Below are 57,671 nucleotides of genomic sequence, written 5' to 3'. Positions count from 1 at the left end.
GACGCAAGGCCACCACTCCGAATTCAGGTCCTTCTGGACTACGGACAACGTCACGAATCAGTTGCAGATGCCGATGCTCGTGGATTTGTAGGGGCAGGGCAGCTCCCGGCGCGAGGACGGTGTTGAGGGGGAAGAGTGGGAGCCGGGCCATATAAGAATTATTGCGCGAATGCGTAGCAGGCAGTGTCCGGGTAGGTTCGGTGCATGGGACTCGTTACCTCTCAAGTCGTGGATTTCCCTCTGTCGCAAGTTTTTTCATGGCACATGCGGCCCGGTGCGTTCCTGCGGCTATCACCGCCATTCGCCCCGATACAGCCACACCAAGAAGCGCAATCACTTGCAGACGGAACAGCACTACTACGTTTCGGTAGCCCCTGGGGGCCAACCTGGGTTGCACAACATCAATCCCAGGACTACCGGCCACCACACCGCTTCGTCGATGTCGGAACCATCCCAGCCCTGGGCAGCCTAGGAGAACGTTTCTTCCACTGGAGACACCAACACGACTTCACCGAAGTCGGCGAGGGAACCCGCATCACCGATTCAGTGCTCTCCAACGTTCCCGGCGCGATGTTGCGATCCATGTTCGCGTTCCGACACGCTGTCCTGGAAAAAGACCTCACCACTCACCGCACGATGCGCCAACTCCACCCCGAACCCATGACAGTGGCAATCACCGGCGCATCAGGCCTAGTCGGACGACAGCTCTCTGCACTGCTGACCACAGGCGGACACCGAGTAATCCACCTCGTCAGAAGAAAAGCAGACCAATCCACCTTCGTTACCGACAACGACGGCAACCTCATCCGCAGCGAACGTTTCTGGGACACAAACAACCCCGCTCCAGACCTCCTCGAGGGCGTAGACGCAGTAGTCCACCTCGCTGGAGCATCCATTGCTGGCCGCTTCAATGAACAACACAAAAAAACAATCTGGTCCTCCCGTATTGGCCCGACAGCAGCTCTGGCCCACCTCGCCGGTACAAAACCCTTCATATGTGCCTCTGCAGTAGGTATCTACGGGCATGATCGCCCCGAACCCGTCGACGAAACCTCCTGTCGAGGTCAAGGATTCCTCGCCGACGTAGTCCAGGCTTGGGAAGCTGACGCCCACACCGCAGCAGGGCGAGTCGTCAACATACGCACCGGAATCGTTCAATCCAGCCAGGGCGGTGTCCTAGGCTTACAGCGGCCTCTCTACCAGGCCGGACTTGGCGGCCCTCTTGGAGGAGGTCAGCAATGGCTCCCCTGGATCGCTCTCGATGACCTTATCGACATCTACTACCGCGCCCTCGTCGACGACCGCCTCCACGGCCCCGTCAATGCCGTCGCGCCCAACCCCGTTAAACAAAAAGACTGGGCAGCCACCATCGGAAAAGTACTTCATCGCCCAGCCTTCCTCCCCACCCCGGGTCAAGCGCCTACGCTCCTACTCGGCAGTCAAGGAACCCGCGAACTTGCCCTTGCCAGCCAACACGTCTTGCCCGGTGTGCTTGCCAAAATCGGTCACGAATTCCGCTACCTCCAGCTCACCGCAGCGCTTAAGCATGAACTAGGACGAGAAAAACTTCTGACCTGAGACCACCGAGGAGAATCACCCCAGCAAGAGCCGCCCCAAGTCACGAACGGTGCGCTCACGATTCGGTACGCGTTCATAAGGGTCAGACTCCTTAGCCGACCCAACCGGTTGAATCATCACCTCATCGACCTCGAACTGCTGCGCCAACGCCGTAATCGATTCAGCAACTTCCTCAGCTGTGCCCACATGCCACGAACCCATCAGCTCATCAAACTGATCATCAGGTACCCGTGGTGTGGCCAGCATGCTCTCTTCCAACGTGAAGATCGGCAATCGAGGAGCGCCAGTACGAATCGCAGCAATGTTGTGCTGCTGGGCCCTGGCATACATCAACGCCTCCTCTTTGGTGTCACCCACCACCGCATTCACCGTCAATAGCGAACGTGGCTCCTCTTCACCGGCATAATTCTCCCGATATAGAGCCAGCGCCTCAGCCGTCCCCACTCCGGAAAAGTGATGCGCGAACACATACGGCAGCCCAAACCTCGCCGCCAACCGCGCTGAATAATCCGAAGAGCCCAAAAGCCACACAGGAGATTCCGAAACGGCGTTCGGCGTAGCCGAGACGTGAAAAGGCCGGCCCCCGATCTGGATACCCGCCCCATCCGGGCACATGAATGCCACCACCTGCTGCACAAACTCTGGGAACCGTGCCACTGGGTCCCCCTCAGGGCCAACAGCGCCTCCAGAACGCAAAGCCCACTGCGTCACTGGGTCGGTGCCTGGTGCCCGGCCAATTCCCAAATCAATTCGACCAGGGAACGCTGCTTCTAAAAACGCGAACTGTTCTGCAATGACCAATGGCGCATGGTTGGGCAACATCACGCCCCCTGAACCCACCCGAATACGCTTCGTTGCCGATGCCAGCAGCGCAATCATGATCGCCGGTGACGTTGAAGCGACAGCTTCGATGTTGTGGTGTTCAGCAACCCAGTAGCGCGTGAACCCAGCTTCATCAGCCACCTTTGCCAATGCCAGGGAAGCCTCGATTGCCTGGCCACTTGTTTGTCCACTGCGAACCGGTACCAGATCGAGTACCGACAATTTCGGCGTGTCCGTCATCCCTGGGTGCCTATCTGCTTTACGGGCGGTTCCCACTTCATGAGCGCCCCCGTATATAGGAGTGTTGTGTACCTCACGGTCTCACACCTGGAACTGTCTGCGTGGGGCTGTGCTCAGGTGTGCAACGCGACGCTCCAAAGCGCCTTAGAACTTTGACAATGATTCCCAATAAAAATGATTATTGGACCATGACCACTAAGAACCCTTATTTATCCGCTCGCACGGTTCTCTCGGTAGCTGCTGCCAGCGCTCTTGCTTTTACTGCCGCATGTGGCGGTAGCCAAAACGCTCAAACAAGCAACGCGGACAATGGCGCAACCGAAGTGGTCGCATCCTTCTACCCCCTCGCCCATGCCGTAGAAAAAGTCGGCGGCAAACATGTCAAGGTCACCAACCTCACAGGAAATGGCCAAGACCCCCACCACGTGGAGCTCACCCCCCAGCAAGTTGGCAGTGTGAGCAACGCTGGCCTAGTCGTCTACGAAAAAGGCATGCAACCCTCCGCCGACAGCGCCATCGAATCCGCCGGCGCCAAACAGGTACTCGACCTGTCTAAACTCGCCGCACTTCCCTCGAGCGGAGCTGAAGAAGACGACCATGATGGTCATGACCATGACGGTCACGACCACGGTAAAGAATCACCCAGCGCCACAAAAACTGACGCACATGACGACCACGACGGGCACGATCACGAAGGCCACGATCACGGCCCCAACGATCCTCACTTCTGGCTCGACCCTGTCCTCTACAGCCAAGCCGTTGATCAGATCGCCGCGAAACTCAGCGAGATCGATCCCACCAACAAACAGGCCTACAGCGACAACGCCACCGCCTACAAAAAAGAACTCAGTGACCTGGATAACGAGTACAAGCAAGGTCTGAGCAAATGCACCGTCAAAGACATCGTTACCGGCCACACCTCTTTCGCTTACTTGGCTAAGCGCTACGGACTTAACCAGGTTGGCCTGGCTGGAGTGCTCAACGACGGTGAACCTGACCCCGCCCGCCTAGCTGAAATCAGCAACCGTATTAAAGCGAACAAAGTCACCACTGTGTATGCCGAAAAAGGCGAAAAATCCGCATCCGTAGATGCTGTCGCCAACGAAACCAAAACCAAGCGAGCCGAACTCGACAACGTCGCGGTTTCCCTATCCGGTGGATACATCGACCGGATGAAAAACAACCTAGGCGTCCTGCGCACCGGCCAAGGCTGTGCATGACCGTGCCAACGCCAACTTCGCCGAAGCAGGCCCCCTCAACCATCATTGAGCTCGAGAGGGCCTGCTTCGGCTACGGTGAGGAAGAGATCGTCCACGGCGTTGATCTACGCATCACCTCAGGCGAGCGCGTAGCCCTGCTCGGCCCAAACGGCAGTGGAAAATCCACCCTTGTGCGGGGCCTTCTCGGATTGAACTCGCACCTATCTGGACGCGTCGAACTTTTCGGTGAGCCCCTGGCCAATCTCACCCGCCGTTATCGACTCGGCTACGTCCCCCAACGCCACACCCTCTCCGACTCCGTCGTAGCCACCGTCGCTGAAGTTGTTGCCACCGGCCGGTTGCCTCACCAAGGCATCATTGCCCGACCCAACAAACATGACCGCGCCATCGTTGCCGAAAGCCTCGCCCGTGTCGATATGGCCGACTTCGCCGACCACCGCGTCGCTAATCTCTCCGGCGGCCAACATCGCCGAGTGCTCATCGCCCGCGCCCTGGCCGCCCAACCCGAAGTGCTCATCATGGACGAGCCCACCGCCGGAGTTGATGCCGCCAACCAAGATGCACTCGTCGAAGTGCTTGTCGCCCTCGCCGACGAGGGGGTCACCCAACTCATCGTCACGCACGAAGTCACCGCCCTCGCGCCATTGCTGAGTCGGGTTGTCGCCATCAAAACAGGACTCGTTGATTTCGATGGCACCCCTGAGGAATACCGTGCGCACGAATGGCACATCTCTGAATGGGCCGAGCATCACCATGGCCACTCACCTGAGACACCACCCAACCCTCCCATCACTGGCCTGGAGAAACACCGATGATCGAGATGCTCGACTTTGCCTTCATGCAGCGAGCCCTACTCGCTGCCTTCCTCGTCGGTATCACCGCGCCCACCGTGGGAATCTTCCTCGTCCAACGGCAGCTTTCTCTCATCGGTGATGGCATCGGACACGTCGCCCTTGCTGGCGTGGCTATCGGACTGCTCACAGCCACTCACCCCATCGGCATGGCCCTGATCGTCACCGTGATCGCGGCCATCCTCATCGAGATTGTGCGCGCCTCCGGTCACACCTCGGGTGACACTGCACTGGCCCTCATGTTCTACGGCGGAATCGCGTTCGGTGTTGTTCTTATGGCCCGCGTCACCACTGGCGGTGCAAACCTTGACTCCTACCTTTTCGGCGCCATCACCACCACTAAACCCACTGATCTGATTATCTTCGCCATTCTGTCCGCGATTGTTGTCAGCGTTGCCGTGCTACTACGCCGCCGACTCTTTGCTATCGCAGCCGACCCCGAATACAGCCGCGCTGTCGGGCTGCCAGTGCTCCCACTCAACATCCTTCTGACTGTATTGACAGCTGTGACTGTGGTTGTCTCTATGCGAGTTGTTGGACTACTTCTGATCAGCGCCCTCATGATTGTGCCCAACGCCACCAGCCAGCTTTTTGCCCGCAGCTACGCGCGCGCGGCAGCATGGGCTGTGCTCATCGGAGTGCTGTGCAGTGTCGGCGGAGTTAGTGCCTCCTACTATCTCAGCACTCCCTCAGGGGCGACTATTGTTGTCATCGCAATTTCGCTGTTCGCCGTCATCTCTCTTGTCACCCATCTCACCCATCGCATCACTCACGTCAGGGAGAACCGACGACGCCGTAAAGTGCGGCACAGCCCCACCCCCCAGTAATTTCGAGGTACCCATGGCTGAGCCCCGCCGACGTAACACCCGCCAACGAGCCGCCATCGAAGCACTCCTTAAAACAGGCGGCGACTTCGTCTCAGCCCAACAAGTGCACGCCAGACTCACTGAAGGTGGAAGCCGCGCTGGCCTAGCCACCGTTTACCGCACTCTCGGAGTTATGAGTGCCGCCGGAAAAGTCGATGTCCTCCGCAATGCTGACGGCGAACTCATCTACCGCTGGTGCGACACCGAAGGACACCACCATCACCTCGTTTGCCGCCAATGCGGTTACACCGTCGAGATTCGTGGGACCTCTATCGAAAGCTGGGCCGATGCTATGGCTGACGAAAACGGATTCACGGACGTCTCACACAGCCTCGAACTATTCGGCCTGTGCGCCTCATGCTCAGCACAACCCAGCCCACCCGATGCGTGACACCATGAGCGCATGACCCATGACACCCATCACAACCTTCCTGCAGCTCTAACCATCGCAGGCTCCGAAGCCACCGGCGGCGCCGGAGCCCAAGCAGACCTACGCACCTTCCAAGCCCTGGGCACTTTTGGGGTCGCTGCTTTGACATGCATCGTCTCTTTTGACCCCAAAAACAACTGGAACCATCGCTTGTTCACCATTGACCCAGACGTTCTCCGCGACCAGCTCGAAGCTGAGTTCGCCACCCACACGTTCGGAGCAATCAAAACCGGCATGCTGGGCACCCCTGCACTCATTGAGGCCACAGCAAACGTTCTTCAGCAACAACAAGTCAGCAATCTCGTTGTTGACCCTGTTCTCATCTGCAAAGGGCAAGAGCCAGGAGCAGCGCTGGACACAGATAACGCCCTCAAACAACACATTCTCCCCAAAGCAGCATTCATCACCCCTAACCATTTCGAAGCCGCCGCACTATCAGGAATGGAAAGCATCGCCACCGAACAAGAACTCATCGAAGCGGCTCAACGCATTCACGACGCCTTCGGTGCCACTGTCATGGCTAAAGGCGGAGTACGACTCGAGGGCCCCGAAGCGATCGACGTCTTTTACGACGGCTCCACGCTTGAAGTGCTCCGCGAACCCAAAGTAGGCGAGCATGCTGTTTCCGGCGCAGGATGCTCCCTCGCCGCGGCTGTCACAGCCCAGCTCGCTCAAGGAGCTACACACCTAGAAGCAGCAAGAGTCGCCAAAAAATTTGTTACGCAGGGCATTCAGCAGCGAATGATCGTCGGAACTCCCTTCGACGTGCTCCGCCAAACAAACCGCTGAACCAAACTTGTCGACAAGATCGGCCCCACTGCGCTTGCCTTCCACAGCACCAGCGGGGCCGAAAACCTTCTACAGCACTCGGATAGATGTTCAAGGACATCGTCTTGGACGTACGTCACAAAAGTTCGTCCGAATTCCTATTGATCACCCGTCCAGGGTCGATGAGGTGTGTGTCCGGCAGACAGCCCGACACACAGACAAAGGGGAACCATCGCTCGGCGGTTGGGCCCGCCGAAACACACCTGGGGGAAACAATGAACAACAAACACCACGACGACATCGACGAAACCACACACCGCACCGTCATGGAGCAGGGATTCGCCGGAGCCACCAGCATGCATAACGCCACTCTCGCCGTGCTCGACACAGATGACATCCTCGGCGAACGCTGCGCCACCTGTGACGGATTCATGTGCATGGACTGCGCAGAAGGCAACAAGCACAGCACCTGCACACGTTCCTGCATCGACTGCGTCACCGAAACCCTGGACTGGGATCAAGAGCTAGAAATGCACCAGATCGTCACCGAACTTTCCGGACTACACGCACTAGAGCAAGCCATCGCTGGTCTCGAGGACACCCACTGATCGCAGATGTGACGCGAACCACGCCCGGATGTACGTGGTGATTTCCCGGGCCGCTTGAATCGGGCGGCAGGGAAATGCAGTCTGGGGACATGTCTCAGACGCCTCTTCCGTCAAAACATTCCGTATTCGCTGCTCACTTCACAGATGACATTTACGACAACGTAGACGATGCCTACGCGCCATTTGGTAGCCCCGAAGGTGAAGACCTGCTGCGCACCTGGGGGCAACGTCGTAGCGAACTGGAAGACGGAGCACTCATCGAAGATCTTGTTGAGGCTTTCGGCGACGACCTAGGGGACCGTATCGGTGAAGACGAAGAAAGCACCGACCTGGAAACCCTCGTGGTGGCGGCAGGATTCACGATCTTGCGACTAGCGGGGGAAATCGATGAGCAGGATCGGCAGTACGTATTGCGGGCGCTGGCTCACCTGGAAGAGGTGTTCGGTGAACAGCCCGAATTCGACACGATGAATGAAGACCTGTCCTCTTTTGACGGCTGAAGTCTTGCCCTGGGCATGATGTATGAGGCGGGGTTAGCGCCAGTGGGGATGGCGCTAACCCCGCCTCATACGTGTGCTCTCAGGAAGCTCTCAACCATGTTGTGTCCCAGTCGATAAGAAGGAGGCGGTGCCACTCGGGTCTGCTGCTGCATCGTTGAGGAGATCTAAATGAGTGTTGTGAGTCCTGTTATGTCTCAGCGTGACAAAAGATCGACTCTGAAAGAACGTCTCTCGAATATCAGTATTGGGAAGCGTCTATTTTCGATGATTGGCGTAATTCTTCTAGGTACAGTCCTGGTAGGTGTGTACGCGATTGTTAATCTCAATTCTGTTGTCTCGGCTAGTAATGCCGTCATTGAGAAATCAGTTGTTCCAATCAGTTAGCTGTCGCAGATTCGCGCAGGAATGAAAGATGTGAGAATTGGGACATTGAACTATGTCACGTCAACCTCTCCCGAGGCTAAAGGGAAGCACAAGTCTTCTAAAGAAAAAGCACAAGCAAAATTGCAAGAAGACCTTGCTGCATACCGACCCAACACGGTTGATGCAGGCACATTGGAAGCCCTAGAAAAAGCTTGGCAACAGTATCTCCCTGTGCTCGATCCGCTGATGGAATACGGCGACAAGAAAGACTTCAAATCATACGGAGAGTACCGGGACGCTAACGCGATCGGTCCTTCGAAAGCTGCTGACGAAGCTGTAACCTCACTCATCAAGCAAGAGCAAGGTCGAGCTCAACGTTTAACGGACGAAGCTCAAAGCACAGCAAACATGGCACGCATCATTCTGGTGGTAGTCACACTGCTTACTGTGCTCCTTGCTGCTGCAGCAGCCGCAATCGTAGTTTCGAGCATTGTTGAACCCTTGCGTCGTCTCGTAAACGCTTTAGCCAGCATCGAAAAAGGTGACCTCACCACCCGAGTGGACGCTAACGGAAAAGACGAAATCGCAGTAGTAGGAAAATCTCTCAACCAGACTGTGTCAGTCCTGGCAGCTACCTTCAACAGTGTATTGACAAATGCCTCCAGTGTGGATGACACCAGCGAGGAGCTTCGCCGCGCAGCCGACACCACGAATAAGGATGCTGAAAAGTCGCTCCAAGCACTGACATCAATGACGCAATCTGCAGACAAAGTGTCAGGAAACATCGACACAGTAGCGGCTGGATCCGAAGAGATGACCACAGCCATCCGTGAGATCTCCCAATCCGCTAACAATGCCGCGGATGTTGTAGCCACAGCGGTACGGGTTGCCAACGACACCAACGAGACAGTTTCCAAGTTGGGACGCAGCTCTGCGGAGATTGGTGAGGTGATTAAGTCGATCACCAGCATCGCTGAGCAGACCAACCTGCTGGCGTTGAACGCCACGATCGAGGCAGCCCGTGCCGGTGAGGCTGGTAAAGGCTTCGCGGTTGTTGCTAACGAGGTCAAGGATCTGGCTCAGGAAACCTCCAAGGCCACCGAGGACATCGGCCGCCGTGTCGAGGCCATCCAGGTGGACACCGAGGCCGCTGTGACCGCTATCGCAGAGATTTCTTCGATCATCGCCCAGATCAACGACACCCAGGCCACGATCGCTTCGGCCGTGGAAGAGCAAACCGCCACCACGAACGAAATGGGCCGCAACGTTGCTACGGCTGCACAAGAGGCAAGCAGTATCGCCCGCGATATCTCCAGTGTTACTGAAGGAGCCCGCGCTACGGAGGGCACTACCCGTGACATGGCACAGTCTGCCGAAGATCTAAAGATCCGGGCAGCAGAGTTGCGTAGTTTGGTAGCTAATTACCGGACATGACCAGGTAATACGATTTATGTATTGAGGGGAGCCTCCATGTGGAGGCTCCCCTCAATACATAAATCGCAGAGCATCCTTAGCTAAGAGGCCCCTTGCTTCCAGCAACGCCATGAGCACAGATAGGAGGCAGTTGTGGCCCCTGCCCCTCCAGCTTGACCCGGATAGGCTCTTGCGAGGTAACGGTGTAAGGGGCACCCCGAACCTTCAACGTCAAAGGTTCGCCTTCCTCCAGCGTCAACGTGATCGCCTCATGCTCCACCAGAACACGAAGACGACTACCGCGGATCCGCAGCCGCAACGTCATGTCCTCCCACGACTCCGGCAAGCGCGGATCAAACTCGAATTTCCCTTCAGCATCGCGCAGCCCGGCGAACCCGTAGGCCAGCGCGTTCCACACACCGCCTGCTGAAGCGATGTGAACCCCATCAGAGGTATTGCTGTGTAGGTCAGCAAGATCTACGAAGAGCCCTTCACGGAAGTACTCCATCGCTAGTTTTTTGTGCCCAACTTGAGCAGCCACGATCGACTGGACCACCGCCGACAATGTTGAGTCACCCGTGGTGATCGGGTCGTAATACTCAAAATCGCGCCGCTTTTCCTCTTCACTGAATCTGTTGCCCTGCAAGAACAACGCAAGCACAACATCGGCTTGCTTCAATACCTGGAACCGGTAAATCACTAGCGGGTGGAAATGCAGCAGCAAAGGTCGCTTATCAGCGGGCACAGTGGAGAGATCCCACTGCTCGGCGCACAGGAAGTTGTCGTCCTGCGGGTGAATACCCAAAGATTCATCGAATGGGATGGTCATCGCGCAGGCCGCTTCGCGCCAATCGGCAAGCTCGCTGTGCTCAAGGTTGAGTCGCTGTGTTAGTAGCGCGAACTGTTCTGGGTTGGTTGCGGCCAAGTGTTCAACCGCATCGGCTGCGGCTTCGAGATTGAACCGCGCCATCACGTTTGTGTACAGGTTGTTGTTGACGACGGTGGTGTACTCATCAGGTCCGGTAACGCCATGAATGTTGAATGACTGGCCTCCGTTTTTGTCCGTCCGCCAGAAACCTAAATCAGCCCACATGCGTGCGGTTTCCACGAGTACGTCAATACCGCCAGAGGTGAGGAATCCCTCGTCTCCAGTTGTGTCTAGGTAGCGGCGGATGGCGTACGTGACGTCTGCGTCGATGTGGAACTGCGCGGTACCCGCCGCGTAATACGCGGATGCCTCCTCGCCGTTAATTGTTCGCCACGGGAACAGCGCCCCTTGGGAAGCCAGCATGCGAGCTCGCTCGCGTGCTTTATCGAGCAGTAGTACTCGGAAACGAAGAGCGTTCCGTGCCGCTGTTGGTGAGGTGTATGACAAGAACGGCACCACGTAGATGTCTGTGTCCCAGAAGTAGTGGCCTTCGTATCCGGAACCGGTTAACCCCTTCGCGGGAATACCCAATTGATCTGCGCGTGCACTTGCTTGTGCTAACTGGAACAGGTTCCAGCGGATTGCCTGTTGAGCTGACCGGTCACCGGTTATCTCGACATCGCTATTGGCCCAGTAGTCGCGCAGCCATGTTGCCTGTTCTTCAACACAGTGGAAGATCCCGGTTTGGCGCACTCGGTCTAGGGTTCGACGGCACCGGTCGAACAACTCGCGTACAGGTACGCCTCGCGAGGTGTGGTAGGCAACCGCTTTTGTTACGTAGATGGGCTTACCCATCTGCGCATCTACGCGGTACACCATCTTGCCGAGGTCTTCTTCGGTCGAGATCAACATCTCGTACTCGTTATCCGTGTGGATTGCGTGATCGGCGCCCACAGCTAGCGTCATGCCGGAGTTCGCTGCGCTCCAGCCCAGGAGCATGCGCCGGTCGCTATGCCAATGCATCTTCGGTTCTAGGACGCGGTGTGCGAATTGGCGTGACCGTCGGGGGTCGAAGCCCCCTCCCATTGAAGCGGACTTCACGTGGTACTCATCTACCCCGTCTTGCCGGTTCATGACTTGGCTAGAGATCGCTACGGGGGCATCGCCGTCGAGCAGAGTGACCTGCAGTGTGAAAATCGCCAAATGTCGTTGCGCAAATGAGGTCATCGCTGTTGTAGAGACTTTTACTCGTTTGCCTGAGGGGGTTCGCCACACCAGATCGCGCCGTAAAACTCCTTCGCGGAAGTCGATGGATCGCTCGTACTCATCGACGTCGTTCATTGACAACAGCAATGGTTCGTCGTCGATGTACAGCTTCATCAGTTTGGAGTCGGGGGCATTGACGATGGTTTGCCCAGTAGTTGCAAAACCGTAGGCGCCTTCGGCGTGACGTATCGGCCACGTCTCGTGAAACCCGTTCACGAACGTGCCATGTGCGAAAGCTTCACGTCCTTCTGGTGGGTTTGCTCGCATACCGATATAGCCGTTACCCATAGCGAAAAGTGTTTCGGTCGTGCCTAGGTCACTCATGTCGGGGCGTCGTTCCACAAGCCGCCACGGATCAACAGGAAACCTGGCCCGGTCTAAGGGGTCGTGCCCTGCCATTCGGTGCCCTCCGGAGTGGCTGGCGCAATAGTCTGTTCCACGCGATGTCATGGGATCACCTCCGCCAAATCAGCAACGACCTCATCCGCGCCAGCGGCACGTAATGCTTCTGCACCTGCGCCTCGGTCCACGCCTAAAATCAGCGCGAAACCTCCAGCGCGCCCAGCAGCCACACCCGATGTGGCGTCTTCAACGACGACGGCTTCTGCCGCTGTTACTCCGCATAGCTGCGCTCCACGCAGGTACGTGGCAGGGGAGGGCTTACCAGACAAGCCTTCAGCGCGGGCTACTAATCCGTCGACGACATGCTCAAACCGGTCAATAATCCCGGCCGCAGTAAGTACTGCTTTCGCATTGGCTGAACTGGAAACCACAGCCAAATGAATACCTGTTCCCTCAAGAGCGTCTAGCAAAGCGAGCGATCCCGGATATGGCGCTACCCCATCACGTTTCAAGACATCGTTGAATGCATCATTTTTCCGATTTCCTAGACCACAAACGGTTTCTCGATCGGGGGAGTCATCGGGTTCTCCTTCGGGGAGAACAATCTTGCGTGAACTTAAAAACGCACGTACTCCGTCATAGCGAGGACGCCCATCCACAAAATGGAAATAGTCATCATCGAGGTAAGGACTCAAATCGGCCTCGGCGGACACTCCCGCAACGGTCAGGCCTTTTTCGCGTCTATCATGCACAGACTTCAGGAACGCGTTGAACATGTCTGACCATGCGCGCATATGCACATCGGCAGTGGGAGTCAACACTCCGTCGAGATCGAACAACACAGCTTTGTATCGTTTCAAGTCCACAACAACATGCTAGAAGCCGAAGGTCCGTCTTCGCTTGCACCTTGCAGCCAACAGCTATCCGCGAAATCTTCATAGTTATCCCTGAGCTGTCCGCGTAATATCTGGGGAATGAAAGCCAAGCGTGTTCTCGTCACCGGCGTAGTTGCCGCCACGCTGGTCCTTGGACTCGCGGCCTGCGGACTTAAGTCCGGTGGCGCCGCCGACCCGAACCAGCCACTCACTGTCATGGCGGACGTCACGCCACACTCACAGTTGCTCAAAAAAGCTGAAGAACTCGGCCTGTTGGGTGACGTTAAACTAAAAATTACTGAGATCTCTGGAGCGGTCGACCCGAACCAGCTCGTTAAGAGCGGCGACATCGACGCTAACTTTTTCCAGCACAAACCATTCCTCAGCGACTGGAACGCTAAGAACGGCGGAAATCTCATCACCGCTGGCGGGATTCACCTAGAACCACTGGGCCTGTATTCCAAAAAGGTCGGGAAAGTTGAAGAACTTCCCTCCGGAGCCAGTATTGCTATCCCGCAAGACCCAACCAACATGGCTCGCGCGCTCTTTTTGCTGCAGGACGCTGGCCTGATCACAATGAATGTCAAGCCTGATGATCCAAAGCTTGACTACAGTCAAATCAGCACGAAGAACGTCAGTGGTAACCCGAAGAACATCCAGTTCCTCGAAATTGATCGCCCGCAGCTGGCTGCTACCCTCGATGACCCTAAAGTTTCCATGAGCATTATTAACGGAAACTATGCGCTTGAAGCAGGGTTGGCTCCTGAAAAAGATGCAAAGCATCTCGAAAAAGCAGAAAACAATCCGTACGTGAACTATGTAGTGACCCGGCCTGAGCTACAGAATGATCCGCGTATCAAGAAGCTCACTGAAGCACTCGCGAGCCAGCAAATTAAGGACTACATCAAGACAACATATAAAGGTGCTGTTCTTCCTGCGCAGTAATCTTTAGTCCCTCACAAGGGCGCTTTGGTCAACTGGCACAGTCGGGCAAAGCGCCCATTTTTATGGAAATACACGAGAAGAAGTCCAGCTGTACAAGCAATCAAACCAGGTCGATAAGTAGTCGCGTGTAAGCCTGGGTTGGTGCATTAATAATTTCATGGCTTGGGCCTTCCTCGATCAGATGGCCATGCTTCATCACAGCAATACGGTCAGCAAGATGCGCGACTACAGCGATGTCATGGCTGATAAACAACATCGAAAAATGACGTTTTCTGCGCAGCTGAACAAGTAAGTCAAGAATTTCTGCTTGAACCGTTACGTCTAAGGCAGAGGTGATTTCATCACAAATAATAAGATCAGGTTCAGCGAGAATAGCTCGCGCAATAGCTACTCGTTGCCCCTGGCCAACACTGAGGCTATCAATTCCCCGATGAATGAGATCAGCAGTAAGGCCAACTTCCTCCAACGCGGCAGTAATCAGCTCTTTTCGTTCTGCCCTCCTCAGCCTGCGTTTGTGCTGTAGTGGCTCACTCAAAGATTCACCAATACTCATCCGAGGGTTAAACGAAGACCGCGGATCTTGGAAAATCATGTGCAGTTGCTTCTGGTGACGCCGTCGGGAAGCAGCACGTCGTGGGTCAAGCCGCTCACCTGCGAGAGTGACATGCCCAGCGTCAGGAACAGTGATTCCCGCGGCGATACACGCAAGCGTTGACTTGCCACTACCAGACTCACCAATGATCCCGCAGCACTGTGCTTCACCGACTGTCAGAGTGACATTCTCCAAGGCGCGTACTTTAGCCGCCGTAGTCCCGAATGTTTTCGAGACGTTCACGATTTCAAGCACGTAGACCTCTGTTCAATACCGGCGTCGCTTCGAGAAGACGGCGCGTCACCTCATGCGTAGGCGCCTGAAAAAGCTGTTCGGTTGGCCCAGACTCGACCACCCTTCCATGGGCGAGAACATGCAGCTCAGTGACGAGGCGCCGCACCAGTTTGATCTGGTGACTGACAAACACGATTGCAGTTCCAAACTCGGTGGCAATATCGCCGAGTAACTCGATCACTTCCTGTTGAGAACGCACGTCCACAGCGCTAGTGGGCTCATCGGCAAGTAGTACACGAGGCTCGCTGAGCAAGGACATAGCAATGGCGGCACGTTGAGTCATCCCCCCAGAGAGCTGGTGCGGGTAGGCGTGCATAACCCGCTCCGGATCTTCGAACCGGAGTCGTTGCAGCATTTCTCGCCCAGCCGTCCAGCAAGCCCGGCGTGAAGCTTTCGGGGTGTGGAGACGAACAGATTCGCAAAACTGGGCGCCGATACGCATAAGCGGGTCGAAACTAGCGCTGGGTCGCTGAAACACGATTGACAGCTCCGGTCCGAGGAGGCGGCGGCGCTGGCTCCAATGCAGGTGGGTGATGTCGGCGCCGTTGTAGCTGACTGTTCCGGATCTGATGCGTAAACCATCATGGGTGAAGCCGAGTAGGGCGTTGAGGAGAGTTGACTTTCCGCTTCCTGATTCTCCGATGATGCCGGTGAGTTTTCCGCGCGCCAGTTGCAGGTTGATCCCGGAGATGACGTCAGTTTCAGGTGTGTACCCGGCAGTGAGTTCAGTGCATTCGAGAACAGGCAATGAAGTGTGAGCATGCCGCGGGGTGATGCTAGTTAGTGAATTATTCGACATGGGTGTCGTGGCCGATGAGGTGATATTCAGTGGGTCGAAGGTGAAGGTTTTTCACTGCAGATTTGGAGACAGCCCACCATTTTTGGTTACCGACCATGATGTAAGGCAATTCTTTGACAAGAATGTTTTCTGTTTCCTTAGTGGCAGTGATGCGTTCTTTGCTGTCTGTGGTGTTGCTGAGCTTGTCAAGAGATTTATCAAATTCTGGTGACTTCCAGTGGCTGAAGTTGCTTTCAGAAGTGGAGCGCAGCATCGTGTCGAAAAAGTATTCAGGGTCACCGGTAGGGGCGGTAGCCATCGAATACATGGCCAGATCAAAATCGCCAGCCTTCATCGCTTCAGTAGTGTCTTTCATTTCGTTGATTTCGACAGTGACACCAATGCTTCGCAGGTCAGATTGGAGAACCTGCGCCAACTGACCCAGATAAGGGCGTTTGGGGTAGGTGAGTACCTTAAGGGTGAGAGGCTTTTCGTCTTTAGTGAGTTTTCCGTCGCGCTCGCTATAGCCGAGGTCGATGAGTGTTTTTTTAGTGGAAGAAAGATCTTTTTTAGTGACGGGAATCGTGAGGCCGTCGGTAGTGCCGAATGCGACGCTGGCGGGGAAGTACGAGTAAAGCGCTTCGGCTTTGCCATGCAGAAGAGACACGTACGCGTTGCGGTCTAGCGCTGCATTGATGGCCTGGCGTGCTCGCGGGTCAGACATGGTGGGGCTGCTGGTGTTGATGATGACTCCATCAGAGCGAGTGGAGCTGGTGTTCCAGGTAGTGAATCGGGAGGTGTCCTGGAAGGTATTGAGGTTAGCGGCGTCGGGACGCACAACAATGTCAGCTTCACCTGATTGCAGTGCTAAGGAAATGGATTGTTCATCACCGTAGGTGCGCACGGTGATGGTGTTAAGGCGAGGTTTTCCTTGCCAATATTTTTGGTGAGCAGTCAGGACGTGACGTTGTCCTTTTGCGAACTCTTTGACTTTGTAGGGGCCGGTAGCGATAGGGGCATTGCTGGGGTTGATACCTGCGCCGATTGCTTGGATGCCCATCATCGGATCGGCCATGACGTGGGGGAGTGCTGGCAAAGGGCGGGTGGTAGTGATCGTGAGTTTTTGTCCGTCAGCCTCGATGGACTCGATCGGTAGCTGGGATTTAGCGCGGACATTTGTTTCCAGGGCGTGCTCGATGGAGGTTTTCACTGCTGCTGCAGTCATAGGGGAGCCATTGTGAAAGATGACGTTCTCACGCAGGGTGAACTCCCATGTGGTCTCGTCGCGGAGTTTCCATGAGGTAGCCAGTTTGGGGGTGAGCTGGAGTTTGTCGTCGACGTCTACGAGGGTCTCGCTGATGCCATCGCGGTTAGTGAACCAGCCGGTGTAGGTCGAAGCCGGGTCGAGGTTGTCGACTTCGTCGGTGGTAGCGATTGTTAGTGCGTTGGGGTCGTTGTTGCTCCCGGTGGAGGCATTACCGCACGCGCTTAACGCTAATGCGCTGATGGTCAGCAGGCTTAGCGCCGTCTTTGAGATCTTCATGAGTGGACCTTTCTCCAGGTGTTACGGCGCAGCTTCCGCTCGGGCGTCGAGGCCAGGTGTGTGTGATCTGCCAGCAGGTTGATGGTGACAGTGGTGGTGAATACGGCCAGGCCAGGGGCGAGAACAAGCCACGTAGCGGTATGCAAAAAGGGGCGGGATTGGGCGATCATCGTGCCCCATTCAGTGGTGGGTTGTGGCAGCCCAAGACCAACGAAGGAAAGAGTGGCGAGATTCAGAATGACACCGCCGAGGTCAGAGGCAGCGACAGCGATCAAAGGACCGGCGATATTGGGCAGGATGTGGCGGACGAAAAGGATGGGGGTAGGGACGTTGTTCATCCGTGCTGCGTGGATGTATGGAGCGTTTTTCAGCTCCAGGGTGAGGATGCGCGCATAACGGGCGGTGCGCGTCCAGGTGGGGGCAGTCAAGGCAGCAACGATGCTCCAGAAACCTGGGCCAAGAATCGCTGCGAGGGCTAGAGCGAGGATGAATTCGGGGAATGCTTGAAAGATCGCGGTGATGCGTTGGCAGATGGTGTCGATGATGCCGCCAATGGCTCCGGTGAGCATGCCGACGGTCGCCCCGATGACTAGTGCGAGGGACACGACAGTGATGGAGATGGCCAGGGTAGGAGCGATACCTACCAGGGTGCGTGCCCATATATCTCTACCGAGCTGGTCGGTACCAAGAATGTGGTTGAAGTTCGGAGGTTGCAGAGCACGGGTGATGTCTGTGCTGCCCGGATCGTAGGAAGTGAGGAAAGGCGCGGCGATACCGGCGATGAGAATGAGCCCTAGCAGACAGCTAAGCAAGGAAATAGGGCGCACGTAGACGCGCCGGGGATGCGGTGGCGGGCTGGCAGCAGTGGTGGGGAGAGTGTGGGGATTGACGTGGTTGATGGATAGGGACAGAGCAGGCGGGTGGGTATCTTTGATGCCTTTGGCGGTGGCGCTGGTGGTGATTTTCTGGGTGTTTTTCAAGCGGGGGTCGAGGGCGAATGCGGCCAGGTCACTCAGGGCATTAGCGACAAGAAAAACCAGCACACACCACATCACATAGGCCTGAATCACAGGGTGGTCTTTAGCTGTGATGGCCGATAGGGCGTAGGCGCCGATACCGCGCCACGAAAAAATCGCTTCAACGACAACCGAGCCGCTGAGAACAGCTCCGAACCCAGTCCCGGCCAGGGTGCATAGGGGGGCGGCGATGTTGCGGGCCAGGTGCAGCCCGATACGGGTTTGGCTCATTCCACGCAGACGTAAGCCAGTGACAAATGGGCGACTGGCAGCTTCCAGGGCCAGGGTGCGGACTTGGCGTAGATGCCACCCAGCGGTGGCAAGAACCAAGGTGATGGTGGGCATTGCCATGCCAGCTGCGTCAGCATCAGCTGCGATAGGGAACCACGCTAGGCGCAGCCCGAATACATCTAGAACCAGCAGAGCGATCACGAAAGCTGGGACAGCGGAGCTGGTGTAACTCACTGCTCTGATGAGCATGTCGGTTCGGCTGCTGGGGCGCAGCGCGGCGGCCACTCCCAGGGGAATGGCGATGAGCCATGACAGTGCAATGGAGGTCAGCGCTAACGCCAAGGTAAGAGGAAGCCGGTCAGCAAACTCCGCGGCGATGTCGTTCCCGGTAGCCAGCGACGTGCCCAGATCTGCGTGCAAGAGCCGGTTGAGCCAATCGATGTACTGCTCCCACAACGGCCGGTCCAGGCCTAGACGGTGCCGCATAGCCGTGAGCATCTCGGCGGTAGCAGGTAGGCCTTGGGCTGTCAGAGTTTGGCGGGCCAAGTCCCCGGGGGCCAAGTAGGTGAAGGCGAAGGAAAGAACACTGGCACCAAACAAGACGATGAGGGTGTTGGTCACCCACAACAGCAGTGAAATAAGTGCCCTAAGTGAACGTGTTGACCAGCTAGGAACAGGCTTGGTCATTTCAGAGGCAGATAGGGTCACTCAACGGCCTTTGGGAGTAGGAGGCGAGAATCAAGTAACAAAGTAGATCCATCGACAACGGTTGGCGAACCTGACAGATCTCACAGATGCAGCAGCTGTAAAGAACACCACTGGTGAGAACTCGACTGGCCTGCCTGCGCCCTTGTCTGGAAAGCTTGAGAGAAGATAATCAGCCCCACTAACGACTTGAGCGAGCTCGGCTATGCCGCCTCGCCCGCGAAATGAGAACGCAGTGATCGAGATCGACTCCGTCACCAAGGTCTACCCAGGCCGTGGTGGCTCTGCAGAGGTGACCGCTGTCGACGACGTCACCCTGACCATCGATTCCGGACAGATCTTCGGGATCCTCGGCCGTAGCGGCGCAGGAAAAACCACCCTGCTGCGCTGTTTGAACTTCCTTGAGCACCCCACCAGTGGCCGTATCAGTATCGATGGTGTCGATTTCACTAGCCTTAAACCCGCCGAACTTCGCGCCAAGCGTCAAAGCATCGGCACAGTGTTCCAGCACTTCAACTTGCTGCACGCCCGCACCGCTGCTGAGAACATCTCTTACCCCATGGAGATCTCCGGCGTCCCTGCAGCTGAGCGCAGCACCCGCGTGGCTGAACTTCTTGAACTTGTTGGTCTAGCTGACCGCGGAAGTAACTATCCTTCCCAGCTTTCTGGCGGCCAGAAACAACGTGTCGGTATCGCCCGGGCTCTAGCAGGTAACCCCTCAGTTCTCCTGTGTGACGAAGCCACCAGCGCGCTGGACCCACACACCACCGAGCAGATCCTTGACCTGATCAAAGACATCAACGCTCGCACCGGTGTCACGGTCGTGATGATCACCCACGAAGCCGAAGTGGTCCGCCGTATTTGTGACGCCGCTGCCTTCATGGAGGGCGGACGAGTCGTCGAAACAGGCCAGCTGCTTGACCTCATCGCCAACCCCGCCTCGCGACTGGCTGAAATGCTGCTTCCCACTGGGCAACCTGATGTCGCTGACCAAGGCCGCGCCCTCGTATTGGGATTCGCTAACGAAAACGCTGTCGAACCGATGATTGCCGACCTCGCCCGTGAAACCGGAATTGAACTGGCTATCCTCTCCGGCACCGTGGAACGTGTCGCCGGGCGCCGCGTGGGACGACTCATGGTCACCGTTCCCGGCACCAACGCAGACGACGTCGCCGCCGCGCAGAGCGCCGTCGCCACCTACTTCGAAGCGCGGGGAGTGAGCGTGACGCCGCGATGACCACCACGATCCAGGACGCAATACCCGAGCTCATGGAGGCCCTCGGCCAGACCCTATGGATGAGCAGCTGGGCTTTCGTGCTCACTATCATTTTTGGCCTGGCCAGCGGCGTCTTACTGCGCCTGACCAGCCCAGATGGCTTGACCCCAAACAAAATTGTCTACGGCGGGTTCGGGGCATTGGTCAACCTTGGGCGCTCGCTGCCGTTCTTGATCCTGCTCATCGCGCTCATTCCGGTCACACGACTCATCGTCGGCTCTGCGATTGGCCCTACCGCCGCGATTGTTCCCTTGACTGTCGGTGCCGTTCCCTTCTACGCCCGAGTCGTTGAATCAGCTCTACGAGAAGTCGACCCCGGAAAAATCGAGGCCGCCATCGTCATGGGCTCGGACACTAAAGCCATTGTCCGCAAAGTCCTCATCCCTGAATCCATGCCAGGACTGGTCTCCGGGGCCACCCTGACTCTTGTCACCCTTATCGGCTACTCCACCATGGCCGGTGTCATCGGCGGTGGCGGTGTCGGCGACTTCGCCATCCGCTACGGCTACCAGCGATTCGACGCCGCCATCACACTCGTAGCCGTCGTCATCCTCATCATCATCGTGCAGGCCGTCCAGACCGCAGGCGACGCCATCGTCCGCGGCATGAACCACAAACGCTGACCTGACAGCCAACGCACGAGGCGCTCCACATACCAGAAAGGCCCTCCATGAGCGGCAACGCTTCCTACCATCTGTCGAACTGTTCCATCCTCGCGGTCACCACCGTGGAAGCCCCCGAGATCGTCACCTCGGCTGAACTCGACACTGCCCTGGCACCGGCATACACCGAAACACGCACCGTTGCCGGACAACTGGAACGCCTCGCCGGAGTGAAGCAACGCCGCTGGTTCCCTGCTGACGAAGACTTCACCGACGGGGCCGTCGAAGCAGGCCGGCGCGCTCTCCACACCGCCGGTATCTCCCCCGAGCAGGTTGGCCTTGTCATCAACGCCTCCGTGACCAGGCCGCACCTCGAACCAGGTATCTCCGCCAAAGTCCACGCCGAACTCGGACTACCCCGTAACTGCATGGACTTCGATGTAACCAACGCCTGCCTCGGCGTTGTCAATGGAATGCAGATCGCTGGCACCATGATCGACGCTGGCCAGATCCGCTACGGCCTCATCGTGGCTTCTGAAAGCTCCCGCCAAATGCAAGAAGCCACCATCAAACGTCTCAACGCTGGTGGCGCCACCAAATCCGACGTCAAACAAGCCTTCGCCACCATGACCCTTGGCAGCGGCGCCGTCGCTATCCTCATCGGTCCCACCGACGCCCACCCCGAAGGACACCGCCTCCTAGGGGGAATCACCCGCGCCGGAACCGAACACCACCGCCTATGTGTCGGAAGCATGGACGGTATGCGCACCGAAGCCAGCAAACTCTTCCGCGAAGGCATCGACTTGGCTCTGGATGCCTACACCGAATCGGCAGAAGACGGCTGGGACTGGAAAGACATGGACTGGTACGTCGCTCACCAGACCTCCACTGCTCACATCGCCACCCTCGCCCAACGGCTGGGCAAACCACTGGAGAAATTCCCCACCACCATTTCCGAATACGGCAACATCGGCCCGGCCGCGATGCCCTACACCTTGGGCACCTTCCAAGACCAGTTCGCTACCGGTGACCGTCTACTCCTCATGGGTATCGGATCCGGACTCAACGCCTCATTCGTTGAGGTCCAGTGGTGACACCGGTAGAAATCCGCAGCCAGCTCACCGGCCTGCCCGGAATAGACCCTGCCTGGTCACGCACCGTCACAGCGGTCGATGCCGACGGGATCGACCGCACCTGGCACATCCTTGACACCCACGCCCCCAACGGGAGCGACAAGGAAACCGAGCCAACCCACGGCACTCTTCTATGCGTTCACGGAAACCCCACGTGGTCCTACTTATGGCGTCACATCCTGGCTGCTCCTGCTCCGGGATGGCGCGTCATCGCAGTCGACCAACTCGGCATGGGATTCTCCGAGAACCCACGCGGCTCCATGGCACAGCCACGAACTCTGGCACAACGCATCAAAGACCTCGCCGGACTGACCCAAGCCCTCAACCTCACCGGACGCGTCGTGGCCGCAGGGCACGACTGGGGTGGCATGGTCGCTACTGGATGGGCCCTTGAACACCGTGAACTGCTCGCTGGCCTCGTACTGGCCAACACCACGGTCCACCATGACTTCGACGCAGGCCTGCCCACCGCGCTGAAATTCAGTCTCACACCGCGCACCCTCAGAGCAGCCACGGTGGATACCCCCGCGTTCGTACGCGGCACTACTGCAGTCAGCAGCCCCCGGCCATCTCGCGATGTGCAAAACGCCTACGCCTTGCCTTACCGCACCCGCAGTGACCGATCCTTCGTGGGGCAATTCGTCGCCGATATCCCCACCACTTCGGGACACCCAACCCGCGCCACGATGAGGAACCTCGCCGACGGTTTGAGCGCATTGGGGTCCGAAACCGCCCCTGTACCTGTGCTTTTGCTGCGTGGACCTAAAGACTCTGTCTTCTCCGAAGCACACCTACGGGACTTGCAGGCGCGGCTACCCCACGCCGATGTACATCGTTACGAGGGCGCATCACATCTGGTTCTTGAAGATGCTCCCCGCATCACTGAGGACATCGCCCGCTGGATCGAAACCCGCGTCGATCAGCATGGCGCCTGCATCAACAGCGACCCAGCAGCGCATGCCGGACGCCCACCCCAGGCACCTTTCGCTGTTGGCACTCCTGCCCAGCCGTGGTCTGGATTGACCGACTTGGCTCACCGTGACCCAGAGGCGCTCTGTGTCGCTGAAGTTGCTACCGGACGCCGAATCACTTTCGGGCAGATCGACACTGACATCGAGCATGTTGCTTTAGGGCTGCGCGATGCAGGGCTACGCCCCGGTGACCGCGTCGCTTTGCTCGTCGAACCAGGCATCGATCTGACTGTCGCCGCCTACGCTGCCTGGCGAGCCGGAGGCGTCATCGTCGTCGCTGACGCTGGTCTTGGTCTGTCCGGTATGGGACGTGCTCTGCGCGGCGCGGGCGTCCACCATGTCATCGCCATGAGCAAAGCTATGCCAGCGTTGCCAGCGCTGCGTGTTCCTGGAACTCGCTTTCTCGTCGGTGACTTACCGCGCTTGGCACGAAAAGCTCTTGGCGTACGTGCATCCTTTGACGACCTACGTGCTCGGGGGCGTGCTCTCGCTGCTGGCGGGCACACTCTCCCAGCGAGTCGCAAGCCTGAAGACGACGCTGCTGTGCTTTTCACTTCCGGTGCTACAGGCCCCAGCAAAGGTGTCGTTTACACGCTCGATCAGATCCGCGCTCAGGTAGGCGGTTTCGGGCATATCTACCGACTCACACCTGGCGACCGTCTCGTCGCCGCTTTTGCGCCTTTCGCGCTGTACGGACCTGCCCTTGGCGTTGCTGGTGTTGTTCCTGACATGAAAGTCACCGCGCCAGCCACTCTCACCGCGGCTGCACTAGCCGATGCGGTCACTGCCGCGCGAGGCACCACTGTTTTCGCTTCACCTGCGGCTCTTCGCAATGTCTTGGCTACCTCCGAGCAGCTTCAACCCAGTCAGCGTCGTGCCCTGGCAGGAGTGAAGATCGTGATGTCTGCGGGGGCACCGGTCCCGCTCACGCTGCTGCGCCGCCTGAGCGACACTGTTTTCCCTCATGCAGAAATGCACACGCCGTATGGCATGACCGAATGTCTGCCCGTCTCGGACATCACCCTTGACGAACTTGAGCAGGTATATGCGCCAGAGCGCATGCAAGATGGTGTCTGCGTGGGGCGCGCAATCGAAAGCGTCCAGATCATGGTCGCTCCTTTGCCTGCTGTTCCTGATGGTCCCGATGGTGATCTCACCGCCGAGGCTGGCGTAGTGGGGGAAATTTGTGTGCGGGCACCGCACATGAAAGACCGATACGACCAGCTGTGGGGCGTTGATGATGCCTCCAAGAGCCCTCGTGGCTGGCATCGCACAGGTGATGTGGGGCACCTCGATGGAGATGGTCGCCTCTGGGTGGAAGGGCGACGTGTTCACGTTATTCATACAGCTGAGGGGCCTTTAACTCCGGTCGGGCTTGAACAGCGAGTTGAGTCGCTCAACGGTGTCGCGAACGCCGCTGTCGTGGGAGTCGGGCCACGTGGCCTGCAACAACTCGTTGTGGTGCTCACCCCCGATGAGAGAGGTCTTGCCCGCGCTGCTGGTGGGGTACTTGCCGATCAAGCTCTGCATACCGCTGTTCGGGCCGCTGCGGATCGGCCAGTTGCTGCGGTGCTTGTCCGGGACAGCATGCCTGTTGATATTCGACACCAATCCAAAATTGACCGGACTGCTTTGGCTTGCTGGGCTGAGGATGTTCTTGCCGGGAACGGAGGACGGCGATGAAGGTGCTCGTCACTGGTGCTTCGGGCATGCTCGGTGGCGGTGTTGCTGAGGCACTTATGCAACGCGGTGACGAGGTGACCGTGTTGCAGCGCCGTGTCAGCAATATCCCGGGTGTGCGTGAAGTGCTCGGAGACATCACTGTTCCTGGTGATGTGGACCGCGCTATGGCCGGTCAAGAGGCTGTGGTGCACCTGGCAGCCAAAGTGAACATTACTGGTAGGTGGGAGGAATACCTGCGCATTAATGCCGGCGGCACTTTGAATATGTTGGATGCGGCTCGCCGTCATGGCATCTGCCGGTTTGTGCATACTTCTAGCCCGTCTGTGGCACATGCAGGTACATCGATTGTTGGTGAGGGTGCTGGTCCGGCTAGCCCTGAGCACGCTCGGGGTAACTACGCCCGCTCCAAAGCGATCTCTGAGCGTATGGCTCTAGAAGAGGATCTTCGTTCTCAGCAGGCAGGTAGTGGACCTGCGGTTGTGGTGCTGCGTCCTCATATTGTGTGGGGTCCGCGTGATACTCAGCTGGTGGCGCGGGTTATTCGGCGTGCACAGGCAGGGCGGTTGCCGGTGGTGGGTAACGGTGCTGCGCTCATAGACACGCTGTATATCGATAACGCTGTGGATGCATTTGTTGCGGCAGTGGATCGCTGTATAGATGTACGTGGCGAGTCCTTCGTGGTGACTAATGGTGAGCCACGTCCTGTTTCGGAAATTTTTGTGTCATGGGCGCGTGCCGGTGGTGTGGATCCGGCGCCCAAGGTGTTGCCTAAACGGCCTGCGTTGTGGGTTGGTAGCGCTGTGGATGTGGTGACGGGTTTGCGGGAACGGTTTGGTGTGCTGAATGAGGCTGACCCGCCGTTGACGCGGTTTTTGGTGGAGCAGTTGTCGACTGCGCACTGGTTTGATCAGCGCCGTACACAGCAGGCTCTGAGATGGACCCCGAAGGTGAGTTTGGATGAGGGGTTTGCTCGGGTAGCTGAGTACTACTGCCGCTGAGGCTGACTTCATGTGTTGGGCCCGTGACCACACGGTCACGGGCCCAACACAGTGTTGAGTGTGGTTATTCGTTGTCGCCGCCGGTGGCGATGGTTGCCTCTACGGCTTGGCCGTCGGCCTGGTTTTGTGCATCTGGCCAGACCCATTGCGCGACTGCGGGGATGTCTTCGCCGTTGGCGTAGGCGTAGGCCCGGGCGTGGGTGCGAGCGTCGAACATGTACTGGCGTAGGTTCGCGTACTTGGCTCCTAGGGATGGCACCTGGTCGATGACGTCCATGACGAGGTGGTAGCGGTCGATGTCGTTACGCATTGCCATGTCGAATGGGGTTGTAGTGGTGCCTTCTTCTTTGAAGCCGCGTACGTGGATGTTGGCGTGTCCGTGGCGGCGGTAGGTAAGCCGGTGGATGAGCCATGGGTAGCCGTGGTAGTTGAAGATGACCGGTTTGGTGGATGTGAAGTAGTTGTCGAATTCTCGGCTGGATAGGCCGTGGGGGTGTTCTTTTTCGTCTTGTAGACGCATCAGATCCACGACGTTGACCACGCGCACTTTCAGGTCGGGGATGGCTTCGCGCAAGATCGATGCAGCGGCGAGTGTTTCTAGGGTGGGGACGTCGCCAGCGCAGGCGAGGACGACGTCGGGTTCTTCGCCGTCTACTTCGGTTCCTGCCCATTTCCAGATGCCGATGCCGCGGGTGCAGTGTTTCATTGCTTCGTCGGCAGAGAGGAAGTTCGGGGCGGGTTGTTTACCTGCGACGACGACGTTTACGTACTGGTGTGAGCGCAGGCAGTGAGCCCAGGTGGATAGGAGGGTGTTGGTGTCCGGTGGGAGGTAGACGCGGATGATGTCGGATTTTTTGTTGACGACGTGGTCGATGAATCCGGGGTCTTGGTGGCTGAATCCGTTGTGGTCTTGGCGCCACACGTGGCTGGATAGCAGGTAGTTGAGTGAGGCGATAGGGGCACGCCACGGGATTTCATTGGTGACTTTCAACCATTTGGCGTGTTGGTTGAACATGGAGTCGATGATGTGGATGAAGGCTTCGTAGGAGCTCATCATGCCGTGGCGGCCGGTGAGGAGGTAGCCCTCGAGCCAGCCTTGGCATTGGTGTTCGGAAAGCATTTCCATGACGCGGCCAGCGCGGGAGAGGTGGTCATCGGAGTCGGTGCTGTAGTACTCCGCGTTCCATTGTTTGTCAGTGACTTCGTAGACGTCTTGGAGTCGGTTGGATGCGGTTTCGTCTGGCCCGAAGATGCGGAAGTTGTCCGGGTTCATTTTGATGACGTCGCGGAAGTATGTGCCGAGGCGACGGGTGGCTTCGGTCATGGGGGTTCCGGGGGTTTTGACGTCGATTGCATAGTCGCGCCAGTCGGGCAGTTTGAGGTCGCGTAGGACGAGTCCGCCGTTGGTGATGGGGTTGGCGGACATGCGCAGGTCGCCTTGGGGGGCTTGGTCTGCGATGTCGTCGATGAGTTTTCCGTTGCTATCGAAGAGCTCGTCGGTGCTGTAGGAGGTGAGCCATTTTTCGAGGTCGTGGAGGTGCTCTTCGGTGTCGCGGGCTGAAGCCAGGGGTACTTGGTGGGCGCGCCAGGAGTCGGTGGAGCGTTTTCCGTCGATTTCGGCTGGGCCGGTCCAGCCTTTGGGGGTGCGGAAGACGATCATGGGCCATAGGGGGCGTTCGGTGTTGCCTTCGGCTGCTTTGGCTTTGATGTCGGCGATTTCGTCGAGGCAGGTGTCGAGTAGTTCGGCGAATCGGCGGTGAGTGGTGATGGGGTCTTCGTCGTCGAATCCGCCGGTGAAGAAGTGGGGTTTGTGGCCGTAGCCGCGCATAAGGTCGCGGAGTTCGTCTTCAGGGATGCGGGCTAGGACGGTGGGGTTGGCGATTTTGTAGCCGTTGAGGTGTAGGACGGGCAGGACGACGCCGTCGGCGTTGGGGTTGATGAATTTGTTGGAGTGCCATGAGGTGGCCAGTGGGCCTGTTTCGGCTTCGCCGTCACCGACGACGGTGAATACGAGGAGGTCTTTGTTGTCGAAGGCGGCGCCGTAGGCGTGGGAGAGGGCGTAGCCCAGTTCGCCGCCTTCGTGGATGGATCCTGGAGTTTCGGGTGCGACGTGGGAGGGGATGCCGCCGGGGAAGGAGAATTGTTTGAAGAGGCGCTGCATGCCTGCTTCGTCTTGGGTGATGTTGGGGTAGGTCTCGGTGTAGGTGCCTTCGAGGTAGGTGTTGGCGACTAGGCCAGGGCCGCCGTGGCCTGGGCCGGTGACGTATATGGCTGAGAGGGAGCGTTCTTTGATGGCGCGGTTCATGTGCGCGTAGAGGAAGTTCAGTCCGGGGGTGGTTCCCCAGTGGCCTAGGAGTCGGCGTTTGACGTCGTCGCGGTGGAGGGGGCGGCGTAGGAGGGGGTTGTTAAGTAGGTAGATCTGTCCTACGGAGAGGTAGTTGGCTGCTCGCCACCATTTGTCGATGAGGTGGAGAGTGTGGTCGGTGAGTTCGGGGGCTTGTGCTTGGGTGCGGGTGGGCCAGGTGTTGGTGTGTGTGGTCATTCGTGTCCTCGATCTGGGTGTGTATTTCGGTTCTGTTTTAAGTGTCGCGCAAATCGTCTTCTAATTCGATGGGGGTTTTGTTATTCGCGCAATCTATTTGTCGACATGTGGGGTGTTGATTATGTTGTTGTTAACGTTTTCGCTGGTGTAGTAATCGTTTTTATTTTTTGTACAAATTTGGACATTTGTTTGAGTCGGTCGTTTTGGTTGGGTGTTTACTATTCGTTTTTTGGGTGGGTGTGGTGAATATCTCCTTCGAGTGGGGGTTGTGTCGTAGCTGAGAATGTGGGTGTGTGTGCGCAGGCTTCTCGCCTGCGTGGATGCCTGTGCCTCGATCTGCATGTGCGAGACTTGGGAGGTGCACCTCGCCAGTGAATGGGCCTGCTCAAGTGGCCCGCAGTCAGCCCCCTCGCGGCGAGCTGTACTCATGGGAGGGGTGTCAGCGGCAGCTGCGGCTTTTGTAGGTAGGCCTGCTCCGGTTCTTGACCCGCCTGTGGTGAAGATTGAGCGAGGGACGCTGACGTCTAAGCATTGGCCAGGACGTTCGATTAACTGGGTGGTGACTCGGCCGGAGGGGCCGTCGCATCTGGTGATTGCGTTGCATTCTCTGGGTACGAGTGCGAACTGGTTTGTGGAGCGCTTGGATGCTCCAGGTGTTTCGCGGCGTACTGGGTTGACGGTGGCGGCGGTTGATGGGGGGCGTCATTATTGGCACCGCCATAACAATGGTATTGATACTGCGGCGATGGTGGTGGATGATTTTCTGCCCTTGGTGGCTGCGTTAGGCCTGGATACGGACCGTTTTGCTTTAACTGGTGTGTCTATGGGGGGCTTTGGTGCTTTGCGTTTGGCTGCGCAGTTGGGGCCAACGCGGGTGATGGGGGTGGGGGTGGTTGCCCCTGCTCTGCGTCGCACGCCGCTAGAGAATCCCACGCTGATGTTTGATAACAAGCGTGCCTTTGAAGCGAATAATCCGTTCGGAAAGCTGGAGCAGTTGCGTGAGATTCCGTGCGCTATTGCTTGCGGTAAGCAGGATGCGTTTTATGCGGCTTCGAAGGCGATGGCTGCGGCGTTGCCGGGGACACCAACTATTTTTGACAAGGGTGGTCATACCACGCGATATGTGGCTTCGCATTGGGAGCCGATTATGCACTGGCTTGCGTACCGTTGTGGCTCGCCCCCGGAGCGTCCTTTCTTAGATCGTTTATTTGGCTAGTTTTTCTTTTATTGGCTTTGTGTTGAATATTGTTGAGGGGATAACACTTAAAAAGTGTTATCCCCTCAACAATATTCAACACAAATATGTAGAAAGAATCGCGGTGGTTATCCCTGAGCTGAAGCTGCGTCGTGACGTTCGCTGGGGCGGGAAGGCGCTGTTGCCTCGACAGAAGCGGTGTCGGTGTTTTTGGCGTCGCGTTCTGGGTTTCCAGCCAGTGGTTCACCGTTGGAGGGGTCAGAGGCGAAGAGAACATTGAGCCAGCGCAGGTCTGGGTCGATGTCGATAAGGATCGTTTTGAGAAGCAGCGTTGCTGGTAGAGCGAGGATCGCTCCGAGAGGTCCTAGGGCCCAGCTCCAGAACAGTAGTGAGATGAGGGAGACACTGGCGGTGACTCCAACAGAATCACCGGTGAACTTCGGTTGGATGACTGATTGCATCACGAAGTTGATGACGGAGAACGTGATGATAACGATCAGCGAGGTGAGAGGGTCATTGGCCAGGAGTGCCATGATGGCTGGTGGCACCAAGCCCATCACGAATCCGATATTGGGAATGTAGTTGGTGAGGAACGTGAACAGGCCCCAGACCCATGGCAGGGGGACATCGAGGTAGAGCAGGACCGCAACGTTCATCGCCGAGACGATGAGGCCGAAGGTGGTTGAGACGATCCAGTAGCGGCGTACTCCTTGAGCGAAGTCCAAGAGCGCGTGGGTCAGGGAGGGTTTGGTGCGTAGCAGCATCGCTGCGCGGCGGTCTGTGCTCATCGAGTCGATGAGGCCTACGAAGATTACTGTCAGTAGGACCGCGAAGGCGGAAAGGATGCCGGTGAGGCCACTGAGCGCGCTTTGGAGGACGGCGACTGCGTTGGAAGGCGATACCTGGCGTTGGAGGTCTTCGAGTTGTTCGATTACTTGTTGTTCGCTGATCCTCATGCCGCGGAGCCAGTCAATCATCTGAGAGTAGAGAAGACTGAATTGACCTTGGTATTGAGGTATTTCGACGATAAAGCGTGCGGTTGCCCAGGCTAGTGAGCCGAAGAAAGCGATGAGGATCGCTGCGACGAGTAGGCCAGATACGAGTGCGCCGATAAGAGGTGGAAAGCCGCGTTTGTTGAGTCGTTGCTGTAGTGGGTAGACAACAACGAACAAGTTGATGGTCAGAAAGACCGGTCCTACAAGGCTTGATTGGGCATTGATGCCGAGCATGACGACCCAGATGGCGGCTAGTCCGCCAAGAATGAGCGCGAATTGTGGGATTGGTCGCGATCGGGTGTCTGGGGTGTTGCCGGGGCCGGAGTCGGCGGGGCTGGGGGTCGTCGACGCGCTGCTCACGCGATCAACGTACACCGATATGGCTCCTGGGCGTCAGCCGTGGAGGAGCCATATCGGGGTGCGAAATTATGACGTAAATAGGTCAGCGTTCGGTGCGTGGTTTCCAGGAACGTGCGGTCTCACCTGTGTAAATCTGGCGCGGCCGGTAGATGCGGCCTTTGGGGTCGTCGTGGATTTCTTTCCAGTTGGCGATCCAGCCTGGCATGCGGCCTATGGCGAACATGACGGTGAACATTTCCAAGGGGATACCCAGGGCTCGCAGAATAATGCCGGAGTAAAAGTCGACATTGGGGTAAAGCTTGCGCTCGATGAAGTAGTCGTCGTTGAGGGCTGCGTCAGCGAGTTCTTGAGCGATATCGAGAAGATCGTCTTTTACTTCGAGCTCGGAGAATAGGTCGTCTGCGGCCGAGCGCAGAATTTTCGATCGCGGGTCAAAGTTGCGGTAAACGCGGTGGCCGAATCCTTGAAGTTTGACGCCGTCTTCTTTGTTTTTGACTTTCTTCACGTACTCGGAGACTGCGATGTCGCGTTCTTTGATCTCTTTGAGCATTTTGATGACGGCCATATTGGCGCCGCCGTGGCGGGGGCCCCACAGTGCTGAGACACCTGCGGAGGCTGAGGCGAAGATGTTGGCTTGGCTGGAGGCGACCATGCGCACGGTGGAGGTGGAGCAGTTTTGCTCGTGGTCGGCGTGCAGGACAAGGAACAGGTTGAGCGCGCGCGACATAGCTGGGGTGCACTCGAATTGCTTGTAGGGCACGGAGAACATCATGTGCATGAAGTTCTCGACGTATTTGAGGTTGTAGCGGGGGTAGGCGATGGGTTCGCCGATGCTGGACTTGTAGGCGGCGGCGGCGATGGTGCGGACTTTAGAGATGAGGACGGCTGCCGCGGTTTCGATGCTGCTTTCGTCGTTGGCTTCCATGACTTCGGGTTCATGGGCTGAAAGCGTTTGGATCATGGCCGAGAGAATGGCCATTGGGTGTGCTTTCGGGGGGAAGCCATCGAAGTGTTTTTTCATGTTCTCGTCGATCATGGCGTTTTCGGCGAGAAGGTCGCTAAAGCGATCACGTTGTTCGATGGTGGGGAGTTCACCGAAGATGACGAGCCAGGCTGTTTCGACGAAAGAGCTTCCTTCGGCGAGTTCTTCAATGGGGTAGCCGCGGTATCGGAGAATGCCTGCTTCGCCATCGATGTAGGTGATCGCGGATTTGGTGGATCCGGTGTTGCCATATCCATCGTCGAGGGTGATGTAGCCGGTTTCGGTACGGAGTTTCGAGATGTCGATAGCGTGTTCGTTCTCGGTTCCCACCACGATGGGTAGTTCATAGGTGGATCCGTCCAGGTCCAGGCGAGCCACATTGCTCATCTGATTCTCCTCGTCGTTGAGATGTCTTTCGACATCGTATGGCGTGATGCGTTTCACAGCATTGTGTTACGAGTTTTTCTTTTTCATGTTTGTCGGTTTCTCAGGAGGTAATAAGCAAGGGGTGCTAGTGCGGTGATGAATGCGGGAATGGGAAGACCAACGGCGACGAGAAGTCCAGGCAAAAGAAGAGTGTCGTAGCCGCGGGCGATGAGAGCTAAAAGTCCTAGGGGAATTACGCCCATGGGGGTGGAAGCCATGGCTGATGAGGCGGATCTGATGTCGCGAGGTTGGGCGGATCGGACAGCTCCAGCTAGCGCTGCTGTGATGAGGATGGGCCAGGTCAGGGGGTGCACTCGGGCCAAGATGAGGGCGATGAGTGACCAGGTAGCCGCAATCACGGTGGGGGCGGCTAGGAGGGTGAGTCGGGCTTTGAGCGGAGTGAAGGGCAGGCTTCGACGGATGGAGTCTGAGCGGGCGTAGTTGGTGTATCCGTCGGTGAAGGTGGCGGTGACGTAGTAGCCGACGATAAGTGCGGTCCACCATCCTCCGGTGGTGCCCAGAACTGCGGATGCAGTGGCGGGCAGTGGAATTGCGCATAGGACGGCAAGGATGCTGAATCTGTCGCGGCGGACGCGGCGGATGTCTGTTTCTAGCAGTGCGCCCAGGCCGCGGCGACGGGTGGGGGTGGAGTGTAGGCGGCGGCGGGTGGCTGGGCGGGTTATGGCGCGTAGCGGGGTGGAGTCGAGCATGACGGTGGAGACGCTGAGTGCGTCAACGAAATCGCCTCCGCGGGCGAGTGCCCCTACGGATAGGTGACGTGCGGAGGCTCGCATGGGTTGTTCTAGGCGCCACATGAGCAGGATGAGCACGACTGTGGTGAGCAGGTCCAGGGCCGGTCCCCACGTGTTGGTGGGGGCGGCGTAGAGCTCAGCGACGGTGGACCATCCGGGCAGGATGCCCAGGGTGAGGGTGAGTGAGGCGATGGCTATGAGGACTTTTCCGGCAAGGCGTGCGATGTCTTCGCTGCCGGGACGGTGCTGCCCGACGGCGAGGATTTTGGTGAGGGTTAGCCCGCCAGCGAACCCTAAGGAGGTTGAAGTGAGGATACGGATGGGGCCGTGGCCGGTGAGAGAGACCGCGAATCCTAGGGCGACTGCACCGATGATTCCGCAGGCGATGCCGATGGCGCGGTAGGAGCCGCGGATAAGGGCGGCGCGGTCAGCCGGGGAGGTGAGTAGCCAGCTGCGCAGGGGGTGTGATGCGCCGAGGGGTCCTGCTGCGGTGGCGAGCAGGACGCTAGTGCCAGTAGCTAGGAGGATGATGCCGGTTGCCAGAAAGGGCGGTGAGGCGATGAAGTCGGATTGGGATAGTCCTGCGCCCGCGCCACGAATGAGTGCCCACAGGAAAATAGCGGTCATGACCAGTAGGAGAGTGACTAGGTGTAGTCCGCTCCAGGGGCCAATGTCGCCGCGAGTAAAGGTGGTGTCGATTTGGGCTGATCGCAGAGTGATGAGCGCCTCGTGAGCGAGGTCTTCGGATGCGGTGCGGTCGATGGGTGGTTGGGTGCGGGTTTTGGTGGGTGGGTTTTCGGTGCTCATGTGGGTGGTTTCAGAGGTGGCGCAGGTGGATACGGCGGGCGGAGATAGCTGCGGCGAGTTCGCTGGAGTGGGTAGACATCAGGACCGAGCAGCCTTCTTTGGCGAGTTTGTTCAGGTGGGCTCCCAACCAGATACGTCCGGCGGTGTCCAGGCGTTGTTCGGGTTCATCAAGGATGAGTAGGTCGAAGGGACGTACCAGGGTGGTAGCTAGGCCTAGGCGGCGACGTTGTCCAGAGGAGAGAGTGTCGGGGATTTGATCGGCGACGTCAGCGAGTCCGAGGGTGCGTAGGGCGGTATCGACGATGTCGGTTTCATCGGATCCGTGGGCGCGGGCCAGGAGATCGAGGTGTTCCCACACGGTGACGTCGGAGAAGAAGGCCATGTCGTCGAGGATGGCGGCGACGCGGCGGCGGACTTGGGGGTCGGTTTCGTGCATGGGTTCGCCGTCGAGGAAGACGTCGCCGGAGTCGGGTTCTTCAGCGCCCATGAGGCAGCGTAGGAGGGTGGTTTTTCCAACACCGTTGGGGCCGAAGATAGAGACGATTTCGCCTTCGTGGACGTCCAAGTCCACGCCGGAGAAGACGGCGCGCCCGTCAAACGATTTCGACAATTGGCGCACCATGAGGCGCGGGTAGGAAGCGGTCACGTTTGTCAGCGTAATCGGCGGTGCCCTCAGGGTGTTGTTGGTCAGTGCCGGTGGGATTGGTGTTCAGGTGGTGATGGGCTGTGATGTGGGGCAGGGTAGGGGCGTGGGCAGGTGGAGCGTGTCTTAGGTATGTCCCGCACGGTGGGCGTGGGTGTCTCGCACGGTGGATGGTGTGGTTTGTGTGGGCCTAGTGTGGGGGTATGCGAGTTGGAGTTTTCGGAGCTACTGGTCAGGTCGGCGGGGTTATGCGAGCCCTGCTGGAAGAACGCGAATTCCCTGTCGATGAGGTGCGTTTCTTTGCCTCATCGCGTTCGGCGGGAACAACGCTGCCATGGAAAGGCACAGACGTAGTAGTCGAAGACATGGCCACAGCCGATTTTGCCGGTATCGACTTGGCTCTGTTCTCTGCTGGTGGCCAAGCCAGCCGCGAGTACGCCCCTAAGGTTGCTGCCGCCGGCGCCGTCGTGATCGACAATTCCAGTGCCTGGCGCAAAGACCCCGAAGTCCCGCTCGTCGTTGCCGAGGTCAACCCCGACGACCTGTGCAACATCCCCAAAGGCATCGTCGCAAACCCGAACTGCACCACCATGGCCGCAATGCCTGCTCTGAAAGTCCTGCACGACGAGGCCGAGCTAACCGAACTGCGAGTGGCTTCCTACCAGGCAGTCTCCGGCTCCGGTGGCAAAGGCCTCGAAGAACTCGACAGCCAAATCCGTGCCGCCTACGCCTCCGGAGACCCCAAGCAGCTCGCTCTGCACGGTGACGCTCTGACCCTGCCCAGCCCCAACGTCTATAAAGTTCCGGTCGCTTTCAACGTCGTCGCCATCGCAGGCAGCCTCGTTGACGATGGCACCGGCGAAACCGACGAAGAGCAAAAACTACGTAACGAGTCCCGCAAAATTCTGCACATCCCCCACCTGCGCGCTTCTGCCACCTGCGTACGCGTCCCTGTGTTCACCGGCCACGGCCTAGCCGTCAATGCCACCTTCGCCCGCGACATCACCCCCCAGCGCGCGTTGGAACTGCTCGAAACCGCTGAAGGCGTCACCATCAGCGAGGTCCCCAATCCCCTCGAAGCAACCGGCGCCGACGACGTTTTTGTCGGCCGTGTCCGCGCAGACCAGGCAGCCCCCGAGGGTAAAGGCCTCGAAATGTTCATCGTCGCCGACAACCTCCGCAAAGGCGCAGCGCTCAACGCCGTCCAGGTCGCCGAAGCCTGGCTCACCCGCCGCTGACCGACCTCGTGAGAGGCGGTGCACCGGCCCACCCACACGCCGGTGCACCGCCTCACCCATACCCGCCCACCAAGGAGAATCCGTGGCCATCGACCTCACCAGCCAATACGACGCCATCACCACTGACCAGATCCGCAGCTGGGGCACCGCGAAATGGATGAAAAAACCTGGTGCGCTCGCCGCATGGATCGCCGAGATGGACTTCCCGCTGTGTGAGCCGGTCCGCGCCGCTGTCACTGATCTGGTCAACACCGGCGCACTCGGATACTCACCGGACAGCGACAACACACAGCTGGCCCGCGCCTACACCGACTTCTCAAAACGTCATTGGGGATGGGCCCCAGACCCTGGAAACGTCCAGCCCATTCCGGATGTCTTGGCTGGACTGGTTGCCGTCATTGAGACCTACACCACTCCTGGCACCCCCGTCATCGTCCCCACTCCGGCATACATGCCGTTCTTGACTCTGCCCACCTACTTTGACCGGGATGTCATCCAAGTCCCCTTAAGCTGTGACGACTCTGGCTACTACACCTACGACCTAAATGCGCTCGCCGCTGCTTTTGATCAGGGAGCCGAACTGCTTGTTCTGTGCAACCCGCACAACCCTGTTGGGCGTGTCCTCACCCGTGATGAGCTTCTGGCCATCGCCGATGTTGTTGAAGCCAAGGGGGGTCTTGTCTTCGCTGACGAGATCCATGCACCTATCGTCTATCCGGGGCACAGCCACATCCCGTACGCATCACTGGATGAGCGCACTGCCGCGCACAGCATCACCGCCATTTCTGCGAGCAAATCGTTCAACCTTGCTGGGCTCAAATGTGCACAGATCATTCTCACTAACCCCGACCATCACGCCGCGTGGGAGAAAGCCAGCCGCTGGATTTGGGCTTCTCGACCGGGAATTTTCGCCAACATCGCTGCCTATGACCAGGGTGATGAGTGGCTTGAAGGTCTTGTTTCCTACCTGGACCGTAACCGGCGGCGCCTGGCTGAACTTGTCGAGGATAAACTTCCCGGGGTGCGTTATCGCATGCCTGAAGGCACCTTCCTAGCTTTGCTGGATTTCCGCGGCGCGCGTGGCGGTGCAGGTCTGGGGGATGATCCCACTCGCATCATTGATGAAAAGAGCAATGTCGTGCTGAACGCTGGGCCTGATCTCGGGGACGCAGCTGTGGGGATGGCCCGCATCAACATTGCTACCCCCCTGCCGGTGCTTGAAGAAGTTGTTGCTGCCATCGCGAAAGCTCTCTAAACGCCCTGCCTGCGCGGAGCGTTTGGAGTACCTGCGCGCAGGCAAGCTGTATCCAGTGTTGTTGGCCCGTCTGCACCACTGAACTGGCAGACTGCCGAAGAAGACTGTCCGGTACACGAAACGCGGGCTCAGCAGGAGGCGGATATGACGGGGCGCACAGACATGAACATGGTGAACACCCTTGTGGCTAAAGGGGTCACGATTCCCCATCCCGCCATGGTCACTATTGATGCGGATGTGGACCCGGACCGCATCAGCGGTGAGCGGGTCATTATCCATCCTGGAACCCGTATCCGGGGGGCTCGTACTGTCATCAGTTCTGGGGTCGAGCTGGGGCGGGAAGGCCCAGTGACGGTAGAGGATTGCATCATTGGTCCCGATGTACAGCTCAAAGGTGGATATGCGGCCAAGGCAGTGTTCCTCCAAGGCGCCAATCTTGGTTTGGGCCACCACGTCCGGGAGGGCTCGATCCTTGAAGAGCAAGCAGGTGGGGCTCACACGGTGGGGTTAAAACAAACCATCCTGTTCCCATTTGTCACGCTGGGCAGCCTCATCAACATGTGTGACTGCCTCATGGCTGGGGGAACAAGCCGCAAGAATCACAGTGAGGTTGGCTCTAGCTATATCCATTTCAACTTCACCCCGACGGGAGATAAAGCGACGCCATCAATGTTTGGAGATGTCGCGCGGGGAGTGATGCTGCGTGAACGTCCCATTTTTTTGGGTGGCCAGGGCGGCACGGTGGGCCCTGCTCGGGTTGCGTACGGCACGGTGGTAGGTGCTGGAGAGATCTTGCGGCAGGACATCGTGGAAGAGAATCAGCTGGTTATTCCGGGGGCAGCGCCGTCGGTGCGGCGTGATTTCTCGCCCGAGCAGATCAGGGGCGCGGCACGCTTGGTGGCTCGCAACGTGGAGTATCTAGCTGCTCTTGATGCCTTGGAGGCGTGGTATCGGCAGGCTCGTGCCCCATTTTTCGCGGCGATGGAGTTGGGCGATCTTGTTTTGGAAGGGGCGTTGGGTGCTCTTGGCTCTGCGCGGCAGGAACGAGCAAAACGATTGTCAACCTTGCTGAGCAAGCTCACGAACCCCCGCGGGGATGAGGCAGATTTGTTGACGGCGCGTGAGCGTTTGTGTGTGCCTGATTGTGGCGGTGCCGCGGGAGCAATGCTGCCCGCTGCGCCGGAAACGGTGCTGTCTGCTTTGGGCCAGGCAGCTGAGGCAGGCACGCCGTATGTCCAGGCGGTGCAGGGCTTGTCTGCGCAGGAGGTTCAGGCGGGTACCGCCTGGCTAGAGGAGGTGGGGGCTGTGCGGTTGGCGGCTGCGCGTGCGTTGGTTCCTGGCTTGCCTGTGGCTGCGGCGCGGTGAGCGGACTGTTCTCAGATCGGGAATTGTCTGGTGTGCCTACTGCTGGTAGCGGTAGGCACACCAGGATGGGGTTAGGCGTAGGCGTCGAGAACTTTTTGTGAGAAAGAGGGCCAGGAGTCGCTGGCCCAGGTGCCAAAGTCACGGTCGCAGAGGAAAACACATCCGAGTTGGGCATCGGGGTCGATCCAGCAGAAGCTGCCGGACATGCCGAAGTGTCCGAAGGTGCTTGGGGAGTTGCCTGGTGCTGTCCAGTGGGGGGTTTTGTGGCCGCGGATTTCGCAGCCGTATCCCCACAGGTTGGGGCGTTGCCGACCGAATCCGGGGAGTACTCCGTCCAGTTCGGGGTAGGTGGGGGTGGAGGCTAGTCGCACGACTTCGGGTAGGAGGAGCTTGGGGGTCAGTAGTTCGGCGGCGAGTGTGGCCAGGTCACTGATAGTGCTGGTCATGCCGCGGGAGGCTGGTCCTTCGAGGCGGGCGCCGTCCATGTCCAGAAGGTCCAAGACGCGGTCGTGGACGTGTTCGGTGAAGCTGGTGCCGGTGACCTCGGCGAGGTGCTGGGCGGCAACATCGGTGTTGATGTTGGAGTAGACGCGGTGGATGCCGGGTTTGGCGATGGTTTTGGTGGAGTCGAAGGTGTATCCCGAGGTGTGTGCCAGGAGATGACCGAGGGTGGAGCCTTCAGGGCCGAGAGGGTCGTTGAGGGATACGAGTCCTTCCATGCAGGCGTCGAGGATGGTGCAGGCGGAAACGATTTTGGTGACGGAAGCCCAGTTGTAGCGTTCGCCGGTGTCGCTGATGTTGATGATGCCTTCGGGGCCGATGACCGCGGCCGCAGCCGAGTTGACGGGCAGTTCGGCAAGCGCGGCGGTCAGGTCGAGGCGGCTGGGCATAGGTGCTCCTGTCACGGTGGGTGGGGTTGTCTTGAGTGTGGCATGTGGGCTGTTGGGTGTGTGGCGGTTAGGTGCCGCGTCAGTGCGGTTGGGTCTGCGTATGGTCAGGGTGAGCGCCTAGGGTGGTTGTGTGGTGGTTTCTTTGGGCGCGGGGGCTGCTCGGCCCTCTTTGATTGCAACAGATTTGGATGGCACCTTGCTGGATGAGCGGGGTCGGGTGTCTGTGCGTACAAAAAGGGCGTTGCAGGGGGTGTGGGAGGCGGGGATACGCACGGTGTTTGTGACTGCTCGTCCTCCTCGGTGGTTGGTGCCGTTGGAGGAGGCAGTTGATGGGCACGGGGTGGTGATCTGCGCTAATGGTGCGTTTGTGTATCAGGTCGCGGATCGGCAGATGTTGTGGTCGCGCGGTATTGATTGTGCGTTGGTGGTGCAGTTGGCTTCTGAATTGCGGTCATTGTTGCCGCGGGCGGGTTTTGCTGCTGAGCGCACGACGGGTGCGTATGTGGATGAGGTGTTTGCTGAGCTGGCTTCGGGTGATGCGTTGGCTGTCAGCGCGGGGGATGGGTTGTGTGTGTATGAGCAGGTGGGTCCGATTGATGAGGTGGATGGGGTGGTGGGCAAGTTGTTGGTGAGGGCGGCTGTGTTGGAGCGCCCTGGGGCGTGTGAGGAGGTGATCGGCCAGATTGCACGGTTGGTGGGCTCTCGTGCGCAGGTGGCGTTTTCGGGTGCGTTGGGGTTGGCTGAGATTGGGCCTGCAGGGGTGACGAAGGCTTCTACGTTGGCGCAGTGGTGCGCGCAGGAGGGGATTTCGCCTGAGCAGGTGTGGGCGTTCGGGGATATGCCGAATGATTTACCGATGTTGGAGTGGGCTGGGCGCTCGTTCGCGGTAGCGAATGCGCATCCAAGTGTGCGGGCGTTGGCGCACACGACGGTGGGTGCTCATGATGCCGATGGGGTGGCTGAGGTGTTGGAGTCGCTGGTGCGGTGACGCTTGTATTGGGGTAGGGGCGTTTTAGGGTGGGGCATCGGTGGTGTTGCGTGTGTGGAGGTTTAGCGGTGAGTGATTCCTCGGTATGTCTCACGGATGCGCAGTGTTGGGATTTGTTGGCTTCAGTTGAGTTTGGCCGGTTGGGGTATTCCCGTCAGGGGCGGGTGGAGGTGGTGCCGGTGAACTATGTGGCACAGCGGTTAGGGGTTGATGAGGGGAGGTTGTTGTTTCGTACTGCGGCTGGGGGCAAGTTGATGGGAGCGTGTGCCGGTGATGTGGTTTTTGAGGTTGATGAGGTGGGGGAGGAGCGCGCCTGGAGTGTGATGGTGCGTGGGCGGGCTCGTGAGCTGGGTGAGCGTGAGGCCCGTGAGGTGGAGGATTTGCCGTTGCGTCCGTGGTTCGCTGGGGAGAAGGCACACGTGGTGGTGATTGTTCCCCAGGAGGTCTCGGGGAGGTCATTTGTATTGCAGCGTCCGTGGAGACGGATGAAGCCAGCGCAGGTGGTGCCGCCGCGTAATCCTTGGGGGTAGCCAGGCTTGCGTTGGTGGGATGAGTGAAAAAGTCCTGCCCGCGTTGTTACGCGGGCAAGACCGGGGCAGTGCTAGAGGGGCGTGGTGGGTCAGTCTTCGTTGTCGGGGTCGTCAGTGACGCGGTTGATTTCTGGGGTGCCTTCGGCAGGAGCTTTGGCGTGCATTGCTCGGGCCATGATGCGTAGGGATATCCCTGCTAGTACGGCAGCGGCGAGGGTGCCAAGGAGCACAGCGATGCGGGCACCGTCGGCCAGTGGCGTTCCAGCAGGGAAGGACAGTTCGGCGATGAGCAAGGAGACGGTGAATCCGATGCCGGTGAGGAAGCCGACGGGGATCATGTGCCGCATAGCTAGACCGCTGGGCAAAGCCAGGGGGGTGAAGGCTGTGAAGATCCAGGTGGTTCCCAACACGCCGATGAACTTCCCGATGACTAGACCGGCGGCTACGCCGATGACGACGGGCTGTCCAAGCACTGCGCCGGGGCCGCCTCCTTCGACGAGGGGCACGCCAGCGGAGAAGAACGCGAAGATCGGCAGGATCAAACCGTTGGCGAAGGGGTTCAGTATTGCGTTGTAGTGGTGAGTACGGGCGTGGTGTTCACCGTGTACTCGCAACGCCGGAACCATGAAACCGAGAAGAACGCCAGCGATGGTCGCGTGAATACCTGAAGCGTGCATTGAGGCCCACGCGATCACAGCGAAGGGGATCATCAACCACCATTGCGGACGGCGAGAACGCACAACTAGAGCGAATGCGATGATCGCCAGTGCGGCAACGGCCAGCCACATCGCGTGAATTTCTGCGGTGTAGAACAACGCGATAACGATGATGGCTAGCAGGTCATCAACCACGGCGAGTGTGAGCAGGAATAGACGCAGCCCGGATGGCAAACCGCGACCAAACAGGGCAAGCACTCCGACAGCAAATGCGATGTCGGTAGCTGTGGGGATGGCCCAGCCGCCGGCTGCAGCTGGTTGCCCCAGGTTGGTGACAGCGAGGAAGAACAGCACAGCTGGCACAACCATGCCACCAACGGCAGCGAGCATGGGAAGTGCAGCTTGAGCGGGGGAGCGCAGTGAGCCTGTGACGAATTCCTGTTTGAGCTCTAGCCCCACAGTGAAAAAGAAGATGGCCAGTAAGCCATCGGCAGCCCACGCGGCCAGGGAAAGGTTCAGATGCAGCGACTCAGGACCAATGGTGAACTCGGCCAGAGAGTGATAGCTGCTGCGCAGTGGGCTGTTAGCCCATATGAGTGCTAGTGCTGCGGCAACGATAAGGAGAATGCCAGCGCTAGTGTCTCGGGTGACCCAATCGCGGATGCGGGTAAGGGCGCTCGCAGGCGCGGCGGGGGTTTCGGGCACAGAGCAGCTCCGTTCGTTTTTGAAGGCCACCGCCAGGTTGCGGGGGTCCTTGCCGACCAGACTTCCCGGCACACCGTCTTCCAGAGTACCGGGAACGGGTATAGCTGTGTTAACGGTCACATACGTGACTGTTCATAAGCTCTAACGATTTTTTTCATAGAACGGTCGGTGTCGTGGCGAGATATCCGCCATGACACCGACCGTCGTGAATGTGCTGCTTGTGAGGGTGAACGTGTAAAAGATGAACCGGTTGGCTCTTCGCCTTTTAGGCCTGAGCGGGGAATCGTTCCCAGACGCGGTGTTGAGCGAGCAGGCCAGCTAGTTCGGTGATGGCTTCGGCAGCGTTGTTACTGGCCACGATCCCTGGTGAAGAGGTGTCGATGTCAGCTGCGGTAAGAGCTGCTTCACCGCTGGGCAGATAGGCCACTGCCTTGCAATGGCGGTACATCTCTTCCAACAGCAGACTCAGTTTCGGGTCGGTGGTTAGGTTCGTTTTTTCTGGACTGGTCTGAGGTTGCGCGGGAGGGATGCTGGACACCAGCAGTACAGCGTCGAACTCGATTGATCGGGTGGCCAGTAGAGCGCGGTCCACGGTGATGTCTTTACCGAGGGTGCCGCCGTGGCCAGCCAGGACAAATGGCGTCATTCCGCTTTCGTGTACTGCGTGGACCGCTTCTTTGACTGCGGTTAGGTCGGCGTCATCATCTGCGACGATGCCGATTTTGCGGCCTGTGACCGGGTAACTCTTTTCGTTGATCTGCCGTAGTGCCGGGCTGGGCTTCATGTCTTTGACGTCGGCTTTTGTGGGGTCAGGCACGTCCATGCCTAGTCCGGCGGCGACGTGTTCGGCTAGTCCTGTATCGATGAGGGCTAGATGAGCTAGCTGACGTTCGCGAATAGGTGTTTCGAAGCATTTGCTGAGCTCGAATGTGTATGCCTGGGTGAGGTGTTGCTGTTCGATGGGTGTCAGGCTCCGGTAGAACAGGCGAGCTTGGGTGAAGTGGTCATCGAAAGAGGCCGACAGCTCACGTACTTTGGGTCCGTGGACACTGGTGGGTACTTCGATGAAGGGGTGTTCTGCCTCGGGGGTGTGGGCGGGATTTCCTGCGTCAATGGAGTTGGGGCGGTAGGGGGCTTGTCCAGTGTGGACGCCGTGTTGGTGGAACCCATCGCGCAGCATGTCGTTGACGGGGCAGTGCGGTCGGTTGATCGGTATCTGGGTGAAGTTGGGGCCACCGAGCCGGGTGAGCTGGGTGTCTTGATAGCTGAAGAGACGACCTTGCAGCAGTGGGTCGTTGGTTACGTCGATTCCAGGAACGAGGTGGCCGGGGTTGAACATGACTTGTTCGGTTTCGGCGAAGTAGTTCGTGGGGTTGGCGTTGAGGGTCATTTTCCCTAGTGGCTGGATGGGGCATAGCTCTTCGGGAATGAACTTTGTTGGATCCAGCAGGTCGATGCCTTCGAACATTTCCTCTTCGGTGTCGGGCATCACTTGTACACCGAGCTCCCACTGCGGGAATGCGCCTGCTTCGATTGCATCGGCGAGGTCGCGGCGGTGAAAGTCAGGGTCGTTACCTTGGGTGAGTTGGGCTTCTTCCCACAGTTGTGAGTGGACGCCAGCAGTGGGTTTCCAGTGCCATTTGACTAGGCAGGTTTTGCCTTCTGCGTTGGTGAGCCGGAAGGTGTGGATACCGAAGCCTTCCATCGTGCGGTACGACAGTGGGATGCCACGGTCGCTCATGTTCCAGATGGTGTGGGCTTGTGCTTCGGTGTGCAGGGAGACGAAGTCCCAGAACGTGTCGTGTGCGCTTTGTGCTTGGGGGATTTCTCGGTCTGGGTGTGGTTTTCCTGCGTGGATGAGGTCGGGGAATTTAATTGCGTCTTGGATGAAGAAGATGGGCATGTTGTTGCCGACGAGGTCGAAATTTCCCTCTTCGGTGTAGAACTTCGTTGCGAATCCGCGGGTGTCGCGGACAGAGTCTGCTGATCCGCGGGAGCCAAGCACTGTGGAGAATCTGACGAATACGGGAGTTTTCGCATCTGTGGCCAGGAATTTCGCCGTCGTGATCTTCTCAGCCGTGCCGTAAGACTCGAAGATGCCGTGGGCGGCTGCGCCGCGGGCGTGGACCGCTCGCTCAGGAATGCGTTCGTGGTCGAAGTGGCTGATTTTTTCGCGGAAGTGTTGGTCTTGGACCAGGAGAGGGCCGTGGGGGCCGGCTTTGAGGCTGTGGTCGGTGTCGCGTAGGCGGGCGCCGGTCTGGGTGGTCAGGTATGAGCCTGATTGGGCGCGTGCGGTGGTATCGGCGCCAGTGGGGGTGCCGGTTGCGGTGACTGTTTCGGGGGCGTTTTGGTCGGGGTTGGGAGCTGGGGGAGCAACTGGGGTTGTTGGTTCTTCTACGGTGGGTGCAGAGTTTTTGCGGGGTTTTTTTGTGGGCGCGTTGTCGTCGAACATGATGTTCCTTTCCGCGGGGGAGATGCTTCGCCCGGGTTTCGAACGATGCTCTTGGCCATCACGATGCCTTCTTTGATGGCTTTTGTCGCGGTGAAACATGCGCTTATTTCCGGCATGAGGAAGACGTCGTGGTGTTCTGTAAAAAATAGGAAAGTTTCTTTACAGAAAATGGTGACTTCTTAGCTGTGCTACTACACTCCCGCATCTCTGATGGGGGCTATAGGCGGAGATGGTTGGTCTAATTCCCCCGGGGGTATTAGGTTTATAGCCAGCCGGATCGTTTGAACATGATGAACAGAACTATGCAGGTAGATGCGATCGCTGCGAGTGTTACGTAATAGCCGTACTGCCAGTGAAGTTCGGGCATGTTGTCGTAATTCATGCCGTAGATACTTGAAATCAGGGTGGGGAGCACTGCTATTGCTGCCCATGCTGAGATCTTGCGTTGGTCTTCGTTTTGTTGCAGAGAGACTTGCGATAAATGTGCAGACAATAGGTCTGATAGCTGACTGTCGTAACCGTCGACCTGTTCGGTTACTTGCAGCAGGTGATCTTCGACGTCTTTAAAAAACGGCTGTAACCGCGGGGGGAGTATGATCCCAGTTGAGCCTCGGATAAGTCGATGTAGTGGCATTACTAGCGGGCTACTGGCGCGTTTGTATTCCAGTACTTCGCGTTTGAGGCGGTAAATGTCAGTGACGTCGGCTCGCCCATCGGAAGAAAACACGAGTTCTTCAACGTTATTAACGTCTTCGGCCAGCTCTGTATCAATTGTCATGTAGTTGTCCACCACTCGGTCAAGCACGCCGTGTACTACAGCCATGGGGCCTAGAGACATCCGCTGAGGTAGACGTTCCAGCGCTGTTCGTACACCGATGAGTTCATTTACTTCCCCGTAACGCACCGTCAGAACAAAGTCTTTGCCGATGAACAGAATCAGCTGGCCAGTTTCTACATCGCTGGTGGCATCGATGTATCGCAGGGTCCGTAATACCAAGACTGTGGCGTCGTCGAAGACATCAATCTTGGGTCGTTCTCCGGCGGTGAGTGCGTCTTCGATGGCCAGCGGGTGCAGGCCGAGTTCTTGGGAGATTGCGGAGAACTCTTCGACTGTCGGGTCTTTCAGCCCGATCCATACGAACTCGTTATTGCCGTGTTCTTCAGTGGTGTCGTCGAAGGTTTCTTCGGGCTTGTCGATTGGTGTGGCGGTTCGGGTTCGTAGTCGGCGCAGTTCGGTGCTGGGGTCTTCGCAGTCGACTTTGTGTCCTCCGCGGTAGTAGGCCTGGTTCACGATCACGAGCGTCATTCTGCCCGGCGAGAGTTCTTCTGGCCGGGCATGCTCTTTGACCGTTGGGCTATGGAAGTAAGAACAGCGGGTGAGGGGCTTGCACTCGGTGTCTGCCGGTGTGTCAAAGCGTTGAGTGCTGACGCGCGAGTGCAGGTACGCCCCGTCAGGGTTGAACGAGGATGCGGATAGGGTTTCCTTCACGGCTTTCGAGCATGTCTATGCCGCGTTGTACTTCGGTCAGCGGTACGACTGCAGAGATGGATTCGGACAAGTCGAGGCGTTTGTGTCGAAGCATTTCGGCGAGCATGGCGATGTCTTGCACTTTGTAGCCCAGGTGCCCAATGACCTGTTTGCGTCCCAGGGCGAAGTTGGTGATGGTGCCGAGGTTGAGGTCCTGTCCGCTTAACCCCACGACGACGAGTTTCCCGCCTGTGTCGAGTGCTTTGGCGGCTTGGGTGCAGGTTGCGGTGATGCCGACGGCGTCGAAGGCCACGTCGATCATGCGACCGTGGGTGGCATCTTCGATTTTGTCGATGAGGTGCGGGTCATCTGCGCGGAAGGTGTAGTCGGCGCCGAGGCGGCGGGCACGCGCGAGGGTGGCTTCATCGAGGTCAACTGCGATGATGGGGATGCCTCCGGCGAGTTTGGCCAGTTGTAGTAGGTGGGTGCCGACTCCGCCAAGTCCCCAGATGCCGACGGCGTTGCCGAGGTGTACTTGGCCGCTTCGCATGACAGCGGCGAAAGGCGTGGAGACGGCGTCGGCGAGGATGGCGGCCTGATCCATGGGGACACCTTCTGGCACGCGGGTAAGGCCCACAGCGTTGACGACGACGTATTCGGCCCATCCGCCGTCGAAGTCGAATGCCATCAGCTGTACGGCCAGGCAGTCCGGGAAGTTGCCGCGGCGGCATTTGCGGCAGGTGAGACAGGCTCTGCCTGCGGAGGGGATGACGGGGTCGCCGATTGACCAGCCGGTGACGCCGGGGCCGAGAGCGTCGATATATCCGCTGACTTCGTGGCCTTGGGTGATGATGGGGGTGCGGACGGGGAAGTTGCCGTTGATGAGGGATAGGTCGGAGTGGCAGATGCCGCAGTAGGCAACTTTGATGCGCACTTGGCCAGGTCCGGGTGTGGGGATGGGTAGTTCTTCGATGGTGATGTTGCCGGTGTTGGCGTTGAACCGTTCGGCGAGCATGGATCTGCCGTGTTCTGCGGTGGTGTCACGGTGGGTGGATGCTGGTGCGGTGGTCGTCATGGGGTCTCCTGGTGGGGGTCGCTGGGGGCTTTGATGGAGCGGCCTGCGAGATTGGTCTCCGCTGTATTGGTCGAATCTTTCTGTGCGGCAACGAATTCAGTTTAAATTTGAGTTTATTTACCAGCTTTGGCGGCAGTGATGTTTTTTCTTAATTGGTGGCTCCAAGGCACAGGGATGCCTCTTTGCTAGCAACCTCGGGCGCGCCTGGGGCTAAAAGGGCCTCACGAGGCCTGATGGCGAGTAGCGTGGCGCAACGAGCAAGCCTTGATCAGACGCCCGTCACAGTGTGGTGGTGGGGGGGCTTGGCATGACGAGGAGGTCTGCATGGGTTACGCAACCACCAATCCGTACACCGGTGAAGTCCTGAAGAAGTTCGAGACTGCCAGCGAGGCCGAGGTTGAGGCAGCTGTAACAAAAGCTGACAAGGCGTTCCAGGTCTGGCGTAAGAAAAGCATTGAGGAACGCGGAAAGGTGCTGACTAAGGCTGCTGCGATCTTGCGTGAGAACCGTCGCAAGTTCGCCCAGACTCTTACGTTAGAGATGGGCAAGCTGATCGCTGAAGCCGAGGCCGAGATTGATCTGTGTATCGGCATGCTGGAGTACTACGTGCAGTTTGGTGCTGAACAGCTTGCGCCACGGTTCTTGTCAGCAAAGGGTTTTGGGGACCAGGACGTCATGCTGGTCAACGAGCCGCTGGGTGTTTTGTATGCGGTGGAGCCGTGGAACTTCCCGTATTACCAAGTGGTCAGGATCGCTGCGCCACAGTTCACGGCAGGGAACTCGATCGTGCTGAAGCATGCTTCGAATGTGCCGCAGTCGGCGTTGAAGATGGAGAAGCTGTTCGCTGACGCCGGGGTGCCTGAAGGGCTTTTGGTGAATGTGTTCGCTTCGCATGAAGCCGCTGAGCAGATCCTCGCTGATCCGCGGGTGCGTGGCGTGGCCCTGACTGGTTCGGAGGGAGCTGGGGCTGCGGTGGCAGCGATTGCTGCTAAGCATCTTAAAAAGTCCACGCTTGAGTTGGGTGGGGCGGACGCCTACATCGTGCTGGAAGACGCTGAAATTGATAAAGCGGTCAAGTGGGCAGTGTTTGGGCGGCACTGGAACGCTGGTCAGGTGTGCTGTTCGGCCAAACGTCTCATCGTGATGGACAGCGTGTATGAGGAGTTTCTCGCCAAGTACAAGGAGGGTGTCAAAGCCCTAGTGGCAGGTGACCCGATGGACCCGAATACTTCGCTGGCGCCGTTGATGTCCCAGACGGCTGTTGATGATTTGGTCCAGATGGTTGAAGAGGCTCGTCTGGAGGGCGTGACGGTTGAGGAGGTCGGTGAGAAAGTGCCCGAGCAAGGCGCGTTCTTCCAGCCGACGATTCTCACCGAGATTGAGGTTGGTTCCAAGACCAGCATGCGGGAGTTCTTTGGTCCGGTCTCGCAGATCTATCGCGCCAAAGACGAAGATGATGCGGTGCGTATCGCCAACTCTTCACCGTTTGGGCTGGGTGGTTCAGTGATTACGCAGGATATTGCGCGTGCGCAGAAGATCGCGCGTCGCTTGGACACGGGCATGGTGTACATCAACCAGCCCACTGGTGCTAAGCCGGATATCCCCTTCGGTGGGACGAAGCGTTCTGGTTACGGCCGTGAGCTGACCGAGTTGGGTCTGCATGAGTTTGTTAACCAGAAGATCGTGGTGGTTACCGATATTGATGGCAGTTTCTAAAACTGCGCTGTAGGTAACTGGTCTTTGGTGTGTGCCTGCCCGGGCGTGGTGCTGGGGCAGGCACACACGTCGTTGTCGTGGGTTATTTGGCTGGCGTGATCTCTTCTTCGATGACCCATTTGTGGTTGGTGAATTTTGTGCCGTCAGGGCCTTGGTAGTCGACCATGTAAACGGTGGTGTTTTTGGCTTCATCGACGGAGCCTTTGGCTCCCTTCATGCCAGGCAAGTGCTCGGTGTTGATGGTGATTGAGGTGCCTTTGGCCAGTGGTGCTGTGCCGGGGTTTTTGAGCTCTTCATGGACAACCCACTTGTGTTCGTGGATGGGGGTGCGCCCGTTGGAGGGGGTGAAGTCAACTTCGTAGGCGGTGGTTTTGTAGGCGCCTTTAATCGTTGCGGTTGCGCCTTTCATGCTGGGTAGGTGATCGGCGTTGAGTTTGACGGTGTCGCCGACTTTGTAGCGGGCGCTTGAGGCGGTGGCGATGCCGGAGGGGGCGGGGCCGCCGTTGGTGGGGTAGGCATGCGAGCTGGGCATGGTTTGTGTGGAGGAGGGCGGAGCAACTTGGGTGGATGGTTTTGGTGAGCCTGCTGGGTTTTGTGGGATGTGTCCGGAGGAGGAGTTGTTTCCTTGGCAGGCTGCCAGGGCGCTGAAAGAGAGGGTGAGCGCGAAGGCTGCGGCGATTGCCCGTGCATTCATGCGTGCTGTCCTTCCTAGGGCTCTTCAAACGAAGAAGTAGGGGAGTTAGGTGAGAAGGGGTGTTCTGGGATACGACACGGCATCAGTGGCGTGAACGTGTGGTCAACGCGGAGGGAAGAAAAGACGCTCACACATTGGCACAGTGATTTTGAAACGAGCTGTGGAGTTAAGAGAGAAAGATTCCACACAGAAGAATAGTCGTGGTGATTACGAGTATGGATCTGTGTCGAGATGCACCACGAGTGATGCCGCCACCCCGAGTGTGTATACAAAAGAGCTGAGAAGGGTACTTGTCAGAAGAGTTACCCCAATTGAGGTTAAGCCGAGAAAAACAAGAACTGACCAGGTCAACCCGGCAGTGAAAAACACCGGAAAAATGCGCTCGCGCTCAGGCTGAGTCTGAGTTGCTTGCCTCATCGGAACCTCCTTGTCCCGTTGGGATGGGAGAGTCGTTCAGCCTTTGGGGGCGGTGTCGGCTGATGCGGTTGCCTGTGTCGGTGCTGGAGCCGGTCCAGGTGCGGGAGGCTGTTTTTTGATGGGGTTAGTGATTTTGTCTGCGCCAGTGTTAGGGGCTTTGGGTGCAGGGGGCGCATCAGGAGCTTTTCCTGGTTCAGGTGCCTTGCCCGGGGCAGCAGCTGGCGGTTTACCCGGTGCAGGGGGAGCAGGTGGGGCAGGAGTGGCCGCTGGTTTGGGGCCGGGATATTTATCGAGGTTGAGGGTTTCACTGTGTGGCTGCACACCAGGCGGTTGCCACGTCAGTTTCAGTTTGAGGGTTTCGTTCATTGGGTAGGCCTCTTTCCAGGAGAGGCTTTGCCCCGGTTCAATTGCGGTGGTCGGGCTGCCAATACCGTTGGCGCTGTCAGCAACTGTTCCTGTTTCTCCGTTCGGATCAGTCGCGGTGCGGAAATACATGGTTTCCAGCGGCTTGTCGCTCGTATTCGTCAGGGTGTAGTTCACGGAGACGAACTGTTTACTTCCTTTGGGGTAGGAAGCCATTCCTGAAGGGGTGAAAGCCGCAGGCTGGGAAAGGGTGACGTCGATCCCGTTCCACGTAGCTTTTTGCCCAAATGCTGCGGGGGTGTTTTTGGTGGGTTCTTCAACGGGAGCTTTATCTGCGTTGTTCGCCGCGGGAGCTGATGCTGCTGTTTCCGGTCGAGCAGGCGCGATCCCAGCGCACGCTGTCGCGCTGAAGATGAGCACAAGAGCGGTAGCACCGGAGCACAGAGCACGGGATCGCATACGGCCCATGCTAGGCACGGTTCTTCGCGGATGTCCGGTCACGCCACGCGATCTTGGGGCAGATGTCGGTAGCTGTCCACCGTTATTTAGTGGGCATTTTGGTAGCTAGCGCATGCCTCGACTGCGCGGTGACCTACCCCCTGGAGCTGTCGGTGATGTGCCCGCTAAATTCTTTTGTTTTCCTGGGAACGGAATGCGGTGCTGAGGCGTCGTGGGTATAGGGGTCTCCTGCCCAGCGTGTATCGCAGGACTAGGTGGACGGAGACCCGCGAATGTGAACGCATGACCACGGCAAGTTAGGAATGATCCTGCCGCGCATGCGAATCGCCACCGAATCCGCCGCTGCGGGTGTGGTAGTGCCAATATGTGTGCTTGCGCGTGCCCGCTGTCCGCGGCCACGGCATGGTGTGAAGGAGGACGGGGTGCGTGTACTCGTCGTCGAAGACGACCTGGCTATGGCAGGTCTCATCTCGACAGCGTTGACCGACCAAGGATTTGCGGTCGATATGGAGCATGAAGGACATGCCGGTTTAGCCGCCGCGTCCGGTACGGGGTATGACGTTGTCATCCTCGACATCATGCTGCCCGGGCTGTCTGGCTATCGGATCGTCGAGAAGCTGCGTGAACGGGGAAATTGGACCCCGGTGCTGATGCTTACCGCTAAAGATGGTCCCTATGACGAGGCGGATGCCTTCGATTTAGGTGCTGACGACTACCTCACCAAACCATTTGACGTGGTTGTGCTGCTGGCTCGTTTGCGCGCGCTTGTTCGGCGAGGCGCTCCTGCTCGTCCGGCCACGCTCATGCTTGGTGACCTTTCCTTGGACCCCTCGACGCACCGTGTTTACCGCGGCGATAAAGAGGTTCGGCTTACCGCCAAAGAGTTCGCAGTCCTGGAATTCTTTATGCGCCACCCAGGACAACTCCTGACCAAAAAGCAGATTCTCGAAGGTGTGTGGGATGCGGAGTTCACCGGCGATGTAAACATCGTCGAGGTGTACGTCGGCTACCTGCGCAAGAAACTCGACACCGCTTTTGGGCGTGCATCTTTCGAGACCATCCGCGGTGCCGGCTACCGACTCGTCAACGACCTCGTCTGAGACGAAAACTTCTTACGTCTGCAACGGAATCCGGAGAGTGAATCTGGCTCCTCCTAGCGAAGGCGAGGAGTCCACTTTTACTGTGCCCGAATGAGCTCGGATTATTTCTGAGACGATTGGCAGCCCTAGCCCTGAGCCGCCAGCGTCTCGATGCCGTGCTTCATCCAATCGCACAAACCGGTCGAATATTCGTTCGCGTTCGCTTTCGGGCACCCCTTGGCCATTGTCTTCGACCGCCAGCAGCGCCCACTGGCCATCAATGGAGGTTGAGATACGTACGCGAGATTTTGCGGCGCGAGTAGCGTTTGTGGACAGGTTGCGCACTGCCCGGGCCAAAGCATCCTGGGCACCAGTTACGCGCGCGGGCACCAAGTCGTACACCACGTTCACTTGGCCAGCCGAACGCAGCGCCATCACTTCTCCGTAAGCCACATCGTCGAGGTCGACGTCCTCAAACTCCAGCTGCATGCCTCCGCGCTCATCGCTGCGCGAGAGAGTGAGAAGGTCATCGACCAGGTGCGCCAGCCGTGCTGACTCAGCTTCCATGATGGGAGCTAGTTCGTTCCATCGTTGGGCGCTGCCAGCTGCTTGCCCCAGCTGAATCGAAGCCTGCAGGTTCGTCAGCGGTGAACGTAGTTCGTGGCTCGCGTCGGAAACGAATTGGCGTTGACGATCGCGGCCCTTCTCAAGGCGACTCAACATGTCGTTGAGTGTGTTTGCTAAGCGGGTTACTTCATCGTCATGAGGTGCTACCGGCAGCCGCGCGGTGAGGTTTTGGGCGCTGATTCTCTCGGCGGCTAGCCGCATCTCTTCAACAGGTTTCAACGCCCGCCCCGTCGCTAGCCACACCACCACACCTGCACCGAGCAACAGCATGGGCAGGACCGCCAGAGAGACCTCTGTGAACACCCGTACGGCCGCGACTTGACCAGCAAGAGGGATCGACAGCGAGATGCGGTAGATGTGCTTGCCGTGGCGTACATCGTGAGTCGAATACATCAACTGCATTTGCGGGCCCCACGGCAACATGTTTGTGCCTTCCAACACAGGGCGTCGTGTGAACGGCACCTGTGTGGGAGCAATCGGAGCTTGCGCCTGTGAGGGATGAGCGATCACGACCCGCCCCCGCTCATCGGTTACCCGCAAGGTCACTCGGTGCATGTCGGGGCCCAGCTGCTCGATATCGAGTGCATCTGGGCCACCGAGAACTAACTGGGCGGCGATGAGCTTGCTGTTTTCCAGCAGACGGCCACCGAACTCACGGTCCAGTGAGCGCTGCACCATCACACTGGCTAACCCCAGCAGTGCTAGCAGCGGGATCACGAGAGCCAGCAAGAACGAAACGGTCAGGCGCGCTCGAACGCAATGCCACCCACTGTTGCGGGCATTGTGGCCTGCATGGTCGATATATACTTCTTTTTCTTTCACGCCTTCACATCCCACCTCGCCGCCAGGGCAAGCATCTCGATCAGGGCTGATCGTCATGCGCTGCGCGAGTAGCGTTCCCGCTGCGGCGGTTTTGCCGTTCTTTCTCTGTCCGAGCTGCTGTCCGGAACGACCCAATCATGATGAAAACGAAAATGCCCAGTGCCAGCCACAGCGAGTATTTAGCTAGTTCATCGAGCAATGCCACGGCAGGTTCGCCGATGTACCAGCCCATAGTGAAGTAGATCGACTGCACAATCGCGGCGAAGACCAAGTTCACGCTCAAGAACTTCTTCAGCGAGGTGCCCGATGCCCCCAGTACGGCGTGAATAATTGCGGCCGGGATCGGGACGAAGGGAACGTAGGTCAAACCAATTGCCGGAATCATGTACCTGCGTGCTAAAGACTCCGCGCGAGCGGCACGTTTCTGTTGACGCTCTGTCTGGCCAGCCAACGCTGTGATGAACCAGTCACCCCACAGCTTGCCCGCCCACCAATAGATAGGTGTGAACTTCACCATACTGATCACACCGATCACCAAGGGAAGCGCAATCGCCAGGGGAGTGGGCATCCCCGCCTGCCCAGTCGATGCCAACGCGCCACACGCAACAAGCCCGGTGCGAGATCCAGTTAAGGCGACAATCACCAGCGGAGACCAGGTCAAAATCACTGGCCGTGCTGGCATCATGATCAACCCGAACACGGTGACACCAATGATTAGTCCCAAGCAGATCCGATCTGCTCGACCAAACTTCGTTCCCTGGGGCCACAAAGTTGTAGGTGTGTTTTCCATCTCTTCTGGTGCAGAGTCCTGCGGCTTGTCAGACTCCTTGGGAGAGTGAGGAACAGAGAAATCGGGGCGCGCGAACATCGAGGTCATCGGTTCATAGGGTGCGCGCTCTGGCGGCTGCTGATCGGGCGTTGAACGGCTCACACTCAAGACGTTAGGGCACTGCAGCGTCATACAGTGAGTCGAGTGATCGTTCAATGGTGGGTCCTGATCCCTTTTGTCCTCATGTTGCTCAGCATCGCGGTGTTCCCTCTGGTGCCAGCCGCAGCACACATATGGGAAAACCCACGAAACCAACTGATGCTGTCTTTGGTGCTCGGAGTGCCAGTTGCCGTGTGGTTCATCCTGGCCGGTTCAGGGATGCAGGTTCTTGCCACAGCTATCGAATACACCCAGTTCATCATGCTGTTACTGGCGTTATTCGTGGTCTCTGGCGGGATCTACTTACGCGGTGATCTTGCTGCCAGGCCAGCAACTAACACCGCCTTCCTGGCCGTCGGTGGTTTGCTCGCCAGCTTCATCGGCACCACCGGAGCTGCGATGCTGCTTATCCGCCCCATCCTCAACACCAACCGTGAACGGCGATTTCGTGCACACACAGTGGTATTCACCATTCTTGTGGTGGCCAACTGTGGCGGTGTGCTCACACCACTAGGTGACCCACCACTATTCCTTGGATTCCTGCGGGGAGTGCCATTCACCTGGACGTTCCATCTGATCGTGGAATGGCTATTCGTCAACGCGATGCTGCTAGGAACCTACTTCTTACTAGATCGTCGCTTGCACAGCCGTGAATCCGCTGCCGATCTAGCCCGCGACGAAACAGAGAAAACGCCACTACGCATCGACGGCGCCGTGAACTTCGCATGGTTTGCCTTAGTGATCGCAGCAGTGGCAGCGGCACCGTCAGTAGACATCCATGCAATCGAAGCTGGTCACGCAGAACCACTGCAGTGGCTGCCGTTACGTGAACTGATTTTCGCGGTCGCTGCGCTCGCCTCACTGCGCACCACCAGCCGTGAAACCAGATACGAACAGAACAGCTTCTCCTGGAGCCCTATAGCCGAGGTTGCGGCCTTGTTCGTAGGGATCTTCCTGACAATGATGCCTGCCCTGCGCTACCTGGAAGCAGTGGCGCCGAAACTACCGCTCAACGAAGTGACATTCTTCGTTTTCTCCGGTGGGCTCTCCTCAGTGTTGGACAACGCACCCACATATGCCACGTTCTTCAGCATGGCTGCACAGCTGCCAGGAGACCTGCGAATCGCAGGAGTGCCCGAGCCGTACCTCGTGGCGATCAGCCTCGGATCAGTGTTTTGCGGCGCGATCACGTACATCGGCAACGGACCAAACTTCATGGTGAAGTCAGTTGCCGAATCACGTCAGGTATGCATGCCCTCCTTCGGGGGCTACATGGTGTGGACAATGCGATACCTAGTCCCGGTGCTAGCCGCCATGGTGATGATTTTCGTAGTTGGCGGTCCCCTATGGTCCACAGCCGGGGTAGCAATAGCTGCGCTTTCTATAGGCATGACCGCTGCGGGAGTAGGTACGCCAGCTCTTGACGGAGACAAAACAGACTCACACGTAGAAAACTGACTGCTGCCACCGAGAAGAAAAAGTGATCTAGAGAGTGTGACGGATGCGAGGACGGCGCGCAGCGTGACGTAGCGCGGTGCGCGCACGAGAGTCATCAACGAAAGCCTGGAAGCGCACACGGCGCGCAGGAATCTGACTAGGGCGAGTTACCCCAGCAGGAGGCTCACTGAGCACCTCCAAATGACCCCCTTCAAGACTGGTCACCACAATGATGACTTCGTCTTCGGTGAACCCATCTCCGGTGCTGCGAATGGTGGCGGTGAAAGGGCGCTCGCGGATGGATCGCTGGTACATGATCCAGCGGGAGTGGTGAGGGTCCTCACGAAGGGCGCCGTCGTCGGTGCAGGGGGCTCCAATTTCGGCAGCGCAGATGCGGCACGGTACGCGTTGGGCGAGATCGTGCGGACTCAAGAAAAGATGACCGCTGGTGCTGGCCGGCATTCGTATTCCTCTTCCCGGATGTTCCGAAGACGACGTAGGGTCGACGTCTTCGCCCCCGAAGCTGTGTGAAACCCGTATGGCGGGTCACATATATCTGTATACACGACCAATTGAGTTGTGTTGGGCGACAGATGCTCTGGATTGAGTCAAATAGACGCAAACTGTGGTAATGAGGCCCCTCCTTAGGGGTGGGAAACATGCGCTACGCGTTCATGCGCAAACAATCACCACGCCCCACCGACAGTTGCCGCGTACAGATACTGAAAACGAAAAAACCGCGTCACTAGAACCCACGGTTCTAGTGACGCGGCAAGAAAGAACAGGCTCGAGTGGCCTCTACATCACCACGGCTTGTCGTTCGCGGTTGCCATCCGGTGCGTCTGCGGGTGCGCAGCTACCCAGTCGTGGATGTTCTTCAATGACGCCTTGGAGTCGGGGTGCTCGTAGAAGTTCGTGGCCTTGAAACCGGCAATCAAGCCATCGACGTGGGCCTTACCGAGCAAGTCCGAAACGATGTCCTTCTGCTTTCCGGTGACTGTCCAGCCGAACACCTTTCCGAGCTTGCCCTTGTCCCTGGCCTCGTTAGACAAACGAAGCTGGTCGCAGGTCTTCTTCGCTGTCCCGGTGCACGAACCAAAACCAAGACGCAGGTTGAAGAAACCGTAGTCCGCGATTCGCTTGTTAACCGGGACAGGTTTCTTCGACTTGTTGTAGTCAGACAAAACCGTCTCGGTGGGCCCGCTGAGCGCCACGGCCTCTTTGTCGTTCAGGTCGTGAGTGATGGTGTTCCAAGCCGCAGCACCAGCGGTCTTGTAGAACCCGTACAGGGCGCGCACGCCTTCTTTTTCAAACGTGTTACGGGCCAGGTCACGCAAGTGGTCGATGGAGCACTTGGAGCCTGCTTCGCCGGACTTGCAGTAATCGGGGTTCTTGATGTCCAGCCAGATGAAAGAGATGTTGCTGCCTGCCTTTTTCTTGGCGGCGATGTGTTTGAACATCGTTTCGGCAGAATCTCCCGCGCTCGTGGGTAGGCCATCGTGGTCTGCGGACCACCCAGACTTACGAGCCGTCAGGTCAATCTCGATAGCGTTAGCCCCGAGCTTGACTGCATCATCGACACCTTTAACGGTGAGCACGCGGTGAGCGATGGCGTACACCGGGCGCTGTGAAGCAGGGTTACTAGGAGTGGCAGGCGCGGCGTGAACCGGGCTAGCGGCAAGGAAAGAGCCAGCGGCCACAACGGCGGCGATAGAAACTTTCATGGCGCGAGAAGACATGACGTCTGCACCTTTCTACAAAGGATTCTGCATATATACGAATTATTCGATCGATGGTGATCGGCACAATTTCACTATCGAAATGATTTCGATCGGAGAGTCCGCGGCAGAAAATCCAGGGGACGGGAAACACGGCTGTTGGCACACCGAAACGACACTTCACGCCCCACGAATCGGTGGATGTCAGCTGTTGAGCTGAACATTAACACTCATTTCACTGAGCGGAATATGGGTTAATTCACTGCCCTTAAATACTTTTCAGGTAAGGGGTGCCTTTCCAGCTGTTTCC

49 protein-coding genes (1 of these 49 running past the window's edge) are annotated in these 57,671 nt (G+C 58.2%); 25 read left to right on the top strand and 24 right to left on the bottom strand.

What is annotated here, in order from left to right; all coding sequences use genetic code 11:
* Positions 1-151 carry the 5' portion of an LON peptidase substrate-binding domain-containing protein gene (locus tag CKV89_RS01175; RefSeq protein WP_084441086.1) on the bottom strand. Its footprint begins 521 nt before the window's first position, so 151 of the gene's 672 nt are visible here — the first part of the coding sequence; its start codon is at positions 149-151; its stop codon lies beyond the left edge, outside the window.
* A 113-nt stretch (positions 152-264) separates the two neighbouring features.
* Between CKV89_RS01175 and CKV89_RS01170 the strand changes: the two genes are divergently transcribed.
* Entirely contained in the window at positions 265-1,578 is a 1,314-nt protein-coding gene (locus CKV89_RS01170) for a TIGR01777 family oxidoreductase (RefSeq protein WP_231935413.1), read from the top strand.
* 15 nt (positions 1,579-1,593) lie between these two features.
* Here CKV89_RS01170 and CKV89_RS01165 read toward each other — a convergent pair whose 3' ends face one another.
* Entirely contained in the window at positions 1,594-2,640 is a 1,047-nt protein-coding gene (locus CKV89_RS01165; RefSeq protein WP_028327365.1) for an LLM class flavin-dependent oxidoreductase, read from the bottom strand.
* A gap of 188 nt (positions 2,641-2,828) precedes the next feature.
* Between CKV89_RS01165 and CKV89_RS01160 the strand changes: the two genes are divergently transcribed.
* The 9 genes from CKV89_RS01160 (at position 2,829) to CKV89_RS01125 (ending at position 9,680) form a co-directional block, all read left to right on the top strand.
* Positions 2,829-3,860 carry a metal ABC transporter substrate-binding protein gene (locus CKV89_RS01160; protein ID WP_034401226.1) on the top strand — a complete coding sequence of 344 codons (1,032 nt, stop codon included), beginning with the start codon at positions 2,829-2,831 and terminating at the stop codon, positions 3,858-3,860.
* Positions 3,857-4,675, top strand: a complete 819-nt coding sequence (locus CKV89_RS01155) for a metal ABC transporter ATP-binding protein (RefSeq protein WP_084441090.1) — start codon at positions 3,857-3,859, stop codon at positions 4,673-4,675. The genes CKV89_RS01160 and CKV89_RS01155 overlap by 4 nt, the downstream gene beginning before the upstream one ends.
* Positions 4,672-5,538 (top strand): metal ABC transporter permease, encoded by an 867-nt coding sequence (locus CKV89_RS01150; protein WP_051277572.1) that lies wholly within the window; start codon positions 4,672-4,674, stop codon positions 5,536-5,538. The genes CKV89_RS01155 and CKV89_RS01150 overlap by 4 nt, the downstream gene beginning before the upstream one ends.
* Positions 5,539-5,551: 13 nt before the next feature.
* Positions 5,552-5,968 (top strand): Fur family transcriptional regulator, encoded by a 417-nt coding sequence (locus tag CKV89_RS01145; RefSeq protein WP_028327367.1) that lies wholly within the window; start codon positions 5,552-5,554, stop codon positions 5,966-5,968.
* 12 nt (positions 5,969-5,980) lie between these two features.
* Positions 5,981-6,796, top strand: a complete 816-nt coding sequence (locus CKV89_RS01140; protein WP_028327368.1) for a hydroxymethylpyrimidine/phosphomethylpyrimidine kinase — start codon at positions 5,981-5,983, stop codon at positions 6,794-6,796.
* Positions 6,797-7,050: 254 nt separating this feature from the next.
* Positions 7,051-7,383 (top strand): hypothetical protein, encoded by a 333-nt coding sequence (locus CKV89_RS01135; RefSeq protein WP_028327369.1) that lies wholly within the window; start codon positions 7,051-7,053, stop codon positions 7,381-7,383.
* An 89-nt stretch (positions 7,384-7,472) separates the two neighbouring features.
* Positions 7,473-7,883 carry a hypothetical protein gene (locus CKV89_RS01130; protein WP_154657655.1) on the top strand — a complete coding sequence of 137 codons (411 nt, stop codon included), beginning with the start codon at positions 7,473-7,475 and terminating at the stop codon, positions 7,881-7,883.
* Between the two features lie 168 nt (positions 7,884-8,051).
* Entirely contained in the window at positions 8,052-8,267 is a 216-nt protein-coding gene (locus CKV89_RS12640) for an MCP four helix bundle domain-containing protein (RefSeq protein WP_154657656.1), read from the top strand.
* A 45-nt stretch (positions 8,268-8,312) separates the two neighbouring features.
* Positions 8,313-9,680: a methyl-accepting chemotaxis protein gene (locus CKV89_RS01125; protein ID WP_407919577.1), complete on the top strand. Its 1,368-nt coding sequence runs from the start codon at positions 8,313-8,315 to the stop codon at positions 9,678-9,680.
* Positions 9,681-9,756: 76 nt separating this feature from the next.
* On the opposite strand, the gene CKV89_RS01120 is transcribed toward CKV89_RS01125, so the two are convergent.
* Positions 9,757-12,243, bottom strand: coding sequence for a glycoside hydrolase family 65 protein (locus CKV89_RS01120; protein ID WP_084441094.1), 2,487 nt, complete (start codon positions 12,241-12,243; stop codon positions 9,757-9,759).
* Positions 12,240-13,001, bottom strand: coding sequence for an HAD family hydrolase (locus CKV89_RS01115; RefSeq protein WP_028327371.1), 762 nt, complete (start codon positions 12,999-13,001; stop codon positions 12,240-12,242). The genes CKV89_RS01120 and CKV89_RS01115 overlap by 4 nt, the downstream gene beginning before the upstream one ends.
* 108 nt (positions 13,002-13,109) lie before the next feature.
* Between CKV89_RS01115 and CKV89_RS01110 the strand changes: the two genes are divergently transcribed.
* The gene (locus CKV89_RS01110; protein WP_028327372.1) at positions 13,110-13,955 is read left to right on the top strand and encodes a MetQ/NlpA family ABC transporter substrate-binding protein; all 846 of its coding nucleotides are present in this window, start codon (positions 13,110-13,112) and stop codon (positions 13,953-13,955) included.
* A gap of 100 nt (positions 13,956-14,055) precedes the next feature.
* On the opposite strand, the gene CKV89_RS01105 is transcribed toward CKV89_RS01110, so the two are convergent.
* The 4 genes from CKV89_RS01105 to CKV89_RS01090 are packed head-to-tail and all read right to left on the bottom strand — an operon-like array spanning position 14,056 to position 19,030.
* Complete coding sequence (locus CKV89_RS01105; RefSeq protein ID WP_028327373.1) at positions 14,056-14,802, bottom strand: ABC transporter ATP-binding protein; 747 nt, start codon at positions 14,800-14,802, stop codon at positions 14,056-14,058.
* Positions 14,795-15,640 carry an ATP-binding cassette domain-containing protein gene (locus CKV89_RS01100; protein WP_084441095.1) on the bottom strand — a complete coding sequence of 282 codons (846 nt, stop codon included), beginning with the start codon at positions 15,638-15,640 and terminating at the stop codon, positions 14,795-14,797. Before CKV89_RS01100 ends, CKV89_RS01105 begins: the two co-directional genes overlap by 8 nt.
* Entirely contained in the window at positions 15,630-17,162 is a 1,533-nt protein-coding gene (locus CKV89_RS01095; RefSeq protein ID WP_028327374.1) for an ABC transporter substrate-binding protein, read from the bottom strand. The genes CKV89_RS01100 and CKV89_RS01095 overlap by 11 nt, the downstream gene beginning before the upstream one ends.
* Positions 17,159-19,030 carry an ABC transporter permease subunit gene (locus tag CKV89_RS01090; RefSeq protein WP_051277575.1) on the bottom strand — a complete coding sequence of 624 codons (1,872 nt, stop codon included), beginning with the start codon at positions 19,028-19,030 and terminating at the stop codon, positions 17,159-17,161. Before CKV89_RS01090 ends, CKV89_RS01095 begins: the two co-directional genes overlap by 4 nt.
* A gap of 319 nt (positions 19,031-19,349) precedes the next feature.
* Here CKV89_RS01090 and CKV89_RS01085 point away from each other — a divergent pair, with 319 nt between their 5' ends.
* The 5 genes from CKV89_RS01085 to CKV89_RS01065 all read left to right on the top strand — a co-directional run bounded on the left by CKV89_RS01085 (position 19,350) and on the right by CKV89_RS01065 (position 25,777).
* Positions 19,350-20,351 (top strand): methionine ABC transporter ATP-binding protein, encoded by a 1,002-nt coding sequence (locus tag CKV89_RS01085; protein ID WP_034401232.1) that lies wholly within the window; start codon positions 19,350-19,352, stop codon positions 20,349-20,351.
* A complete protein-coding gene (locus CKV89_RS01080) occupies positions 20,348-21,013 on the top strand; it encodes a methionine ABC transporter permease (RefSeq protein ID WP_028327375.1) in 666 nt (221 codons plus the stop codon). The genes CKV89_RS01085 and CKV89_RS01080 overlap by 4 nt, the downstream gene beginning before the upstream one ends.
* Positions 21,014-21,117: 104 nt before the next feature.
* Complete coding sequence (locus CKV89_RS01075) at positions 21,118-22,086, top strand: 3-oxoacyl-ACP synthase III (RefSeq protein WP_231935412.1); 969 nt, start codon at positions 21,118-21,120, stop codon at positions 22,084-22,086.
* Entirely contained in the window at positions 22,083-24,779 is a 2,697-nt protein-coding gene (locus tag CKV89_RS01070) for an alpha/beta fold hydrolase (RefSeq protein ID WP_231935411.1), read from the top strand. Before CKV89_RS01075 ends, CKV89_RS01070 begins: the two co-directional genes overlap by 4 nt.
* Positions 24,776-25,777, top strand: a complete 1,002-nt coding sequence (locus CKV89_RS01065; protein ID WP_028327378.1) for an NAD-dependent epimerase/dehydratase family protein — start codon at positions 24,776-24,778, stop codon at positions 25,775-25,777. The genes CKV89_RS01070 and CKV89_RS01065 overlap by 4 nt, the downstream gene beginning before the upstream one ends.
* A 64-nt stretch (positions 25,778-25,841) precedes the next feature.
* Here CKV89_RS01065 and CKV89_RS01060 read toward each other — a convergent pair whose 3' ends face one another.
* Complete coding sequence (locus CKV89_RS01060) at positions 25,842-28,319, bottom strand: phosphoketolase family protein (RefSeq protein WP_028327379.1); 2,478 nt, start codon at positions 28,317-28,319, stop codon at positions 25,842-25,844.
* 427 nt (positions 28,320-28,746) lie between these two features.
* Between CKV89_RS01060 and CKV89_RS01055 the strand changes: the two genes are divergently transcribed.
* The gene (locus tag CKV89_RS01055) at positions 28,747-29,535 is read left to right on the top strand and encodes an alpha/beta fold hydrolase (RefSeq protein ID WP_154657657.1); all 789 of its coding nucleotides are present in this window, start codon (positions 28,747-28,749) and stop codon (positions 29,533-29,535) included.
* 107 nt (positions 29,536-29,642) lie between these two features.
* On the opposite strand, the gene CKV89_RS01050 is transcribed toward CKV89_RS01055, so the two are convergent.
* The 4 genes from CKV89_RS01050 to ccmA all read right to left on the bottom strand — a co-directional run bounded on the left by CKV89_RS01050 (position 29,643) and on the right by ccmA (position 34,482).
* Positions 29,643-30,869 carry an AI-2E family transporter gene (locus CKV89_RS01050; protein WP_095068416.1) on the bottom strand — a complete coding sequence of 409 codons (1,227 nt, stop codon included), beginning with the start codon at positions 30,867-30,869 and terminating at the stop codon, positions 29,643-29,645.
* 82 nt (positions 30,870-30,951) lie between these two features.
* Complete coding sequence (locus tag CKV89_RS01045) at positions 30,952-32,238, bottom strand: citrate synthase (protein WP_028327380.1); 1,287 nt, start codon at positions 32,236-32,238, stop codon at positions 30,952-30,954.
* An 83-nt stretch (positions 32,239-32,321) separates the two neighbouring features.
* Positions 32,322-33,836 carry a DUF6297 family protein gene (locus CKV89_RS01040; protein WP_028327381.1) on the bottom strand — a complete coding sequence of 505 codons (1,515 nt, stop codon included), beginning with the start codon at positions 33,834-33,836 and terminating at the stop codon, positions 32,322-32,324.
* 10 nt (positions 33,837-33,846) lie between these two features.
* Entirely contained in the window at positions 33,847-34,482 is a 636-nt protein-coding gene (gene ccmA, locus CKV89_RS01035) for a heme ABC exporter ATP-binding protein CcmA (RefSeq protein ID WP_095068414.1), read from the bottom strand.
* A gap of 200 nt (positions 34,483-34,682) precedes the next feature.
* On the opposite strand from ccmA, the gene CKV89_RS01030 reads away from it, so the two are divergent.
* The 3 genes from CKV89_RS01030 (at position 34,683) to CKV89_RS01020 (ending at position 38,337) form a co-directional block, all read left to right on the top strand.
* A complete protein-coding gene (locus CKV89_RS01030) occupies positions 34,683-35,717 on the top strand; it encodes an aspartate-semialdehyde dehydrogenase (RefSeq protein WP_028327383.1) in 1,035 nt (344 codons plus the stop codon).
* 82 nt (positions 35,718-35,799) lie between these two features.
* Complete coding sequence (locus CKV89_RS01025; RefSeq protein ID WP_231935410.1) at positions 35,800-36,972, top strand: MalY/PatB family protein; 1,173 nt, start codon at positions 35,800-35,802, stop codon at positions 36,970-36,972.
* Between the two features lie 144 nt (positions 36,973-37,116).
* Positions 37,117-38,337, top strand: a complete 1,221-nt coding sequence (locus CKV89_RS01020; RefSeq protein WP_095068412.1) for a UDP-N-acetylglucosamine pyrophosphorylase — start codon at positions 37,117-37,119, stop codon at positions 38,335-38,337.
* 71 nt (positions 38,338-38,408) lie between these two features.
* On the opposite strand, the gene CKV89_RS01015 is transcribed toward CKV89_RS01020, so the two are convergent.
* Positions 38,409-39,227 carry a serine hydrolase domain-containing protein gene (locus CKV89_RS01015; RefSeq protein ID WP_034401235.1) on the bottom strand — a complete coding sequence of 273 codons (819 nt, stop codon included), beginning with the start codon at positions 39,225-39,227 and terminating at the stop codon, positions 38,409-38,411.
* Positions 39,228-39,357: 130 nt separating this feature from the next.
* On the opposite strand from CKV89_RS01015, the gene CKV89_RS01010 reads away from it, so the two are divergent.
* Together CKV89_RS01010 and CKV89_RS01005 are read left to right on the top strand one after the other, a co-directional pair.
* On the top strand, positions 39,358-40,215 hold the full coding sequence (locus CKV89_RS01010; RefSeq protein WP_231935409.1) for an HAD family hydrolase: 858 nt from the start codon (positions 39,358-39,360) through the stop codon (positions 40,213-40,215).
* Between the two features lie 68 nt (positions 40,216-40,283).
* On the top strand, positions 40,284-40,745 hold the full coding sequence (locus CKV89_RS01005; RefSeq protein ID WP_084441100.1) for a pyridoxamine 5'-phosphate oxidase family protein: 462 nt from the start codon (positions 40,284-40,286) through the stop codon (positions 40,743-40,745).
* 89 nt (positions 40,746-40,834) lie between these two features.
* Here CKV89_RS01005 and nhaA read toward each other — a convergent pair whose 3' ends face one another.
* The 4 genes from nhaA to CKV89_RS00985 all read right to left on the bottom strand — a co-directional run bounded on the left by nhaA (position 40,835) and on the right by CKV89_RS00985 (position 47,101).
* The gene (gene nhaA / locus CKV89_RS01000; RefSeq protein WP_231935408.1) at positions 40,835-42,226 is read right to left on the bottom strand and encodes a Na+/H+ antiporter NhaA; all 1,392 of its coding nucleotides are present in this window, start codon (positions 42,224-42,226) and stop codon (positions 40,835-40,837) included.
* A 145-nt stretch (positions 42,227-42,371) separates the two neighbouring features.
* Complete coding sequence (locus CKV89_RS00995; RefSeq protein WP_051277579.1) at positions 42,372-44,558, bottom strand: catalase; 2,187 nt, start codon at positions 44,556-44,558, stop codon at positions 42,372-42,374.
* 262 nt (positions 44,559-44,820) lie between these two features.
* A complete protein-coding gene (locus tag CKV89_RS00990) occupies positions 44,821-45,864 on the bottom strand; it encodes a magnesium and cobalt transport protein CorA (RefSeq protein ID WP_243886901.1) in 1,044 nt (347 codons plus the stop codon).
* A gap of 145 nt (positions 45,865-46,009) precedes the next feature.
* Positions 46,010-47,101 (bottom strand): alcohol dehydrogenase catalytic domain-containing protein, encoded by a 1,092-nt coding sequence (locus CKV89_RS00985; protein WP_051277580.1) that lies wholly within the window; start codon positions 47,099-47,101, stop codon positions 46,010-46,012.
* A 324-nt stretch (positions 47,102-47,425) separates the two neighbouring features.
* Here CKV89_RS00985 and CKV89_RS00980 point away from each other — a divergent pair, with 324 nt between their 5' ends.
* Positions 47,426-48,817, top strand: coding sequence for an NAD-dependent succinate-semialdehyde dehydrogenase (locus CKV89_RS00980; protein ID WP_028327391.1), 1,392 nt, complete (start codon positions 47,426-47,428; stop codon positions 48,815-48,817).
* An 82-nt stretch (positions 48,818-48,899) separates the two neighbouring features.
* Here the strand turns inward: CKV89_RS00980 and CKV89_RS00975 are convergent, their stop codons facing one another.
* Both CKV89_RS00975 and CKV89_RS00965 read right to left on the bottom strand, forming a co-directional pair.
* Positions 48,900-49,511 (bottom strand): YdhK family protein, encoded by a 612-nt coding sequence (locus CKV89_RS00975; protein WP_084441102.1) that lies wholly within the window; start codon positions 49,509-49,511, stop codon positions 48,900-48,902.
* A 453-nt stretch (positions 49,512-49,964) separates the two neighbouring features.
* Positions 49,965-50,750: a hypothetical protein gene (locus tag CKV89_RS00965; protein ID WP_154657658.1), complete on the bottom strand. Its 786-nt coding sequence runs from the start codon at positions 50,748-50,750 to the stop codon at positions 49,965-49,967.
* 422 nt (positions 50,751-51,172) lie between these two features.
* Between CKV89_RS00965 and CKV89_RS00960 the strand changes: the two genes are divergently transcribed.
* Complete coding sequence (locus CKV89_RS00960) at positions 51,173-51,850, top strand: response regulator transcription factor (protein WP_028327394.1); 678 nt, start codon at positions 51,173-51,175, stop codon at positions 51,848-51,850.
* A 12-nt stretch (positions 51,851-51,862) separates the two neighbouring features.
* Here CKV89_RS00960 and CKV89_RS00955 read toward each other — a convergent pair whose 3' ends face one another.
* The gene (locus CKV89_RS00955) at positions 51,863-53,185 is read right to left on the bottom strand and encodes a sensor histidine kinase (RefSeq protein ID WP_161626193.1); all 1,323 of its coding nucleotides are present in this window, start codon (positions 53,183-53,185) and stop codon (positions 51,863-51,865) included.
* Positions 53,186-53,318: 133 nt separating this feature from the next.
* On the bottom strand, positions 53,319-54,209 hold the full coding sequence (locus CKV89_RS00950; protein WP_154657659.1) for a DedA family protein: 891 nt from the start codon (positions 54,207-54,209) through the stop codon (positions 53,319-53,321).
* Between the two features lie 81 nt (positions 54,210-54,290).
* Between CKV89_RS00950 and CKV89_RS00945 the strand changes: the two genes are divergently transcribed.
* Positions 54,291-55,664: a sodium:proton antiporter gene (locus tag CKV89_RS00945; RefSeq protein ID WP_231935407.1), complete on the top strand. Its 1,374-nt coding sequence runs from the start codon at positions 54,291-54,293 to the stop codon at positions 55,662-55,664.
* A gap of 27 nt (positions 55,665-55,691) precedes the next feature.
* Here the strand turns inward: CKV89_RS00945 and CKV89_RS11565 are convergent, their stop codons facing one another.
* Complete coding sequence (locus CKV89_RS11565; RefSeq protein ID WP_154657660.1) at positions 55,692-56,105, bottom strand: zinc finger domain-containing protein; 414 nt, start codon at positions 56,103-56,105, stop codon at positions 55,692-55,694.
* Between the two features lie 341 nt (positions 56,106-56,446).
* Positions 56,447-57,382, bottom strand: coding sequence for a PI-PLC domain-containing protein (locus CKV89_RS00935; protein WP_028327396.1), 936 nt, complete (start codon positions 57,380-57,382; stop codon positions 56,447-56,449).
* Positions 57,383-57,671: the final 289 nt, after the last annotated feature.

Origin of the sequence: Dermatophilus congolensis (assembly GCF_900187045.1) — a bacterium.
GTDB lineage: Bacteria > Actinomycetota > Actinomycetes > Actinomycetales > Dermatophilaceae > Dermatophilus > Dermatophilus congolensis.
The sequence above is the reverse complement of the archived record's forward strand: the minus strand, read 5'-3'. Positions and strand labels throughout refer to the sequence as shown.

Coding starts and splice junctions, on each gene's coding strand:
- CKV89_RS01100 (WP_084441095.1), bottom strand. CDS start 15,640: ATGTCGAATAATTCACTAACTAGCATCACCCCGCGGCATGCTCACACT.
- CKV89_RS01130 (WP_154657655.1), top strand. CDS start 7,473: ATGTCTCAGACGCCTCTTCCGTCAAAACATTCCGTATTCGCTGCTCAC.
- CKV89_RS01015 (WP_034401235.1), bottom strand. CDS start 39,227: ATGCCCAGCCGCCTCGACCTGACCGCCGCGCTTGCCGAACTGCCCGTC.
- CKV89_RS00945 (WP_231935407.1), top strand. CDS start 54,291: ATGTTGCTCAGCATCGCGGTGTTCCCTCTGGTGCCAGCCGCAGCACAC.
- CKV89_RS01160 (WP_034401226.1), top strand. CDS start 2,829: ATGACCACTAAGAACCCTTATTTATCCGCTCGCACGGTTCTCTCGGTA.
- CKV89_RS00990 (WP_243886901.1), bottom strand. CDS start 45,864: ATGACGCTCGTGATCGTGAACCAGGCCTACTACCGCGGAGGACACAAA.
- CKV89_RS01145 (WP_028327367.1), top strand. CDS start 5,552: ATGGCTGAGCCCCGCCGACGTAACACCCGCCAACGAGCCGCCATCGAA.
- CKV89_RS01165 (WP_028327365.1), bottom strand. CDS start 2,640: ATGACGGACACGCCGAAATTGTCGGTACTCGATCTGGTACCGGTTCGC.
- CKV89_RS11565 (WP_154657660.1), bottom strand. CDS start 56,105: ATGCCGGCCAGCACCAGCGGTCATCTTTTCTTGAGTCCGCACGATCTC.
- CKV89_RS01150 (WP_051277572.1), top strand. CDS start 4,672: ATGATCGAGATGCTCGACTTTGCCTTCATGCAGCGAGCCCTACTCGCT.
- CKV89_RS01110 (WP_028327372.1), top strand. CDS start 13,110: ATGAAAGCCAAGCGTGTTCTCGTCACCGGCGTAGTTGCCGCCACGCTG.
- CKV89_RS01020 (WP_095068412.1), top strand. CDS start 37,117: ATGACGGGGCGCACAGACATGAACATGGTGAACACCCTTGTGGCTAAA.
- CKV89_RS01170 (WP_231935413.1), top strand. CDS start 265: ATGCGGCCCGGTGCGTTCCTGCGGCTATCACCGCCATTCGCCCCGATA.
- CKV89_RS01120 (WP_084441094.1), bottom strand. CDS start 12,243: ATGACATCGCGTGGAACAGACTATTGCGCCAGCCACTCCGGAGGGCAC.
- CKV89_RS01055 (WP_154657657.1), top strand. CDS start 28,747: ATGGGAGGGGTGTCAGCGGCAGCTGCGGCTTTTGTAGGTAGGCCTGCT.
- CKV89_RS01095 (WP_028327374.1), bottom strand. CDS start 17,162: ATGAAGATCTCAAAGACGGCGCTAAGCCTGCTGACCATCAGCGCATTA.
- CKV89_RS00965 (WP_154657658.1), bottom strand. CDS start 50,750: ATGCGATCCCGTGCTCTGTGCTCCGGTGCTACCGCTCTTGTGCTCATC.
- CKV89_RS00985 (WP_051277580.1), bottom strand. CDS start 47,101: ATGACGACCACCGCACCAGCATCCACCCACCGTGACACCACCGCAGAA.
- CKV89_RS01040 (WP_028327381.1), bottom strand. CDS start 33,836: ATGAGCACCGAAAACCCACCCACCAAAACCCGCACCCAACCACCCATC.
- CKV89_RS00935 (WP_028327396.1), bottom strand. CDS start 57,382: ATGTCTTCTCGCGCCATGAAAGTTTCTATCGCCGCCGTTGTGGCCGCT.
- CKV89_RS01135 (WP_028327369.1), top strand. CDS start 7,051: ATGAACAACAAACACCACGACGACATCGACGAAACCACACACCGCACC.
- CKV89_RS00995 (WP_051277579.1), bottom strand. CDS start 44,558: ATGTTCGACGACAACGCGCCCACAAAAAAACCCCGCAAAAACTCTGCA.
- CKV89_RS01065 (WP_028327378.1), top strand. CDS start 24,776: ATGAAGGTGCTCGTCACTGGTGCTTCGGGCATGCTCGGTGGCGGTGTT.
- CKV89_RS01060 (WP_028327379.1), bottom strand. CDS start 28,319: ATGACCACACACACCAACACCTGGCCCACCCGCACCCAAGCACAAGCC.
- CKV89_RS01155 (WP_084441090.1), top strand. CDS start 3,857: ATGACCGTGCCAACGCCAACTTCGCCGAAGCAGGCCCCCTCAACCATC.
- CKV89_RS01045 (WP_028327380.1), bottom strand. CDS start 32,238: ATGAGCAATGTGGCTCGCCTGGACCTGGACGGATCCACCTATGAACTA.
- CKV89_RS00975 (WP_084441102.1), bottom strand. CDS start 49,511: ATGAATGCACGGGCAATCGCCGCAGCCTTCGCGCTCACCCTCTCTTTC.
- CKV89_RS12640 (WP_154657656.1), top strand. CDS start 8,052: ATGAGTGTTGTGAGTCCTGTTATGTCTCAGCGTGACAAAAGATCGACT.
- CKV89_RS01080 (WP_028327375.1), top strand. CDS start 20,348: ATGACCACCACGATCCAGGACGCAATACCCGAGCTCATGGAGGCCCTC.
- CKV89_RS01140 (WP_028327368.1), top strand. CDS start 5,981: ATGACCCATGACACCCATCACAACCTTCCTGCAGCTCTAACCATCGCA.
- CKV89_RS00980 (WP_028327391.1), top strand. CDS start 47,426: ATGGGTTACGCAACCACCAATCCGTACACCGGTGAAGTCCTGAAGAAG.
- CKV89_RS01030 (WP_028327383.1), top strand. CDS start 34,683: ATGCGAGTTGGAGTTTTCGGAGCTACTGGTCAGGTCGGCGGGGTTATG.